Here is a 57,671-nt window from a genome sequence, read left to right as displayed (position 1 = left end):
CCAGCACCATAACTATTGCCAATAATAATCGTGAATTTCGGAACGACCGAGTTGCTCACTGCATTTACCATTTTCGCTCCGTCCTTAATAATCCCGCCGTGCTCACTTTTACTGCCCACCATAAATCCTGTAACGTCTTGTAAAAATACCAAAGGAATTTTCTTTTGGTTGCAATTCGCAATAAAACGGGTAGCTTTATCGGCTGAATCATTATAAATCACGCCACCAAATTGCATTTCGCCATTGGCTGTTTTTACTAATTTTCTTTGGTTGGCAACAATTCCGACGGCCCAACCGTCAATTCGTGCATAGGCCGTAATGATCGTTTGTCCGTAGCCTGCTTTGTATTCGTCAAATTCTGAGTCATCGACCAAGCGTTTGATGATCTCATACATATCGTATTGATCAGAGCGACTTTTTGGAATAATGCCGTAAATATCTTCAGGATTTTCCTTTGGTTTTAGTGCTTCTGCACGATTGTATCCGGCTTTGTCAAAATCGCCAATTTTATCAATAATGTTTCTAATGGTGTCCAAAGCATCTTTATCGTCTTTGGCTTTATAATCCGTTACCCCAGAAATCTCACAATGTGTTGTGGCACCACCTAAGCTTTCATTATCAATGGTTTCTCCAATGGCTGCTTTTACCAAATAACTTCCAGCCAAAAAGATGCTTCCCGTTTTATCTACAATTAAAGCTTCATCACTCATAATTGGTAAATAAGCCCCACCTGCAACACAGCTGCCCATAACGGCAGCAATCTGCGTAATGCCCATGCTGCTCATGATGGCGTTATTCCTGAAAATGCGACCAAAGTGTTCTTTATCGGGAAAAATTTCGTCTTGCATCGGCAAATACACCCCTGCAGAATCGACGAGATAAATAATCGGCAAGCGGTTTTCAATCGCAATTTCCTGTGCTCTTAAATTCTTTTTTCCAGTAATGGGAAACCAGGCACCAGCTTTCACGGTGGCATCATTAGCAACCACCATGCATTGTTTTCCTTTCACATAACCGATCTTGATAACCACGCCTCCTGAAGGGCAGCCACCATGTTCTTCATACATATCTTCGCCAGCAAAAGCAGCGATTTCAATGGATTTGGCTTTAGGATCCAACAGATAATCGATGCGCTCACGCGCTGTCATTTTACCTTTTTCGTGATGTTTATCAATACTTTCTTGGCCGCCGCCCAATTTTACTTTGGCAAAACGTTTACGTAAAGCTGAGAGTAGAAGTTTATTGTGATCTTCGTTTTTGTTGAAGTTAAGGTCCATTGCTGTTTTTTGTTTGATGTAAAAATACAAACTTTAATACTCTTACAAAAACAGCAGTTAGGATGAATTTTAAATAAAAGTTAAAATTGTTTACATGGATTATATTCCATGGACGATAGCTTTTTGAAGTAAATTTGTGGCGAATTATTTGATCAAATAATAAACACTAATCGAAATAATAAATGAAGAAAATTTTAGCTTTTGGAGGAAGTAACAGTTCAGATTCTATCAATAAAGAATTGGCAAATTATGCAGCAAGTTTGGTGGAAGATGCCCAAGTAACACTTTTAGATTTGAATGATTTTGACTTGCCCATATACAGCAAAGATTTGGAGGCTAAAAGTGGTATTCCAGAAAACGCTAAGAAGTTTCATCAGTACATTAAAGAAACGGACGGGATTGTATTGTCGTTGGCCGAAAACAACGGGGCTTATTCCTCCGCTTTCAAAAATCTGTTTGATTGGATGTCGCGGCATGAATCTAAATTATTTATGGGCAAACCCATGCTGTTGATGGCAACGTCTACCGGTAGAAGAGGCGCAGCGTCCGTTTTAGCCATGGCACACAGCAGATTCCCTTATCACGACGCTAAAATTGTAGCTGAATTTTCGTTGCCTTTGTTCCATGACAAATTTGCTGACGGAAAAATTACGGATATGCAATTTGATGACGAACTTAAAGACGCCGTAAAATTATTTCAAAACCAATTATAATATGGAGATCAAACACAAAGACAGCGGGAAAGACGGTTCATTTTATATTGAACTGGATGGCAAACAAGCGGCAGATATGACCTATAGACTTTCGGGAGACCATGAAATTACTATTGATCATACCGAAGTCAATGATTCAATGTAAGGGCAAGGCATCGGTAAAAAATTAATTGCTGCTACCGTGGATTATTTACGTCAAAATAACTTAAAAGCGGTGGCGGAATGTCCTTTTGTGAAATCGGTTTTTGAGAAAAAATCCGATGACTACCAAGATATAATAAAATAATAACTCCGATACTTCTGAGGCTTAATACAATATATGCTTGGTCATGATTTCACTTATGACTTATGGTTTCAGCTCAGGAGGTCGATCAATCCTATAATTTGAATCAGGCTGTAGGCGTATCTTTTTATAAGATGGTCAATTGATCGGAAGCGTAGGCGTATCCGGTGGCGGAGGTAGTGAAAATGACCACAACACTGCAATAAAAGCGGTCGAGCGCTCTGGATTTAAAGTAAAAAAATAAAATAAATCCATAAAATAAACCAAAAAATTTATTAATCGTATTGCTGCTTGCGGTTGCGAGTGTGAGCTTTACTTAAGAAGCTAAATATCAATTGTCCAGTCAAATTTTGAACTTGACTCAGGGAAAACCTGCTCCTGATTTTAAGATCAGTTTATCCAAACAAGATGACACGGGAAAACGGGTGACCTTAGATGAAAAATATACAGATGTCAACGGAAGGATTACGGATTTTCTAAAAGTAAATAACGGAACCAGTCAGCATGGGATTTTTAAACTGATGTATTTTGTAGAATCTTATTTTGAAAAATTAAATCAAAGCTCTTTCTATCCTTTCATTGAAGTCGTTTTTGAAATTAAGGATGATAATCATTATCACGTTCCAATAACCCTGTCTCCGTTCGGATATTCTACCTATAGAGGTAATTAAGAATATGGTAATTACACAATTGACATGGGAGTTATTTCTAAAGATATCAAGTCAAAATTTGCCAATGTTAAGGACAAAGCCTTCATCAATATTTTATATACGGCGAGTTGGATTTCGAGTTTTCAGAACGAGTTCTTTAAGCCTTTCGGGATTTCACGCCAACAGTACAATATTTTAAGAATATTAAATGGCACAAATGATGCCTTGAAAGTTCAAACGCTCAAGAAGCGCATGAATGAACGTTCGCCAAATGCCACGCGATTAATGGATAAGTTTTATGCGAAAGATTTGATAGAGCGCTTTCCATGTGAGGATGATAATGATAGGCGCGTTGTATATATAAAAATCACTGAAAAAGGACTAGAGCTTTTGGAGGCCATTTCAAAAGATTTGCATCAAGATTTGCCTAAAAACCTCACGGAAGAAGAAGCTGTCCAGCTCAGTGGTTTATTAGATAAAATAAGATAAATCCAAGCGACGGCAGACATCTCTTGAATAGCATTTAAACCATTAATCCATAAAGCAAAAGAGAGAGTACACGCCAATCACGGATGGGTGAATGCAAATCACTCCTTCAGTTTCGCTAATTATTTCGATCAAGAAAAAATCCAATTTGGCGCTTTAAGAGTTTTAAACGATGACACTAGCGCTCCAAAAATGGGATTTTGGTTTAATGATAAAAGAAAGCTCTTATGAAAAGGCTTGTTTTGCAAGTTTTCTTGTCTTGCTTTTTTTCATGATCAAGATTCCAAATGCGATTAATACGCCTGTTCCTGCCATGGCGGCACCAACCCAATCGGCTGAAGTGTATCCGTAGCCCATGGCAATAGGCAATCCGGCAAAATAAGCACCAGAAGCATTACCAATGTTGAACGCACTTTGATTTAGTGAGGAGCCTAAAGTTTCAGAACCTTTTGAGGCTTTTATAATAAGCATTTGAATCGGTGTGGAGATGGCAAAAGTTACCATTCCTATGATGAAAGTCATCACTAAAACCATCACCTTATCGGAGGCTAAAAAGGTATTGAGCGACAGACAAATCATCATTAAAAAAAGAACGATCATAACCGTATTCAACGGTGCAAATTTCTCAGTGAGTTTAGCACCGATAAAATTCCCGATGACCATTCCTAATCCTGCCAGAACCATAGCATAAGAGACTACGTTTTCAGAATGTCCAGCAACATCAGTAATTAAAGGCGATATATAGCTGTACCATGCAAAAAATCCGCCAGTACCGACTGTGGTCAATAAAATGATAAGCCAGAGTTCTGGGCGTTTAAAAATTTTAAATTCACTTGTAAATTTAGTTTCAGAAGATTTCTGAAGTAAAGGCATCCAAAATTTCACACTTAAAACGGCAAGGACACCAACAACTCCAACCATTAAGAAAGAAGCACTCCAATCAAAGTTTTTGCCTAAATAAGTTCCTAACGGAACTCCTAAAAGATTAGCGACGGTCAGTCCACTAAACATAATGGCGATGCCTTGGGCCTGTTTGCCTGGTTTGGACAACTTGCCAGCCATAACGGCTCCGATTCCAAAAAACGCACCATGAGGTAAGCCAGATAGAAAGCGCAATATCATAAATGAGTTATAGCCTGTGGCAAACGCTGATAAAGTATTAAAAACAGTAAACCATAACATGAGTACCAACAACACTTTATTGGCTGGCCATTTACTGCCGATTCCTGTAAGTATGGGAGCGCCAATAACCACACCTAAGGCATAAGCCGAGATAAAATGTCCTGCAACAGGGATACTAATGTCAAAAGCTTGGGCCACATCTGGTAAAATACCCATAATGACAAACTCGGTCAAGCCGATGCCAAATCCTCCAATGGCTAATGCTAGTAAGGCTTTGTTCATAAATAAGGTGTGTTTAATAGTTTAAAAAAAAGAAGTTGCAAATTTAAGGGTTAAGGAGCTCACGGACATCAGAATAAATGATAATAAAAAGTTAATTGATAAGACCTACAAATAGTTGCACCATTATTGCGGAATAATTAGAAATCTCTTTAGAAATATAACAAAATACCAATCTAGACTTTATGAAATCGAATCACAAAATACAGGATGGCCTAATGAATCACATTTATAAGAATCCTTTTAAAATCTGACTTTAACAGATGTTTTTATCCTAAATTATTCGATATTTGTAGTTCCCTTAAAAACTAAGATTTATGTCAATGAATAAAAACACAGTGTTGGCTTGGGCCACAACAATCATGATAATAGTTGGAATTGCCTTAATTTGCTTAGGTGCATTTAGGTACGACGATGTGGCCGGATATGGCTTTGGGGCAGTGGGCATCGGATTCTTTGCTATTGCTTGGGTATTTAATGCCTTGAAAGGTAGAGTGTAATTTTGTGTTTATAGTTCTTAATAGGCTTTATTCATCCAAGTTTGAAACCACTTAATTTTATAATAACAAATAACTTATTTTAAACGATGAGCGACGATAAAAAAGTAATCTTCTCGATGAGAGGACTTACTAAGACTTTTAAAGGTGCCGATACACCTGTATTAAAAAACATTCATTTGAGCTTTTTTTATGGAGCTAAAATCGGGATTTTAGGACTTAACGGTTCTGGTAAATCCACACTTTTAAAAATTATTGCCGGACTTGATAAAAACTATCAAGGCGATGTGACATTCCTTCAGGATTATTCTGTAGGCTATTTGGAGCAAGAACCACAATTGGACGACAACAAAACCGTGATGGAAGTGGTTCGTGAAGGTGCTGCTGAAACGGTGGCTATTCTTGATGAATATAACAAAATCAACGAGATGTTTGGCTTGGAAGAAGTGTATTCTGATGCCGATAAAATGGAGAAGTTGATGAACCGTCAAGCGGAATTACAGGATAAAATCGATGCCTCAAACGCTTGGGAATTGGATACCAAATTAGAAATCGCGATGGATGCCTTAAGAACTCCAGATGGCGATAAGAAAATTGGAGTGCTTTCTGGTGGCGAACGTCGTCGTGTAGCTTTATGCCGATTATTATTGCAAGAACCGGATGTTTTGTTACTGGATGAGCCTACCAACCACTTGGACGCGGAGTCTGTACATTGGTTGGAGAATCATTTGGCACAATACAAAGGAACCATTATTGCGGTAACGCACGATAGATATTTCTTGGATAACGTAGCGGGTTGGATTTTAGAACTCGATAGAGGTGAAGGGATTCCTTGGAAAGGAAATTACTCGTCTTGGTTGGAGCAAAAATCGACACGAATGGCTCAGGAAAGCAAAGTCGCTTCCAAACGTCAAAAAACATTGGAGCGTGAGTTGGATTGGGTGCGTCAAGGTGCCAAAGGACGTCAGACTAAGCAAAAAGCACGTTTGAACAACTATGATAAACTGTTAAGTCAAGATCAAAAACAACTTGACGAAAAACTGGAAATCTATATTCCAAACGGACCTCGTTTAGGAACTAATGTTATTGATGCCGTTGGAGTCAGCAAAGGTTTTGACGATAAACTGCTTTATGAAGACTTAAATTTCAGTTTACCGCAAGCTGGAATTGTTGGAGTTATTGGTCCGAATGGTGCCGGTAAAACAACCATTTTCAAAATGATTATGGGTGAGGAAACACCAGACAAAGGCGAGTTTATAGTTGGAGAAACTGCAAAAATCGCTTATGTTGATCAAAAGCATTCCAATATTGATCCAGAGAAATCCATTTGGCAAAACTTCAGCGATGAGCAGGAATTGATATTGATGGGCGGAAGGCAAGTGAATTCTAGAGCGTATTTAAGCCGATTTAATTTCTCGGGAAGTGAACAGAACAAAAAAGTTAAACTGCTTTCTGGAGGAGAACGTAACCGTTTGCATTTAGCAATGACGCTTAAGGAAGAAGGTAACGTATTACTTTTAGATGAGCCTACCAACGATTTGGATGTTAATACATTACGAGCACTGGAGGAAGGTCTTGAAAATTTTGCAGGATGTGCCGTTGTGATTAGTCACGACAGATGGTTTTTGGACAGAATCTGTACGCATATTCTAGCGTTCGAAGGCGATTCGCAAGTGTATTTCTTTGAAGGTAGCTTTAGTGATTACGAAGAGAATAAGAAAAAACGTCTTGGTGGTGATTTGACCCCAAAACGAATCAAGTATAAAAAATTAGTACGCTAAAAAAGAAAGCCGCTCAAATTGAGCGGCTTTCTTTTTTATTTTAATTCTTTAATGATAATAGGTTTTTTGGAATTTGGAATTTGGAATTTGATTTTGTCAAACTATTTATTATCATATAAATGACCTTCCGTAAAGTCCTTATAGCCTTCGTTAACTTCTGCTTTGAAAGCATCACTTGCGGTCAATCGTTTGTTTTCAGCTTTTAATTTATACATTTTAATCACTGCCAATGCAATAAAAAACAAGAATACACCGGCGGTTATAAGTAAAACCATAGTAAGTTGTTCTGTGCTTACCGCCGCTAGAAGGGGTGTTTTATAGGAGAATAAATGCATGTTTCAAGTATTTAGATTTGGTTGGCTAGTCAAATATACACTATTAATGTATTCGGTAAGTGTTTCATACTAAAAAAGTTATGAGGAGTTTTGTTTTTCATCGATTATTTTCATCGACAAATCATCACTTATACCAGTTTAACTGCACGACTTCAATATCAGGGTTTTCTTTATTTACAATGGATTTAAATTTTTTAACATCGCTCATTCCGTCTTGACCTTTATAATGATAAGGATATACTTTTTTAGGTTTGAATTCCAAGACAGCACTGGCAGCACTTTCTACAGTCATCGTATATGGTAAATTCATGCATACAAAAGCGATATCAATATTTTTAAGATGCCGCATCTCTGGAGTGTCTTCCGTATCCCCCGAAATATAAACACGTTCATCGCCTAAAGTTAAAACATATCCGTTGCCCAGTCCTTTGGGATGGAATTTCAGGGCTTCTGGTCTTAAATTATACATGGGGATGGCTTCTATTGTAAAAGCTGTCAGTTTTTTTATGTCGCCATTGTTCATGACCAACACTTCTTTAACGTTGAGTGCGGGTAACTTATCTTTTACGGCTTGTGGCACAATGAGAGTAGTGGATGCCGAGACCAAGCTTTCCAAAGTTTTTATGTCAAAATGATCCGCATGAATATGGGTGATTAAAATGTACTCGGGCTTTTTCTGACCTAAATAGGCTTCAGCCCCCCCCACAGGGTCTACGTAAATCACATCGCCTTCATATTCCAATATCATGGAGGCATGCTGTATGGGAATGATTGTAATCTCTTCCGGTTTTGGGCTTTCAGAGATAATATTCGAAGATTTTGAAGCCATTTTGACGGTTCCTTCTGTGTTATTTTTACAGTTAAATAAGAGCAGTGAAAAAATTGAGGCAATGAATATAGTGTATTTCATAATTGTTAGCTTTAGCTTCTTAAAGATAGTGACTTTTGAAATATATTTAGAGACTTGTAACAATTTAATAACAAAACCTACTTATAATTTTAAGAGTAATAATTTTGAAAATCATAAATTTTAACGAAATTGCTACTCAGTAATAACTTGTCGAACACAAATAAACGCTATAATATGTCTGATGATTTTGATTTATTAGAAACCAATTCCAACGAAAAAACAGGTAAAGTGGATGTCAATTGGGGAAAGGCCATTGACACTATGAAATCTAAATTGGCTCAGGAAGATGATCCGCAATCCCGTCAGAAAATTCTGAACGCCACACTTGATGATGTGGTCCACATGGCAGAAAAAGATAGGACAACCCTATTGGATGCCATTAAGGACCTTACCGATTATCAGGATGAAGTTGGTATTATGTTTGAAAAATTTTCATCTCTAAATGCCGATGAACAACGTGTTATCGACGAAGCTCAGAAAGGGCTAGAACGCGCACGCATTGAATTAGAAGACGCGCGAAATAAACCGGATACCTGGTGGAATAACCTTTGGGGACGTAAAAGCAAGATTAAACAAGAGGAGCAAGAGTTTAAAGAAGCCGAAAAAGTTAGAGCAGGTGCTGATAATCGCGCTAAAGCCATGTTCCAAGAGCGTATCGAAAGTGCTGATGTGCAAACCCTTTTAAGTGAACTATCTTATAAAAGTCAAGCCGCAGTGACTCGGTTAAAAAATAGGGAAGTTGAAATCAAAGAGGTTGAAGATAAACTTCAGGTTGCCATTGTTGAGGCCACTAAAAATCACATTCGTTCTTTAGAGAAGAAGAAAGAAGTAGAAGCAAAACTCGATGACAATTACGCCTTGTTAAGGCAAGCACGTCAAGAGTTAGAGGAGATCGTCGATAAACAGTCGTCCCAATATGCACAAGCCGTTGGAAAAGTGACCACCTTAGAACAGAAAATTGAAGAGTTGGAAGGCCTTAAAAACGCCTACACCACTTTAGCCGCGAGTAAAGATAGTTTTGTGCATAAACACAACTTGACCATTAAAGTATTGACCTCTTTACGAAGCAATTTGCAAACACACCGCGCAAAATTAAAGAGCGATACCGAAGAACGTCTTAAATATTATGACGGCTATGTAGTGGCCTTAAAAGCTCGAACAGATCAGGAATTCGCTTCCATTTTAGAGCATTTAGGAGTTAAAACCGATGAGCACATCGGCGTCACTTTGGCCTCGATGCACACCGCGAGTGCCAAAGCACGTCAGGAAATGATGGACAATATTCCAGTTCACGAAAAAGTAATGCAAGGGGTCTATAGCAGTTATGCGGAGGCTTTACAGGAAATTCGTGCCAAGGATATCGATATCCAGAAGAATTTTGCAGAGCGTTATGGCATTGACATGAAAGAAATTTTCGAAGATTATTATAAGGCTGCTGCCAATGCGTCTTCTGGAAATGATGATGCTGAACAGCCAGCAGCAGCAACAAAGGCCAAAACAAATAATGACGATTTATTGTCTTGACTAGAATGATGATTGACCTGAAAGGTTTTCAAAACCTGTCAGGTCTTTAGTTTTTTTTAGGGCGTTCCCACGCAAAAAAGCGTGGTCAGGCTTTCGGCAGTCGCTCTCTTCGAGGAGCTCCAACAATGCCTCAATCCTTAACGCGGCTTTGGCAATAATAATTTTCGTCGTTCATTCATGATTTTATCCATTATTAATTTTTAATTCCAAAAAAGTGTCCATCAATCAAATCGTCACACCATTAGATTCTGCATATCTCGATTCTAAAGAGCAATATGTCTTTTATCATAAAATGGTCGATTTTGCTCTAAAAGAATTGATAGTAAGTGCACAACGTGAACAATTGTGCACCACACAAGAAATCATTTTTTTTAAGCAATATGCTGATTTGCTCTTGTATTCCATTGAAGCCATGCGTGTCAAGTACATGTATGATGAGGAAGACAATATGAAAGTTGATCTCACGGAATCTGGCTTCCCCAACTATTTGGAATTCCGCTATTTGTTTAATGATTTGTCCTTGAGGGAAAATTATATCGACAAGCTCAAAGATGTGAGTGAATTGCAGGAAGAGTTTTTGGATACCTTGCTCCGAAAAAAAGAACCCATTAAAAAAAGCAGACTCTTTCAAGCGGCTTCTATTGTTTATTATACTTCCGTAGAACAGAAATATATTTTTAATCGTTTTGTTCAAGGAAAAATCATAAAAGCGCCAGAAGGTTCAGGTGCTGAATATATGACTAGCTGGAGCTTTTTTGATGTCGGCTGCAACCGACCATTTATCTGCTATATGTACTTCGATTTTGAAGGTTCTAATATTGAAAACAACAAAACACAAATTTACGAGGTACTAAAAAACTCAGCCGATAGAGACATGACCTTAGAGGTCATGGCGTATGGCATTGATAGAAAATTAAAGGATATCAAACCAAAACATATCAAAAGGGTTGATTTGGGACCTTTTCATAATGTTTTTGCCAAGGACGAAAATCAAATTACCCATGCCATTTTAAAAAGTATTGCCAATAAAGAGGTGCCATTGGAATCGTATGCATTGTCCTTAAGTATTGACGAAGTGACTTCTGGAAGTGAATTTTCTGAAGGCGGCTATTTCTCCAAACAGATCTTACAAAAATGGAACGGACCCATCCAAAAAAGTTATGTCTTGGCGCCACATCGCATTATTCAGTTATTGTACAGTAAAACACCTGAAATCATGAATGGGTTGGCCAAACCACCGATTCAGATTGCGGATTTGAAAATAAGTAAAGTTTGAAAAGTCGGCAGTCAGCAGTCTTCAGTCGGCAGAATTGTCGAATTGAAATAGTTGTAGTCATTAATGTAGAAACTGAGGGCTGAAAAACGAATTATAAAGAATACTGGAATTCTTTAGCTCTATTATGAAAAATTTTGGATTAAAATATTAACGGCAATCTAAAAGTAAGACTGAAGACTGCCAACTGAAGACTAAAAACATGGGTTTCAAAAAATTATTAGCATATCAGAGAGGATTTGATTTAGCCATGGATATTTTCCACGTGACAAAGGGTTTTCCGAAATCCGAACAATTTGTATTGACGTCTCAAAAGGTAAGATCAAGCCGAGCTGTTTGCTTAGCAATTGCAGAAGCTTATAGAAAACGACAATATGAAAAGCATTTCAAAAGTAAATTATCTGATGCTGATAGTGAAAATTCTGAAACTCAATTGTGGTTAGATTTTGCCTTGGATTTTGATTATGTAGCTGAACCTAAGAGAATAGAATTATAACTAAAGAGTGAAGAAATTGGAAGACTCTTAAATTATATGATCAACAATCCCGATAAATTCGGATTAAAATAATAATGGCAATTCAAAAACAAATCAGTAAAATACAGACTGCTAACTGCAGACTGCTAACTGCAGACTGGCAACTGAGGACTGAAGACTGCCAACTGAAGACTTAAAAAATATGCAACAAAACTCCACATTCCCCATAAAACAAAACGAACTCGATATGCTTCGTGATGAAGCAGCATCGTATCTCAAAAGCATCCAATGGGAGCAAGGGCAACGTGCCAAAAGCAAAGACAAAAATGCTAAGGACGATTCAATTCTGCTTTATCTTTCTAGAGCCAATAACGGCTCAAATAATCCGGAAACGACTTCGGTATCTAAAACGATTTTGGAGCTTAAAAAACGTCTGTTGCCAGATTCTATTGCCATTCCTGTGTTACTCAATCAAACCTTAAATGCCGTTCAGGAAGGTCTGACTTTGGGGATTTGGATCAAGGACAGTTATTATCATGCCTCAGGATTATCCAGTTTAAATGAGCGTAAAGCTTCATTGGACAGCTTGGGAAAAAGAGAATATGAAAGCAAAATGCACACCGCTACAGCGTTCATGTTGTTTGCCGCGGCCTATAATATTTTACATAACCTAAAACCATATGCTTCCGACGATTTGAGCGTCATGAAACAGAAATTTGCAGGAATTCCTGAGGTTTCGTTACTGTCGCCTTTAAAAGGTGTGGCCTGTACTTTATTTTATTATGATAAGTATTTGGGACATCCAGATATTATCAAAAGCGATAAGGACGTGGCTGATTTTACAGTGGTGTTTTTTGAAGCGCTGATTGACGAAATCCAAATGCGAAAATCTACTTTAGAATATCAAGAAACTATTTTGGATCGCACTTATAAACTGGAGCATTCAGATTTCGCGATTTCTGGATGGAATAACGCTTTCGCCGGTGCTGCCAAAAGTATAGAGTTCAACAAAATAAAGTTTGAGCAAATTGTCGGTAATAAAGACGCCAAACATTTTGCCCGGCGTTTAACGGAGCGAATGTTGAGTTATGATTTTACGGCAAAAAAAAATCCGTTTCAGGAATTGGGCGGATTTATGCCAGTCTTTATGGGCTACGGCATCCCTGGAACAGGAAAAAGTATGCTCATTGCCGCTATTGCGACGCGATTAAAAGAGTATTGTGACCATTTAGAAATCCCGTTTTTATTTCATCCGATGCCAGATACCTTGATCTCCACTTTTCAAGGTGGTTCGGCAGAGAAAATGGTGGAGTGGATGAAACCCATGCAAGATCCCACAAAATTGATTTTTGCGCCGATTGATGATGCCGAAAACAATTTACAGGAGCGAACCGCTCAAGGGGTTTCCGCCGGTGTTAAAGAAGTTATTGGTGTGTTTTTAAGATATACCGAAGGTGCTTATGCGGTAAATTATGGCAACAGCGCCATCGGATTATTTACCAATTTACCAGAAATGTTAGATAAAGCCGTGATTTCAAGAGTTCAGGGACGTTTCAAGATTGACGGCGCCCGAACGGAAAACGACTTTTTGGATCAGGATCATTTATGGTGGCGCAAGTTACAGGACACCATGCCAGATTTTATAAATATGAAAAATCCTGATCAATATAAATATCTTCAAGATCAAGGTTTGATAAAAAGCATGGGAGAAATCTTGAAATCTGTGGATAAGCCTTCAGAAGAACGAGTCCATGCCGTTTATGATCGTGTTGAAAAGCAGTTTCAAACGAATGAACATCAGTTTTACGCCAATTTATATAAGGAAATCCAACAGGTTTTTCCATTCTTTTCATCGCGTGATGTCAGGAATATCCAATCGGCCATTTCATTGCGTTTAACTGATTTTGATTTGGAAACGGCTTGGTTCGATAATCCGGAATTTTATTTTAAACAGACGTATGATACCAAATTCAACATGCTACAGGAATTGATGCGCGCTAATATGAAAGGTCTTAATTTTTCAGAAATAAGACGTCAGGAAGTGGTGCGTTATCTTGATAATGTGGCCACTATAGCCGACACCGATTTTAAACGTCAAGTCGATTCAAGAGTCAATCAGCTCAATATAGAATTGGAAGCACGAAAGAAGTTTGAGAAATAGAGAAAAGAGGGAAGAAAATAGAGTATAGAAAATAGACAATAGAAGTTCATCAATAAACATGAGAGACGAACTGAAATAAAGGCTAATAAATCAGTGGAAATCAGCAGAATCAGCATCATCAGTGTTCTATGAAAATTAAACGAATTATTGTCTAATATGAATGAGTTCATTAAACCGATTAACACCACACAAACAACAAAGAATGTCAGAAAACATAAAAAATATCGTCCATAAAACCCTTTCTAAAGCTTGGGCAACTTTGCTTCAGATTGATTATGATTATAAATTCAAAGACGGTACATGGAAACGCGTTTCAAGAGAAAGTTATGATCGCGGAAATGGCACAGGCGTTTTGTTATATAATATTGAAAAGAGGACTGTTATTTTGACGAAACAATTCCGGATGCCCATTTACGAAACTAATCCTGATGAAGCCATGTCACTTGAAGTCTGCGCTGGAGCCATTGATAAAAATCAATCCCCAGAATCGACCATCATTCGAGAAGTGGAAGAAGAAGTGGGGTATAAAATAAAAGAAGTTAAAAAGGTTCTGGAAGCTTATATGTCTCCTGGAGCATTAACAGAAAAAATGTATTTATTTATTGCGCCTTATACAGATGCTATGAAGATTAATGAAGGTGGCGGTGTTGCGGGAGAACATGAAGAGATTGAAGTTTTGGAAATGCCGTTTTTAAAAGCTCTCAAAATGATGGAATCAGGAGACATTCGAGATGCTAAAACAATCATGTTGTTACAGTATGCACAAATGAATGATTTAATAAAGAATAAAGAATAAAGAATAAAGAATAAAGTTTATTTTAGAAACTAGAAACCAGTTAATGGAAAAGCTAAAAGCAGCACATTTATTTAGAGATGAACTCATCCCAATTAGTGGGAAGTTTGTTGAGCGTTACAATCAGTGCCTGAAAACTTTGGGAATTGCTGAAACAAAACTCTCGGGTTTTTCTATTGACGGAATTGGTTGGAGTCCTGAAATTGCTGAAGAAAAAAAGGAAATTCATTATCTAAATAATGGAGAGGCCAATCCAAACGGTATCATCATAACGCCATTGCAAAAGGGAAAACCTGTGTATGTGCCTTTTCATACTTTTGATAGGGATATGATGCAGCACATCTTTAAAACCTATGAAGAAAAAATCAATGATATTACGAGAGACTGTGCGATTTGCATTGATTTTGACCAATATATCGATGCCTTTTATGAGCCTTTAGATATTTTAAAATACAAGGATATTTCCATAAGTTTTAAACTGATCAACAATCTTGATAAGGAGCAAAAAAAGCAGTTTCAACTGATTGATAGCTTTAAACAGGGCAATAATTTTATTGATGAACACCTGCAGCAACAGTTGTTGGACTCGGCAAAAACCTATGGCGATTTAAGACACCGAAATTTAGAGCTCAATGAGCTTTATTTCTCAACGGATTCGTTTTACACCAGCGCATTTGGAGGTGTGTATCTATTACGAGATTTCATAGCGCCAATTATGGTGTTCGAAGATGAGAAATGGCATAAGGAAGCCATAAAAGATACGTCTCATGAGGTTTTTATTTATCACATTTCGCAACCAGAATTGCTCGATAAATTACAAGACCATTTAATTATCGAATATGATTTAGAAGAAGTGGTAAAGACACCACGCTATGAACGTATCAAAAAATTCATGTTTTCTCAGATTTTAAAGGACACCCAAAACCCAATAAAAGATATTTTGGATGACAAAGTGCTGTTCAAAGGCTATTTGAACAAAATGACGATTGAAGACCGTAAGAAAGTCATGAGTGTTGAGCTTTATCTCGAAAAAATGGAAGTCAGCAACCAATATAAATTGGCAGATATTGTAGATGTCAAACTTTTTGAAGCCTTGCAACAACCGCATTCATCATTGAGTCCGAAGCATCAGGATTTGATTTGGAAATTATTGGTTAATATTTCGCCTTTGGATGTTTTATTCTTGTATTGGTATGATAAAGAGCAGTTTTATAAAAATTATAAGGATTGGGATGAATCGTTGAAAGATTGGGTGATTGAAACCATCCGTAACAATATATAGCTAAGAGCTAGAAGCATGAAGAATAGAGTTGGAAGATTGAAGCACGAAGCATGAAGTTTTATATCTTTATAATTTAGATATTAGAGAGTTGTAATTTGAAGGTTTGATTCTTTCGCAAAAACGCGAGGAATATTTTGCAACATAAAACTTTAGCAATAAAATAAGAAATGATGTACGTAATGACTCGGTTGAGTTTTTAATATTTCATCGATAAAACGTATAAGAAATGTCATTTTTTGAAGTTTTGGAATATAAACTGAAGTTAAACTAAAGTGTTTTGCTTTCAGTTTCTTGCTTCAAACCTAAATATAAGTTTATGATTCAAATAGAAATAATTTTATTAAATAGCAATAGTCAAGCTTCGTGCTCCACGCTTCCAGCTTCCAACTTTTTTTATCATGAAATTTAAATTTGAAAATTTAATAATTTGGCAGAAAGCGATGGACTTGGGAGAGGAGATGAATGCTTTAGCATATAAGTTTCCAAAAGAAGAGCTATATAATCTTTCTTCCCAAGTTAGAAGAGCGTCAGATTCTATAGCATTGAATATTTCAGAAGGTTCAATTTTGCAATCAGATGCTGAATATAGAAAATTCTTAGGTTATGCAATAAGATCAACTGCCGAAGTAGTGACGTGTTTGCATAAAGCGAAAAGAAGAAATTGTTTGAATGAAGACGATTTTCTTAAATTCTATAAAGCATGTTTTGATTTAATGAATATGACCATTGCATTTAGGAACAGAATTAAAAAAGCATGAAGCACGAATTTGGATGCGCGAAGTAATACTTTTTTTACCACAATAATTGTTAAACTTCGCGCTTCATGCTCCCAACTTCAAACATAAATATGATAACTTATGATTGCATTAGAAATAGAATTAATCATCTGCAAGTTCAAAGCTTCGGGCTTCGAGCTTCAAACTTCCAGCTTTTACACATGACACTAGAAATTATCGTTTTTATCGGCTCAATTTTATTCGGAATTCTTCTGTATTGGAGAGAGTCAAACGGCAACGGACTGTATCGTTTTTTTAATAAAATGATGTATTCCAAAAAGCTTCAGATGTCGCCTAATGATCCTACAGGTTTTCTATATCAACAAAAATTCTTGCTGCGGTTGGTATTTGTTGGAATGATATTTCTGGTTGGAATTTTGATTGCGAGATTCCTGATTCCAATTGATGTTGCTACGATTTCAGTATTTGCTTCGAGTATTGTCGGTACGCTTTTGGGAACTTATATTGGCGGATTTATTTTAAAGTCTGAAAAAATAATTGACGCGCAAAGTGATTCTATAGAGCGAAAATTGGATGGTGCCATTGATCAAGGTCGTGATTTTATTAAGGATATTTCAACACGACAACCAAAAGTTGTAGAAGAAGCAGAAAAGGAAGTTCTCAAAGATCCGAATCAAAAAAGTGCGCGAGAACGCTTGAAGGATAAAGGATTGATGTGATTTTTGAGTAGTGAATAACGATTGAAGATTAACGATTTTTGAATTTCTGATTATATCAACTTTACGACAAACAACACACAACAGAAAAGGCCATGCTAAAAAAATATTGGAATAGAGGAAGTAGACAAAAAACCATAACCATCATTGGAGTAGTGGTTTTAATAGCATTATTGTTTTTCCTTCGTGATGATTATCAACCCTTTTTATTATGGATCAGGAAATTCATTTTTGTAATTCTGGTGATAGGTTTGGTATTGTTTTTCGGGTTGCGAAGTTTTCGAAACTCGGTCGGCGTTGGACGGCGCATTGGTATTTTGGCACTTTTAGTGTTGTTTTTTGGATCGCTTTACTACATTGGTTGGCACTTTAAGATGTATGATTATATGAAAACCTACAATGTTTTCAATCATTTGAATAAAGTTCAAATCAACGAATTGCCGCTTACACAAAACGAACGCATCCAACCATTGCGCAATATTTTCTCTATGGCCAACGAATCGGTTGGAGAAACGAAGGACGTGTCGTTGCCGCATTTGGTAAGAGTCGATGGCGAGAACAGATGGACGATGGCTATCCAGCCGTCTGAAAAATATACCATGCAGCAAATCAGTGAGAATACTGAAGAGATCTTTTCAGTTTCCAGTACCTCGCCATTTCCAAGGTTTTCCAGTGAAAATCGCATTCCTGTGACCTTTTCTATTGGCGAATCTTTAAAGTTTAGTAGAAATACTTATCATGCCGTGGTACAACGTTTCAATATTTTTCAGTTGTTTACCATGGAGCCTGGAGATACGTTTTACATGAAAAACGATTCAGGAAAATGGGTAGAAGTGGTGAGTTTGATCAAATGTAAGGGCTTCTTTTTTCCATATCCAACTTTTGGAGGTGTGATGGTCATTGATAGTGGGAAACACGACTTCAATGATTATGTGGAACGTATCTTGATCGGGAAAGGCACATATATCAGTCCAGAGGAAATGAAAAATCATCCGTTTTTGACCAAGCAGAATACGCTCTCAGAAAAAGTGTCACGCTTACAAGCGGAATCTTTAAAGTTTTTAGGCGGATTTACGGATCCATTGCCATGGAAAATGCAAACGGCCGTAAAAATTCCCGATATGCCAGACGATCAAAATGAACAGCCTTTTGTAACCGATTTCAATTTTGAGGGCGTCGATGCTAAAGCTTATAATGGTTTGTACCATTGGTTCGGATTGGAGCCCATTGGCGATGAGCGCACAAGTTTGGCCTATAGCGTATTTGTGCCTGCTGATGGCACCGATAAATTATATTATTATGATCATGCGGCCAGGAAACAAGGTTACGCCGGAGTTTCCGCAATGCCTTTAAAAATCATCGAATCCCGTAAGGAGGTGGATTGGTCGGTAAATAAACCTGTTGAATTTAGACCATATATTAAAGATATCGCGGGTAGAAGACGGATGTTTTTCTTAGGCACCGTTTCAGCAGTAAAAGAATATTCAAAAAAGTTTGATGGATCGGCCACACCAGATTTAGCACTGATTGATAGTGAATATCGTGATGTCATCTGGATTGATGTCAAACATCCAAGTCAATGGGATAAAACCGTCTATGATCAATTGAACGAAGCGTGGAGAGCCAGTGAAGGCATTGGTTATTATTATGATGAAGTCAAAACGCCATCTGACTTGGATATGATGCAAAAAGAAATGGATTCAATTCAGTCCATTCCCAAAGTGAATGCGAATACAGATCAAATAAAAAAATTACAACGTCAGATTGATTCTTTAAAATCGGTTGAGAATTGAGATTGATTTATCCTTAAGGCATTCTGTTTTCGTCATTCCAACATTCTCGTTTTTGTCATTCCGGTGTTTTATTTTTGTCATTCCGACGAAGGAGGAATCCCATACTCTTTATGAGATGTCTCCCTGCGTTCGACATGACAAAAACATAGTGTTATTATCCAAATCGCTTCTGTAAATCCGCAACTACCATCTCAATCTGGTCGTTTTTGTCTTTTCGTTCCAATAGTATTGGTGGCGATTGCCGTACTTGACAATCAGCAATGGCACATCGTTCGCAGGTTACGCCAACATCCTGGGTTTTTACTTTAGGATCTTTGAGGAAAGAAACTCTACGTTGTAGTTGTTTATTAATCAAGAGTCCGATGCTAATGCTTCGGTATTGATTCTCTTTAAATGGATCTTTTGTTGCCGAGGATAAAACCAGGTATTTCATATCGTCATCAGGATAATTCGAAATTTGCAAGTCAAAAACATGATCTTCTTTGGTCTTACTGATGGTTTTTAAAACTTTTAAAGAAATCCAACGTCGGCAATAATGTTCATTGGTTTCATTACCATGTGGCGAATGCTGCTGCGATAAGTGTAATTCTTTTTTAAGATGAAAGCGTTCACTTCCTGCACGATGCGTAAACCGTAAGAAAAATAAATCCTGAATATTAAATTCTTTGGGCAGTACGTTGGTCAGGCGTTGATAAAATGATTCTGGAGAGGCGTTGAAAGCTGCGATGATTTCTAACAACAAATGCTTATCAAAAATCTCTTTTTCAAATAGCGTGGTTAATTGTTCTGAAATGGTCTTTTTTGGCAAAATGAGTGCACCGGCAAAATACGAGGCGTAAAAATTATTCAAAACCTGATCGAAATTTTCAAATTTAATCCATGAAAAGGTATAGAGGCGTTCTTTATATTCTAAATAATTATAAGCAATTTCTTTAGCATAAATAAAAGTACGCTGAGCATCGTCCATTTGGCTGGCCAGCAAAAGTGTTTTCGTTTTTGGTACAAACACGGACCGAAGCATATCCAATGTCTGATGTTTGTCCAATTCCGTTTCATTAAGTGAATAGCCATATTCCTCAATAAGGATTTCCTTCAATTCGTCAGAGCTGATCGGTTTTTCCAAATCGATTTGATAGGATTTTGCAAACTTTATCACCGCTTGTTCAATGTCTTCAAAATAATTATGATTGGCTTCTTGAAAGGATCGTAAGGAGGCCAAATAAAAGCTTTCTCTACTGAAATTATAGTTCTGTGCAATTTCGATAATGGTACTTATAAAGGCATTGACCTTTGCCGGCGCATTCGAAACGATATCAATGAGCGTGCTTTCTTGAATCCCGAAAAGTTCCAAAGGAATTTCTTTTAGAATTTTAGATTTTAAGATATCGCCGATGGGCGCGAGGTTTTTGTCCAATTTCAAGGACACCATCTGGTCGTATGGTACTTCCAGTTTTTCAGAAAGAATGGCTATTTTATCGGGTTTTGGATATTTTTTTCCCTTTTCAATTTCGTTTAAATACGACTTTGATAATCCTGATAATTTAGATAGACCAAAAAGCGAAAGACTTCTCTCTGTCCTGAGCTGCTTTAATTTAAGTCCAAAAATAAGTTTGATATATTCTTCTTCCATGCTGACAAATATAATTGTTTTTCGCGAATATCAATTTTTAGCGAATTGAATTATTTAGCGAACGTTCGCTTGTTTTTTAAAAAAGATTTTTATATCATTGTTGTATCAAAACATCAACATCATGAAAAACAACATTTTAAGCGTACCAAAAACTCAATTCTCAGGGGTTGTAGAAAACTACTATCCTGAAATATTAACCGATGAAGCCCTCGAATTTTTATCAGTTTTACACGAAAAATTTAATCAAGAGCGTCTTGAATTACTAACAGCTAGAGAAAAACAACAAAAGCTATTTGATAAAGGCGCGTTCCCGGAATTCCCTGCTGAAACTAAAAACATCAGAGAAGGGAATTGGGTGGCTGGCGCAATTCCGAAGGACTTATTAGATAGACGTGTTGAGATTACCGGGCCTGTTGACCGAAAAATGGTCATCAATGCCCTGAATTCTGGAGCTAAAACTTTTATGGCCGATTTGGAAGACAGTAATGCACCAACTTGGGCCAATGCGATTGAAGGGCAACAGAATCTTATTGATGCCAACAACAAAACCATTTCTCTCTACGATGCTCAAAGGAGGAAATCCTATAAGCTTAATGACGAAACGGCGGTCTTAATGGTGCGTCCAAGAGGTTTACATCTCAATGAGCGCCATATGCAGATCAACAAAGAAGAGATGTCTGGTAGTTTAGTGGATTTTGGATTGTATGTTTTTCATAATACCAAAACTTTGTTAGAAAACCATTCGGCACCGTATTTCTATTTACCAAAATTGGAGCACTATTTGGAAGCACGCTGGTGGAATCAAGTTTTCGATTTCGCAGAAAATTATATGGAAGTGCCAATCGGGACTTTTAAAGCCACAGTTTTGATAGAAACCATTACGGCAAGTTTTCAGTTGGACGAAATTATCTATGAGCTTAAAGATCATATTGTCGGACTAAACTGCGGTCGTTGGGATTATATTTTCTCATATATCAAAAAATTCAGAAATCATGACAATTTTGTGGTCCCAAATCGTGATCAAGTAACGATGACCACCCCATTTATGGCGGCTTATTCAAAATTGGTCATTCAGCGTTGCCATAAACGAAGGATCCATGCCATTGGTGGGATGGCGGCTCAAATTCCGATCAAGAACAATCCAGAAGCCAACAATGCGGCCTTGGAAAAGGTCCGCTTAGATAAGGAGCGCGAAGTCAAAAATGGTCACGATGGCACTTGGGTAGCACATCCTGATTTGGTAGCGGTGGCGATGAGCGAATTTGACAAACGCATGCCAACGGCCAATCAGTTTCACGTGACCAGAGATGATGTCGTGATTACAAAAGAAAATTTAGTTGAGCTGCCTTTAGGTACAGTAACCGAAGAAGGCGTGCGGAAAAACATCAACGTCGGCATTTTATATACTGAGGCCTGGTTAAGAGGTCACGGTGCCGTAGCCTTATACAATTTGATGGAAGATGCGGCGACCGCAGAAATTTCAAGAACTCAAGTTTGGCAATGGCTGAAGAATGAAGTCGTTTTGGAAGATGGACGAAAATTCACAAGAGCGCTTTACGATACTGTTTTTGATGATGAAGTTGAAAAACTGATCAAGGAATTTGGAAAAGTAGACATGAAAAATACAAAATTCAAATTAGCGATAGAGTTGTTCAACACTTTGGTAACCAACAAGGAATTCGAAGAGTTTTTGACGTTGCCAGCCTATCAATACCTATAAAAAAAATGTCTCGCAACTACGGAAATAGTGTACGAGACGTAATTACCAAAATCTAGAAAAACTTTAATAATCAAACACAAAACTATGAAAAATTTAGCACAAAGTAATTACAGTTCTGCGGTAGAGACTGTAAGAAACCTTAAAGCAAAGTATGGCAACACTTGGCATGCCATAAACCCTGAAAGCGCAGCGCGGATGGTTACTCAAAACCGTTTTAAAACAGGATTGGATATCGCTAAATATACAGCAGCCATTATGAGAAAAGATATGGCTGAATATGATGCTGATGCTTCAAGTTACACGCAGTCTTTAGGGTGCTGGCATGGTTTTGTAGCACAACAAAATATGATTGCAGTTAAAAAGCATCACAAAACAACCAATAAAAAATACTTGTATCTATCAGGATGGATGGTTGCGGCGTTACGGTCAGAATTTGGACCATTGCCAGATCAATCGATGCATGAGAAAACAGTTGTTCCTGATTTAATAAAAGAAATTTATGATTTTTTACGGCAAGCCGACGCTATTGAGCTCAATGATTTATTCAGAAGACTTGAAAATGGCGAAGACGTCCAAGATCAAATCGATAATTTTGAAACCCACATCGTTCCAATTATTGCAGATATCGACGCAGGTTTTGGGAATGAAGAAGCGACTTATTTATTGACCAAGAAAATGATTGAAGCTGGCGCTTGTGCGATTCAAATTGAAAATCAAGTTTCTGATGCGAAACAATGTGGACATCAAGATGGAAAAGTGACGGTGCCGCACGAAGATTTTATCGCCAAACTAAATGCCATCCGATATGCCTTTCTGGAATTAGGCGTTGACGACGGAATTATTGTAGCCCGCACAGATTCAGAAGGTGCCAGTCTGACTCAAAAGTTGCCAGTGAGCAATGAACCTGGAGATTTGGCTTCACAATATTTAGCTTTTGTTGAAGCTGAAGAAATTGACATTAAAGATGCCAAAGAAGACGATGTGCTCCTAAAACGAGATGGTAAATTAGTGCGTCCTGTACGTTTGCCAAATGGTTTGTATCAATTTAAAGAGAGTTCAAATATTGATCGTGTGGTTTTAGATTGTGTGACCAGTCTTCAGAATGGTGCAGATTTACTATGGATTGAAACGCCAACACCAAATGTGAAGCAAATTGCCCATATGGTTAACAGAATTAAGAAAGCGGTTCCAAATGCAAAATTGGTGTATAATAATTCGCCTTCTTTTAACTGGACCTTAAATTTCCGTAATCAAGCTTATGATGAAATGCTTTCGGAAGGTGAAAACATGACCGCTTATGATAGAAATAATTTAATGAATGCCGAATATGATGCTTCAGAATTGTGTTATCGTGCCGATCAGAAAATCAAAACCTTCCAAAGGGATAGTGCAAGAGAAGCGGGTATTTTTCATCATTTGATTACCTTACCCACCTATCATACCACAGCGCTTCATATGAATGATTTAACGGAAGGTTATTTTGGGGAGGAAGGCATGTTGGCTTATGTAAGAGGTGTTCAGCGCCAAGAAATTCGAAAAGGCGTTGCTTGCGTAAAGCATCAACGAATGGCAGGATCCAACCTTGGCGATGACCATAAAACATTTTTTGCAGGGGATAATGCCTTAAAAGCAGATGGAAATAAAAACACCTCAAATCAATTTGAAGTGGAAACTGATAGTTCGACTGCGCTCACTAACCAAGTTGAAGTTGAAGAGAAATTGAGCGTGGTAGCCTAAATGTTTAAACAAAGATGTATTCTATAAATTAAAAACTCCAGTTTAGCGACTGGAGTTTTTAATTTAATTTAATTTAAATCGATTCTGAATTCATTATTCCTAAAATGGGAGGTCTTCTTTTTCGTCAAACAAATTAATATCGTTTTGCGCTTTTTTTAATTTGAACTCTTCTATCAATTCATCTAAATTTAAATATTCTTTAGTTGGGTTTTCTTCATAATTATATTCTTCTTGATAGTAGTAATTGTCAGCGAGGTAATCATAGTCATAATCCACTCTTCTAACTGTATTTCGATAGTCAGATTCAATTAGGTTTATATTAGTAAACTCATTCCAATCTTGATGTTTTATAAAATAGTAATCAATATTAAATTTTTTAAAAATATTATTATTTATAAACTCCAGATGATTTTCAATTTCGTCAATTATTTCAAGATGAATATCTTTTTCAACATTTTCATTTTTAAGATAATTATATTTTTCTTCTAAATCTTGTTTAAATATATGATTTAAACTTTCTAACAGACTCAACGATAAGATTTCTTCTTGTCGAAAAAATATGAAAAAATCAAAACCAAAATGATTAATAATTAATTTAGAAAAATACATGAATTCTTTAAGAGAATTTTCATTTATCAAGATGTTATAGAAAAATTCAATCTTTAAATTTGAGATTGAAAAATTTAAAAAGACGTTACTCTTAGAATTATTAAGAAATTTTTTAGAGTAAAAATGCAGTTCGGTATCGTCGATTAGAAAATCCCAATTAGTAATGCTTTCGATTAGACCAATTGTTATTTTGTATTCTGATTCTTCAATAAAATGAAAGATAAAAATGGCAGCTAAAAAATAATCCCTAGACTCATTGACATTATTAAATAATTTTGAGTGTTGATTTTTAAAGAAAGTTTTAAGATCTTGAGGGATTTCGTTTTTTGGAGTAATAAATGGCGTGTAAAAATTATACCATTGTTCAATATATCTTGACGCAAGTAAAATTCTTTCTATTTCAGATTTATTATGTTGAATAAAGTTTTTTAAGAAGTCTTGTAATGAAGGGTTTATGTAACTTACATATTTTGGTTCATAATCGCTCACAACTATAAATCCATTATTCATTCTCCTTAAACTATCATTAAATGAATCGATTGGTTTGATGTAATTATTGTTTTTCACTTCAAAATCCAGTCTATTTTGATATGCCTCATTTAATTGATTTATCGATCCTTCACCCTTGAATGAGAACAAAGTATTTAAAAGAAATCTATCATAGTCAGAAATTTGATTCATGTATGCATGGTTCCAAATTGTTTTCGGATTTTCAAGATTGCTTTCAATAAAAGTTTTGTATTCGGTTTTATTTAATTTTAAAACTTCTGAACCTGTAAAGAATTCGATTATTCTTGGGGTAAAATTGTTATGTCTACAAATGTCATGGGATAAATCTGTAATTATCTCAATTTGGTCTATACTTAAACTAGATTCATGTATGTGATTATCTAACATTCTTCTTTTCGTAGAATATGAATATGTATCCAATTCAATTTTTGCTTCAGAACGTAATGGATTAAATTTTTGTAGTCTTTCAGAATCTTGAATAAATGAGGTCAGAATGAATTTTCTAGTATTTAAAATTAAATATTTATTTTCTAGATCTTCGATTCTATTTATTATTCTTATTAAAGATATTTCAGCAGATTTTGATTTGTTTATTTCAGCTTGAGTATGGCCTAAGAAATCATCGAAATAAAATATTTGTTTAGAATTATCATCTATCAGGCTAATTTCGATATCCTTAATGTCATCATATATAATATTTAACTCAAAATCATTTTTTATATAGTCATAAATGATCATTTCGGATAACGTACTTTTTCCAACTCCAGGTTCACCTGTCAGAATGATAAATTTATTTTCTTTTAAAGTATTTTGTGCTTTGATAAAATCTCCTGTAATAACAAAAACTCTAAACTTTCTTTTGAGGACATTATTACTGAATTCCTTTCTTCTTCCGTGGAATTTATAGTTTAAGATTTTATTAAAAATTATAGAGCTTGAAAACCATAATTTATAATGTTTTTCTTCTATTTTTTTATTGTTTTTAATTAGCCTATTTAAATCTTCTCTTCCAAAAATATTATTTAGAGATTTAATATAAGGTTTGAAAATTTCCTTTATTTCTTTTTTATTCTGTTGACTTAATTCTTGAGAAGTTATAATTAGATATGATTTTGGGTTAAGTTGGAAAACCTTATCCTTTTCTGTTTTTTCTAAATCATATTTTAGTTTAGAAAAAGCTGACTTATGATAATGTTTCACTTGACCTATAATTTCATAATCATTTTCCGGAGTGGATAAAAGTATATCTATCCCTTGATCTCTACCTGCTTTAAAACTTTGAAAATGCCCAAAGTTAAATTCATCTTTAAAATAATCAGTCATTAAATCACAAGCTAATTTCTCGAAATCTAATGGGCTTAAAGTGGAAAAATCGTAGTTTGACATTAAATACTTAAAAGTAGAGTTGGTGTTGAACGCTTATTGAATTTAGTGAAATATTATGATTAAAATAATAATATTTAAAACTTCAAAACCATCTTAATATTACTCCGTTTGTAAGGTGAGTTTTCCTCCATGGGAATTTCAACAAAGCCATATTTTCTATAAATATAGATGGCATTTTCCAATTTTGTATTCGAGTAGAGGAGAAGGGACTTATAATGATTCGATTTCGCAAAATCAATGCAATACTGGATCAGTTGCTGTCCTATTTTAAATCCTCTATGTTTTGGGGAAACAGCCATTTTGGAAAGTTCGTAAACATTAGAATCTGTAGTGGGCATTAAGGCTACTGTTCCAACAATTTCGCCATCGAGTTTGGCATAAAAAATATGACCGCCCTTATCAATGATATAATGTTCGGGTTTGTTCAATACTTCTTCGTCAAAAGGTTCGACATAAAAGAAAGTCTTTAACCATTCGACATTGAGTGTGTAAAAATCATTGGCGTACTTTTTCTCAAAAGGAATAATTTCAATCATTAAACTAAGGTTGTATAGCCAATTAAAACGGCTGTTAATAATCCGAAAAGCAAGCTTAAGATGGCTAAGCTTCTACTTTCTGTTTTTTTTGAAATAAATCTAAAAATGACCATCAAGGGAATAACAGCGCCCATGATAAAAATAGGAATTGTGATCCACTCCATAAGTGCTCTAAAGGAATCATTGCTCCAGTTTTTTACAAACATGAGATTCATTATTAAAACATAAAGCAACACAGTGATGCTTCCTATAAATAACCATAAATCGATTTTGTATTGTCTATTTTCCATTATCATTTGATTGATTAGCTCTCATAAAATCGGTAATCAAATAGGTAATCAGTTTTCCTACAATAGTCTCAGTTTCTGGAGTTGGAGCTGCTTCACAAATATGCAGATAGACCGCATTGCTCTGTTTTCCAAAATAACTTACAAAAGATCTGGCCTTTTTAACGCTAAAACCGCTGGGGGTCATAGCGCTGCTTGGAATTAACGTAATGGCATCACAATCTACCTCAATACCAAAAGGCTTATCTGCCACATGTTTGGCAGCGCGTTCTAATTCTGCTTTGAATTTTTTATCCTTTCTGATGATTAAGGATTCAAAAGTATTGTATTGAAGTGCTTTAAATCTGTCCAAGGTTTTAAAAATATGGTCAGACGTATAATTTTCATGCAGTCCAAAAATAAAATACTTCCTTAAAAAACCTTCAGAGTAAGCATAGCTAAAGCCATTGCCACTATGGCGACCTTCTTCACGTCTAAAATCAGAATGCGCGTCAAAATTGACCGCATTCATCGGTTTTTTAAAAGCCAAGGAAGCTCCTTTTAAATTGCCATAAGCATTGTTGTGACCGCCACCCACAACAATTGGTTTTTTCCCTGAACGAACAATTTGATAGATCAAATCCGTGACGTGCTTATCAATTTTTTCGGTCAATTTTCGAGCCTTTTCAATGTGCCTTTTGTCGGAGGCGTCATAGCCGTCAATCTTTTCCATCTCTTTGGAAAAATCAAGATGCCCTAATATGAGTACTTTGCTCGGATTTGTAAACGTATTACTTTGGATGTTTAATAACACCTTTAAAGTAGCTTTCCAAGCTCTGGCTGTTCCTCGGTTTCCATAGTTTGCAAACACACCAACATCTTCTGGAATCCCAATAATTACATAGTCAACGTCTAAATTAACAAGAGATTCGTATATATTGGTAGACTTAGAAAGTAATTGAATATGTTCTCCAAACTTGGATTCATTGGCTCTTTTTTTTAATAACGTATCTAAATCGTGTGTTTTAAATAGAACAAGTTTGTCCATTATGGGAATTTAATTTTACATTTGAAGAATTAAAAGTACATCATTATTTATTTCCTAACAATTAAATAATTTTAAACCAGCCTTAATTTAAGTATCAACAACTAAAAACAAAACTTATGGAGAGTACAAAAAGTAACAAAAATACCGGATTAAAGATTGCCTTGGGGATATTATTAGCCCTGTTCGTTGGAACGGGTTTTTACACCTCAAAATTATATAATGAGAAAAAGGCCAATGAAGCTACTTTAACCAAGGAGAAGCAGTTGGTAATGACTGATTTAAATAATATGGCAAAACAATATGATATTGCCATTGGAGAAAATAAAGTCGCAAATCAAGATTTGGTAGAGGCTAGAGGTAGAATTCAAGGTTTGATGGATTCATTGAAAATATCTCAAAACAGCATTAACAGCTTAATGAGCTACAGAAAGAAATATTTGTCTCTTCAAGAAGAAATGAAAGCACTTTTAACTGAAAATGACAAGTTGAAAATCCAAAATGCATTATTATCTACGTCATTGGACAGCACTAATGTAAGATTGGCAGAACGTACCATGTTTACCGATTCGTTGTTGGTTCAAAATACTGAATTGGCAAACGTAGTTGAAAATGCAGCAGTATTACAAGCTGTAGGATTAAAAGCATTTGGAGTTATTGAAAGAAGTTCAGGGAAATTAATTCCGACAGAACGCGCACGTCGTAGTGATAAAATCAGAATTTGCTATACCGTTGCAAAAAACACTTTAGTAGGTGCTGGGGATAAAGAATTGTATGTGCAGGTGTTAGATCCTAAGGATAATGTTTTAGGGGCTAATGAGCAGATTCAATTTGGCCAAACTGTCTTGAACTATAGCATCGTAAGTAAATTTAACTACGAAAACAGAAACCTTAATATTTGTGAATTTGTTTCTCCAAAAGGACAGTTTGACAAAGGCCGTTATGTTGTGAATATTTTCAACAAGAAGGAATTGGTTTCAACTACTGAATTCACTTTGGAATAATTAAAATAAATTAAAATTTAAAACCCGAAAGTCAGATGATTTTCGGGTTTTTTTATGCTTTATGATTTTTGGAATATGATCTTTACAGCGTCTAATTGGTTTCAAATTGAGCTAAAACTATGCACCTACTACATCTCGCTTTAGCTTCTAAAATTTTTGACACGAATTTCACGAATTTCACGAATTTTCACGGACATAATCTTTCTCTGAGAAAGCCAGCTCAAATTTTTCACCATAAATTTCACGAATACAGACTTTTAGTCTGTTTAAAAACCAGCCAAATTGCATGGTGGGCTGATATAGCTCTTTAGTCCATTGATTTAGTTAACACCACTTAATCTAATATTTTTCCACTTATGATTACGGTATCAATCAAATTATCGCCAAAGGCATAAGGCAAATTATTATAACTTTCTATTTCTTTGGTAATGATGAGATTCGCTTTTTTTCCTCTACAAATGCTTCCGTATTGATTGGAAATCCCCATGGCATAAGCGCCATTTATGGTGGCAGCGTTGATGGCTTCTTCGGGTGTCATTCGTAATTTGATGCACGCCGTACTGACTACAAAGTTCATATTACCACTTGGTGTCGTTCCTGGATTATAATCGGAGGCGATGGCCAAAGGCAACCCCGCATCAATGATTTGACGTGCTGGTGTGTACGGAATACTTATAAAATAAGAACAGGAGGGAAGCGCTACAGGCATGGTGTTACTGTCTTTTAAGGCGTCGATGTCCTCTGGTCTCATTTCTTCAAGATGATCTACAGAAAGCGCCTTATATTTTACGGCAAGGGCTACGCCTCCAAAAGCATTAAACTGATTGACGTGAATTTTGGGGATGAGTCCATAAGCTGCACCTGCCTGTAGAATACGTTCGGTATCTTCTAAATCGAAATAACCTTTCTCACAAAACACATCAATATAATCGGCGAGTTTGGCTTGACCAACTTGCGGAATCATTTCAGAAATGACGCGGTCCACAAACTTTTCCTTATGGTCTTTAAATTCTTTCGGAACGGCATGAGCAGCCAGTAAAGTTGTTTTTATAAGTGCCAAGGACTCTTTTTTTAAGCGTTTGATGACGCGGAGCATTTTTAATTCGGCGTCAACCGTTAAACCATATCCGGATTTTATCTCAATGGCGCCAGTGCCCAGTTTCATGACGCGATTTAATCGTTTTAAGGATTGTTGATACAGGTCCTCTTCAGATGTATTTTGTAGTACTTCAGCGGAGTTTAATATACCGCCGCCGCGTTGTGCAATTTCTTCATAAGATAGTCCATTGATACGATCCACAAATTCTTGCGATCGATCTCCGGCATACACAATATGAGTGTGGGAATCACACCAGGCAGGAAGCACCATTTTTCCTTTGGCATCAATCACTTCGTCGGCTTCATAATCAATATAATCTGACATAGATCCATATTCAACAATAGTGTCATGCTCGATAATGAGATAGGCATTTTTTATAGTGGGAAGAATTTTCATGTCTTCGCCCTTAACTATAGTAACGTTGTGATCTCTAACTTGAATGAGCTCTTTAATATTGATAATAAGTATGGACATCTGTGAAATTTAAGTGTTAACTAAGTTGCGAAATACGCATAAAAAAAGCAAGTTATTAAAATAAACTTGCTTTTTTATAAATTCCCGAAGGCTTTATGTTTTTTTAATCTAAGAGGATAGATTATTTAAGTTCGCCCACCATGTTTTCAGGTTTAACCCATTCATCATAATCTTCAGCGGTTACGTAGCCCAAGTTAACAGCTTCTTCTTTTAAGGTCGTTCCGTTTTTATGTGCGGTATTGGCAATTTCTGCCGCTTTATAATAGCCGATTTTTGTGTTTAGAGCAGTTACCAACATCAACGAGTTATTCAACAAATGCTTGATCACATCATGGTTAGGCTCAATGCCTTGTGCGCAATGTTCGTCAAAACTTCTACAAGCATCTCCTAATAATTGAGCAGATTGCAATAGGTTGGCCGCCATCATAGGTTTGAACACGTTCAACTCATAATGTCCTTGAGTACCGCCAACACTTACAGCCACATCATTACCCATTACTTGGGCACAAACCATGGTCAAGGCTTCACATTGTGTCGGATTCACTTTTCCTGGCATAATCGAGCTTCCTGGCTCATTTGCCGGAATGATGATTTCTCCAATACCGCTTCTTGGACCGGATGCCATCATACGGATATCATTGGCGATTTTGTTTAAGCTTACTGCCAATTGTTTTAAAGCACCGTGCGTTCCGACTAAAGCATCGTGTGCGGCGAGTGCTTCAAACTTGTTGGGGGCTGTAATAAAAGGTAAACCTGTAAATTTTGCGATATACTCTGCAACAAGTTCACTATACCCTTTAGGTGTGTTTAAACCAGTACCTACGGCAGTTCCTCCAAGTGCCAATTCGCTTAAATGTGGCAAGGTATTTTGCAATGCTTTTAGACCATGATCCAATTGTGCTACATAACCTGAAATTTCTTGACCAAGCGTAATAGGTGTCGCGTCCATTAAATGGGTACGTCCAATTTTTACGACATTTTTAAATTCCGTAGCTTTTTGATGAAGTGTATTTCGTAACTGAATGACGCCATGAATGGTGTTTTCAGCTATTTTTTTATAAATCGCAATATGCATTCCTGTTGGAAAGGTATCGTTTGAAGACTGAGATTTGTTGACATCATCATTGGCTCCAATAACAGGATCGCCTTGGCCAATCGTTTTGCCAGCCAATTGTTGTGCTCTGTTGGCAATAACTTCATTGACGTTCATATTACTTTGCGTACCAGAACCAGTTTGCCAAATTACCAATGGAAATTGGTCATCATGCTTTCCTTCCAATATCTCATCGCAAACTTGGGCAATCAAATCGCGTTTTTCAATAGGTAAAACGCCTAATTCACAATTTGTAAATGCTGCTGCTTTTTTAAGATAAGCAAAACCATAAATAATTTCTAAAGGCATTGATGCAGGTGCACCAATTTTAAAGTTATTGCGGGAACGTTCAGTTTGTGCGCCCCAAAGTTTATCGGCAGGTACTTTAACCTCGCCCATTGTGTCTTTTTCAATTCTGTATTCCATGATTTTCGATGATTAATTTACTTACAAAGTTAGGCCTTTGCACTGAATTTGTGGGTATTTTCGATATTAATTCCCAAAGGAAAACTCAATTCCATCCCAACCAGATCAGTTCATCAAAAAAGCACAACCTTATCAGATTGTGCTTTTAAATTATATAAACTTTAGTTTAGAAGTTATAAGTCAATACACCCGCAAAATTGCGCGGATCGGTCTGATTGATATAACTGGTGCGATAAGCATTATAACCAATTTCATTGAAAACGTTATTCAGTAAAAATCTGAAATTCCAATGGTTGTTAAATTTGTAAGCTACCTGAGCATTGGTTTGTGTATAAGCATCTACGTAAAATGGTTTTTGGTTTGGCACGATTCCTTCGTGGGTTACCGCTCCTGAACTCCAATCATTAATTGGCCGTTCGCCAGTATAATAAATTCCTGCGCCAACCGATAAACCTTCTAATTGCTCTTTAAAGCTATAATTTACATAAGCGTTAAAAGTGTGCTTAGGTGTATTTAAGGGCGCTGATCCATAAACATAGGACGTATGTTTTTTGTATTGTGCATCAATATAGGAATAGCCAGTAATGACTTCAAGATTATCAAGAATTCGACCACTCAATTCAACTTCAATCCCTTTCCGTTCATCATTTCCACCTTTTTGGAAATAGCCTGTAGCTACCCAATTTTCGTCATAAACAGGAAGATTGATGCCTTTATTATTGATTTTGAAGAAGGTCAAATTAAATCGTAAACGGCTGTCCAACCAATTGGTTTTAATTCCAGTTTCTAATTGATCAAAACGTTCATTACCCAGAGCATTGCCATTAACATCTAATCTGGAGGCTGTTCTTGGGTACGAACTGTTGGTATAGGAAGCAAACACATTAATGTTTTTGAAAGGAGTAAGTATGACGCCTGCCAATGGATTGAAAGCATCACTCCGCGTGGTTTCTGTTTCTGCCTCTGTTTGCGTGCTGCTATAACGAATGCCTAAAAATGTTTTTAACCAAGGGTTGAAAGTGATCACGTCTTGTGCTACAAAACCAAGCGCTCTCGATTTTGCTCCGGCCAATTTTGCGGCAGTTAATTTCAAGTTATTAGGTAATTCGTTGTTGTTTTCTGCAAACACATCAATGGTATCGACGTTTGATGCGGTTTGGGTTGACGTACTGAAATTTGAAGTTCTGTAATCGAATCCTACTTGAAAAGTATGGGAAATGCTGCCAGTTTTAATGTCATCTCCAATAAGATCAAATTGAAGCACACTGTTGGAATCTTTTCGGTCAGAAATAGAATAACCGCGGTTTCTTTGATTGTAGATGGGGTCTCCAGCAGGGTTTTTAAGGACAGTTCCAAGACTTGCACCTTTGTCATTCAAATCTAAATCTGATTTAAAAAATGCCGCTTTTAAACTTAATTTATCATTAAGCTCACGATTAAAACGCGCTGAATAGGTGGCGTTTTTGGTTAAGGATCGATCATTGGCATATCCTAAAAAGCGATTGTGAGGTAAGTCATATATGGCATTCACATCATTTTCAGCAAGATTAACCGTACCCAAATCTGGCGTTCGGCTGTCGTCAAAATAATCCATTTCTAAAGTCAGTGTTGATTTGTCATCCACTTTCCATTCAAAAGAAGGATTGAAGTAGAATCGGTCAGAGGACACGCCATCGCGGAAACTGTCAGCACGTTCCAAAGCACCATTGATTCTAAAAGCAACATTTTCAGTAGCAGTAAGCGGTCCAAAAACATCAAATGTGGTACGCGCTTGGCCATAACTTCCAGCTCTTACAGACGCATTGCCACCATAGTAATATTTAGGAGTTTTAGTCACAATATTGATCACACCACCTGGGCTTCCTAAATCGGTGGCGACACCTTGTGTAATTGCCGCAGCGCCTTTTAGAACCTGAATATTATCAACACCTTGCATATCGGTCAAAATCCCAGTGCCTCTAAAATCGGAGTGTACACGAACCCCGTTTTTTAAGATTGGAATTCCTCTAAAACCACGGGACGACATACTTTCACGCTTATTACCATAGGTAGCAAAAGCGTAAACTCCTGGAACGTTTTTAGTGGCGTCAGCTATCGTTAAATTGCCTTGTTGAGCGATTAGCTTTTCAGAAATAATGGAGATACTTTGTATTTGCTCATAAGGCGCCAAAGGTAATCTGGTAAGTGCTTCAATTTTGTCAGGATGTTTGTATCTGCTTCCAAATACCTCTACTTGATCTAATTCTGAATCACTGCTAAGATGAAATTTGAGGCTTAAAGTTTCATTAGTTCTTAATTGAACCGTTTGAAATGATGGTTTAAAACCAACATAAGAAACTTTAATAGTGTAATCTCCAGAGGCAAGATTTGTGAGTTTGAAGTAACCGTTGGCATCGGCAGAGGTTCCGAAGGTTGTACCTTCAATTAAAACATTAGCGAAAGGGATGATCTTCTTGTCTTCATCCGTGATTGTGCCTTCTATTTTTGATTGTGAATAACTTAATTGTCCTATTAAAACAAGGAACAAGAATATCTTTTTAATTGCCATTTTATTTGGATTGATTATAAATAAGGACGCAAAGATATTATGCAGATTTAATTTATCAAAGTTTATTTAGACTAATTACAAATAATAAAATCTATTGTGCTGAATTTTAGAAAGATAGTTGTCAAATTATTTTAGCTATAAATTCAGGCGCTATTAATGCGGGCAGATGAGGTTCGACGGCTTATCTGGCAATCAAAATTCAGATATTATTTGTAAAATACAACATCATTTATTGACTATGCAATACATTGAGATTTATGTTGAATAATCGTTATCATTTTAATAAAATTTAAATCGGTAATAAAACCGGCCTAAATATTAAAAAGGACAATTCTTTCTAGAAAAAGGTGAAATGTCCAATGCGTGCGTCATTTTTTGGAGTTACCGATACATCTTTATGACGTAGTCGAAAAGAAATTCTTCAAAATTAAATTTCTTGCCCTATGACAAGTGTGGTTTAGTGAATTTGTTTTAATTTTAATAACAACTTAAAATTGAAGTTATTATGAATGTAAACACACCTATCGTTTGGTTCGAAATTTATGTAGATGACATGAATAGAGCCTCAAAATTTTATGAAACTGTATTGGGGACAAAATTAGAAAGATTGATGAGTCCTACCAGCGATGAAATCGAAATGAAAAGTTTTTCAGGTGACATGAATACTTATGGTGCTAGCGGTGCTTTGGTTAAAATGGAAGGTATGAAGGCGGGAGGGAATTCTACCGTTGTTTATTTTGGAAGCAAGGACTGCAACATTGAAGAACAGCGCATCGAGAAAGCAGGTGGCAAAATATTGAATCCTAAAATGTCTATAGGCAAACATGGGTTTATTACAATGTTTATGGATACCGAAGGAAATATGATCGGTTTACACTCGATGGAATAGCAATTTATATAAAACGTGGGTCTGTTTTTCTGAAAGGCATAAAACGCAAAAGACTATGTTTTATTCAGATGACGTTTAAAGCGAAAACTGATCATGTTTTATCATAAATCATCAGTGTTACCCGCTTGAACGGACGGGCAGGTCTGCGTTCTATTATAAAAATCGAACTTAAAAAAGGAATAAAAAATCTTATCAATATCCAGACGATTATATTTCAGGATTTTCTGCTGAGATGACTTAAATATTCAACATTCCAAAGTCCTATTACTATTTTTAGTTTAAAATTATTGAGAAATCGCCGTGGCACTATTGAACTATATACAAGCACAAATCACCACGTTTATGCTATAAAAAAAATTAAATCGTAAAGGTCATGAACGCAGAAAAGATCACAGTAGAAGCAACCATCAAGGGAGATGTGCAAAAGATTTGGCGTTATTGGACACAACCCAATCATATTACAAAATGGAATTTTGCAAGCGATGAATGGTGCAGTCCAAAGGCGGAAAATGATTTAAGAGTAGGTGGGAAGTTGTCAAGCCGGATGGAAGCCAAGGATGGAAGTTTTGGATTTGATTTTGAAGGTGTTTATGACGAGGTTTTTGACCATGAAAAAATCACCTATACAATGCCAGATGGACGCATTTCAACAACAAGGTTTAAAAGTCTAGGAGAACATGTAGAAGTGACCACCATATTTGACGCCGAAGCACAAAATTCAATAGCGATGCAAAGAGAAGGTTGGCAGGCCATTCTTAATAATTTCAAAAGTTATGTTGAAGCACATTGATTGAAGTGTTCAACTATCTGAAGAAAAGAAATTTCAATGCTTGTTAGATGAAAATGCAGATTGATTTAAAAGAGCTGATGGCACATATTTGATGTGATCCTTGAAAACCTTGTTAATAAATCTTAAAATTGGTATTGTATAAACAAAAGGTTTCTCCTATATTTGCTTTAATTATTATAAAGAACTTGCAACATGTTTACATTTGAACAATATTTAGGATTTATAGCCTTTTTAACCATTTTGACCATGGGTTTTTGGTTAATGATATTTTTAATGACTTTCGTTATTCCTTACTGGGTCATTGGATCATCAATAGAACGATTTAAAGAAATTAAAGCAGAACGCAAAGCGAAAAGAGAAGCGGCTACCCTATAGAAGTAACTTCCAATTATATATTAAAAAAGCGGTTTCAAATTATGAAACCGCTTTTTTTTTTGTTCTTATATTTTTTGGTTTTTACCTTATGCTTGAAACTTAAAGCCTCAAGCATAAGGTAAGAACGGTCTATCCTTCAAAATCAAAATCTTCGCCACCATTTCCGCGATCCATAGAGCGCTGTTGTTTCTTTTGTTGGTTGAAACGGTAGGTAAATGAGAGATTGAAACTTCTTTGTCTCCACTGAAATTCAGAAGAACTGGTATATGCAGAAGTAAATGAATCCATCGATCTTTTTCTGGTATTGAACACATCACTTACGTTAAACGCAATTGAGCCCTGGTCTTTAAAAACATCTTTGCTAAAGGCCAAATCAGTAGAGAACATTCCTTTTGTTTTATTTTGGGCATCTTCACTTGGTCCCATATAGAAAATACGTGTTTGCCAGTCAATTTTACCAGGTAAGGTATATTTGTTATTGAAACGTACAAACCAGCTTAAGTTTTCTGCGCCATAATCTACTTTGTTATATACTCCTGCAGTTTTTGATTGAAACAAGTTAAAGTTACCATTCATGTTCCAATCTCTTGATGGGCGGTAAGTTAAGGTAAACTCAAAACCAAATCTGTCATTAGTTGCCAAGTTGATAGGTGTTCTTCTGATTACAGGATTCACACTTTCATATTGAGACGTAAGATTTTCAAAGTTTGGATCATTTTCATTAATGGTGAAGTTGATGTCTCTAATGTAATAATCGCCTGTAGTTTCACTAATAAAACTGAACACGTCCGTTGCTCTTTCATAATAGATGGAAGAGTTCAAGGTAAACTTATTGATTTTAGTCAAATAACCTAAATCAACTTTGTTGGAGTAGCTTGGATCGATATCAGGATTTCCTACAAATAAACTTGTTGGGCTAGTTCTTGAAGGAAATGGATTGATGAAACGGGAATATGGTCTTCTGATGCGTCGGTTGTATCCTAATTGAAAACTCTGGTTCTCATTTAATTCATAGCCTAGATTCACTGTTGGGAACAAACCAGCATAATCCTTTTTTTGTACATCATTAGTGGTTTTTTGATCAATGGTAATACGCGCAGATTCCATACGCAAGCCCATTAAATAAGAAAATTTCTTATTGATCTTACTTCCAAATTGCGTGTAAACAGCATTCACATAATCTTTGTAGAGTAAATTATTGCTGACATTTGGATCTACTTCAAAGTTGCCATTTTCAAAAAACAACAAGCTATAATCGGTATCCAATTGATTAAAATTACCACGGTATCCAAATTCAAACTGGCTATTGTCGCCAATAGGACGTACGTAATCAGATTGTAATAAGATTTTATCCTGATTTTGAAGTGTGAAAACACGCTCTACTTCAGTACCATCTTGGGTAATGAATGAGCGATTGTCTTCGTCACTGGTTTCGTATTGAAAATCGAAAGTTAATTTATGCTGACTGTTGTTATCAAATTGCTTGTTAAGGTTAACAGCATATTGGATCGTTTTAGAATTTTGATCTTCTGGATCGAAACGTGAAGAAAGTGAGGTCAAATTATTGTTGATATCGTATTCTCTACTGATGTTTGTAGAATTATTATCTCGGTCGCTGTTTCTGTACACCAATGAGGTGGTCAAAGACGTCGAATTATTGATATACCACTCCACGCCAAGGTTGGTCGTAAAGTTGTTGCTTACTCTGTTGGAATTACGTTTTTCAAATAAGAATGTATCAGGTTTATCTTCGATGATATTTCCATTCTCATCACGTCTAATGTTGAAATAATGGGTATCTGTAGAAGATTTTCCTGGCGAATCGCTATAAGAATAACTTGTGGTATTGAAAAAATTGAAATCGCCAGTTCTGTAGTTAATATTCCCAGAAAGACCTGCAGATGTTGGATGTCCAGCATTTGCCGTAATAGCGCCATTTAAACCTTGAAGTTTACTTCTCTTTAAGATGATATTTAGAATTCCACCTGTACCTTGAGCATCATAACGCGCCGATGGCGATGTGATGACTTCAACGCGCTCAATTGATTCAGCTGGTAGTTGACGCAAGGCATCTGTTGAGTTAAGACCAACTAATCCAGAAGGTTTCCCATTGATTAAAATGGTCACGTTATCGTTACCTCTTAAGGACACATTCCCTTCAACATCGACTGAAACAGAAGGTATATTATCTAGTACGTCACTTACAGTTCCACCTCTAACGGTCAAATCAGAACCAACGTTATATATTTTTTTGTCCAACTTAATTTCCACCGTTGTGCGTTCGGCAATAATTGAAACTTCGCCTAAAGCTTGAGCGTCAATCGCAATGGTCAAGACACCTAAATCAGTGTTTTTAAGTAAAGTTTTATTAGGAATTTTTATAGTGCCATATGAGATGTATTCTACAGAAATATCATAGGTACCTCTTGGGACTTTTATATCAAATTTACCTTGTGTATCAGTGATGCCACCTGTGACAATCCTGTTTTCTTTTTTACTGAAAAAAGCGATGGTTGCATATTCAAGAGGCTGATTGACATCTTTGTCCATCACTGTACCTGTAATGCTGACCTCCTCTTGAGCGGAGAGAATGTTTGAAGTAAATAGAAAAAGTAAGGTAAATAAGTAGGGAATTAGTTTCATTAGTTTAGTTGTTTTTCTTTGTTTTTTGTAATTTTTTAATTTCAGCTTTATTGTCGGTTAAATATCTTTGGATGGAATTGATGGTTTCTTCAGTGTAAAGTTCTTCAACATCCGAAAAATGAGTGGCTTTTAATTGTTCCACTAGTGGCTGTTTTTCATATTCTGAAACTTCAGTCATCATGATTTGATTTCGTTTTTTATAGAACTCATCAATTTTCTGTTTGATGATGGCTCCTTTAAAATCATCGACCTTTAATAAATTGATGTAGGTATCCATGCGATCGTAATATTCCTGATATTGTTTTTGGATGTATTTTTCACGTTCTTTTTCCCTAGCCGCATCCGTTTGGGCATATGAAGTACTAACGCTAAAAAAAAGCATCAAAAGAGACATCCTGACTAATTTTGTGACCATAACATGCTGGTTTAGTTAATAAGAATGCGAAAATAGAATTTGGTTTAATGATGTTTGGTTAAAGTTGTGTTAAAGAATCCGCTATAAAACCTCGACGATTTTCTGCGGAGGGCGGCCTATAACGGCTTTGTTACCGTTTATGACGATTGGCCGTTCGATAAGTTGTGGGTGCTTTGCCATGGCGGAAATGATATCATCATCAGAGAGTTCTAAATTCTTGAAATTCTCTTTCCAAATAGACTCATGGGTTCTTACCAATTCAATAGGTTTGATTTTTAAAAGACCAATGATTTCTTTAAGTTCTGCAACACTTAATAATTGGTCCATGTACTTAATGACTTGGAAGTTTGCTTTTTCATTTTCTAAAATTGCTAGTCCCTCTCTAGATTTGCTGCATCTGGGATTATGGTAGATCGATATCATTTTGGGTTTATTTTATAGGAATATCCAAAGTTACACCAATTGAATGCAGTTCACAATTATTTCCATTTAATGCGTAATTTCAGATTGCAATGTCGAAAGATTTTAATTCTGCTTTCAACTGGTCAGGGTTTTGAAAATGTATGGTATTGATGCCTAGTTCTTTGGCCGCGTTGATATTTCGAAGATTATCATCTATAAAAACGGAGTTTTCTGCCTCTATATTAAAGCGATTTAAAGTCAATTCATAAATATCCTTAAATGGTTTACGAGTTTTTTCTTCGCCCGAAACTAATATACCTTCAAACCAATGTAAAAAATCAAAAGTTTCCAAAGCAACAGGAAAGGTTTCATGGCTCCAGTTTGTGAGTGCAACCACTTTAAATTGCTTACTATCGATTAATTTTTTTAGAATGTCAACAGTGCCTTCAATAGCTTCTCCCAGCATTTCTTCCCAGCGTCCATAAAACATTTTAATAAGTTCTTCATGCTCAGGGAAAAGTGCAATACGCTCCTCAGTTGCTTTTGCTAACGGGTAGCCTGCATCTTGGTTTTCATTCCAGTCATGGGTACAAATAGTATCGAAAAACCATTGCATTTTTTCTCTATCGCCTTCAAAAACGTCCAGGTATACATATTCTGGGTTCCAATCGATAAGAACGCCTCCGAGGTCGAAAATTATGGTGTCTATTTTTTTCATTTTTAAATTTATTATTGATCCAGAAGTTTTTGATTCTATTAATTCAATTTGGCCAAAATTCCATTCTTTTTCTGGATTAGCCAAAATTCTTATTTGTTAATTGTAATTGAATGATCAGCCAAATCATAGTAAGTCTGTTAAAAACATAAAGTGTATTTCTCCACGTCAATCAAATGTTCTTCATTTATTACAGAAATGTCTAACTTTCTTATATTTACCCAATGTAGAAGCATGAGCATAGGCGCTAAAACTAATTATCTGAAAAACAGGTCAATCTTTTCAATGGGATTAGAATAAAATAAGAATAATGCTTGAAATATTTGAAAGTAAAATGAATGAAGTGAACTCGGACAAAATTAATATGTTTTGGCATAAAGTTCCTTTTGGGAAAAAAAACTTCGGAGATGTTTTAGGACCTTATATCGTAGAGAATCTTTCGGGTAAAAAACCCATGTACACGCCACTACTGCATACAGGCTTCAATAAACTATTCGTTTTAACCTATCTCAGGGCGATTTACAACAGAAAATTATCTGTTAAGGAAATGTATTATAATATCCAATTTCTATTAGGTAAGAAACAGAACCTTCTTTTAACTATCGGTAGTGTAATTGATTGGTATACCAATCCTAATTGTGATATATGGGGTTCAGGTATTATAAAACAAAATTGCCAAATAACCAATGCTAATTTCTACGCAGTTCGCGGAAAACACACTCAACTTCGTCTTAAACAGCTAGGTTATCAAGCTCCAGAAGCCATCGGAGATCCAGCATTATTAATGCCGCTGATATTCACACCTAAGGTAAATAAAAAATACAAATTAGGAATTATTCCACATTTTTTACACTATGAGGAAATCATTGAAAAATTAAATAGCGATGACGTTTTAATTATCAATCTTTTTGATGCTATAGAAAAGGTCATTGAAGATGTATGTTCTTGTGAAAAAATAATTTCAAGTTCCCTTCATGGTATCATCATAGGTCACGCTTACGATGTTCCTTCATTATGGTTTGGGCTTGCTAGTGGTAATATTGGCGGAGATGATATTAAGTTTGCAGATTATTTTTCCAGTGTGGAAATAAGGGAATATGAAAGGTTTAAAATAGATCATAACCGTTATGATGAAAACTATCTTACTATTATAGAATCACTATTCGATGAACATAAAGAACTCACTTTAGTTACTTCTGAAATATTAAAAAAGATACAAGGGGATTTAATTAAATCGGCTCCCTTTACCATAAGGCCTCAGTTTAGAGAAATTGGAGAGGAATAGTTTTAAAAACATAAATATCGGATAAATCAAATGGATTGATTTATCCGACATTTTATTTTTAGTGATTTTTTAAAGACAGGCAATTGACTGATCGCTTTTCCTAGATTAATAATTTAATCGCTGTTAAATCAACAGGAACTTAATTAAAGTTCATTCGGATTGTCATCCTTTTGTCCCATCATCATGAGGTATGCTTTTAAAAACTCGTCAATATGACCGTTCATCACATCGTCAACATTTCCTGTTTCATATCCGGTCCTGACGTCCTTCACTAATTTATAAGGATGCATCACGTAATTACGGATTTGGCTTCCCCATTCAATTTTCATTTTCCCTGATTCGATATCTTCCCGCTGTGCCAATTGTTTTTGCAGTTCTATTTCATACAATTGAGATCTTAACATTTGCATGGCTCTCGATCTATTATCGTGTTGTGAACGGGTTTCTGAACATGAAATTTGAATGCCAGTAGGTTTATGGACCAATTGCACTTTAGTTTCAACTTTATTGACATTCTGCCCACCTGCGCCACCAGAACGTGACGTGGTAATTTCAATGTCGGCAGGATTGATATCAATTTCGATGGTATCATCTACAAGTGGATATACATAAACAGAGGCAAAGCTGGTATGTCGTTTGGCATTACTGTCAAAAGGGGAGATGCGGACGAGTCTATGCACGCCGTTTTCACCTTTTAACCAACCAAATGCAAATGCGCCTTCAATTTCTAAAGTCACCGTTTTTATACCTGCAACATCACCTTCCTGAAAGTTGAGTTCTTTTACTTTAAATCCACTGTGTTCAGCATACATGAGGTACATGCGCATGAGCATACTCGCCCAATCGCAGGATTCGGTACCACCAGCGCCTGAAGTAATTTGAAGTACGGCACTTAAGTTATCGCCTTCTTCTGAAAGCATGTTCTTAAACTCTAGTTTTTCAATATGCGCGACCGTTTTTTCTAAATGTTCCTCTAATTCTTGGGCAGATATTTCATCCGCTTTATAGAATTCATAGAACACCTTAAGATCTTCAATTAAAGATTTAGCGGTTTCGTAATCGGCAACCCAGTGTTTTTTTTCGCGTAATGATTGCATTACAAGCTCGGCGGCTTTGCTATCATTCCAGAAATTTGGATCGAAGGTTTTTTCCTCTTCGTTACTTATCTCAATAGTTTTGGCATCTATGTCAAAGATACCTCCTCAACGCACCAAGGCGTTCTACAAGGCCTTTAACTTGATCGGATGGAGTCATTTTTAGTTGTTATTTTTGACAAATGTATCACTAAATGGAGGTAGTATTAAAAAAATATGAGAATAATTTTTTCGAATTAATTTATGTAGATTTATGATCTAATCCTTCATTATGAAAAAACAGTTACTTTATGTTATTTTATTTCTGGATACAAGTCCTTCATTTTCACAAGTATTGAAGGATAAAAAAATAGATACTTACAACGGCTTTTTTAATTTTTATTATGAATAAAAACAGGATAACATCTATGGAAGTCGATAAAATTGATCAAGTCGTAAATTGCGCAACCTAATGTAAGAATGATGTGATGAAATGCATAAAAGCTATTTGCAATGTTTAAAATATATGATTTTCCTAATCATTCACGCAGATAATCGAGTTTTGTGAAAAATAGTGAGTTTTAAGGCGTCTTTTAGTTATATTCGACATTTAAAAAGCACTTTAAATCAGAGAATTACTCTAACCACATAAAAGTAAGTATCTAAATAATCGATGAGATTAAGTATTATTATTCCAGTTTATAATGTCGAAAAATACGTTTCTCAATGTCTAGATAGCGTACTTGATCAGGATATTGACGCTAAAGATTACGAGATTATTATAGTTAATGATGGATCAACTGATGGAAGTTTGAGAATCATTCAGAATTATGCCAAAATACATGATCGTATTAAAGTCATCGATAAAAAAAATGGCGGCGTTGGTAGTGCCAGGAATTGTGGTATGGATGTCGCTCAAGGGAAGTATATTTATTTCCTAGATCCTGACGATTATCTCATATCGAATTCATTAAAAGCATTAGTGGATACTAGTGAACGTCATCATTTAGATATTTTAACTTTCCTGTCTGGTTTTTTTTCTAATTCATCTTCAAAAAATCAAACTATAGCTAATAACCTGCCTCTTGATATTTCGGTAGAGCACCCAATTAGCCCTATAACAACTGGGGAAGATTATTTAGAGAACGAATACTATAGAGTAGAAGTGTGGTATTTCTTTATAAATCGAGAATTTTTGAAAAATTCAGAAATAAGATTTATCGAAGGGCGGTGGATGGAAGATGCTATTTTTTCGTTGGAGTTATTTTTAAAGGCAAAAAGGATGACCCATTTAAAATTCGATGCGCACCGACACAGAAAAACCTCAGGTACGGCGATGACCAAGAGGGAACCGACACATTATCTTAACGTCATTAGAGATATTCAAAATGTGGCCATAATTTATGACTCCATGATAAGAATGTTGGAAAATAAAAATATTAACCCTGGTTCCTTAGCGCGAATTAAGGCTAAGCAGGAATCATTCGTGTTTTTTTCCATGATACGCATACTGCAATCAACGATGAGCTTTGAAGAAGTAAAACGACGAATGAGTGACATGAGCTTGATAAATGCTTATCCCATAAATTCATTTTTAGGGAAAGACTATAATAGAATTGATTATAAAATTCTGGTTCCGCTTTTTAATAAAAAATGGCGATTTTATTTTTTCTTCCGACTTGTTAATCCTGTGCTTAAACTCAAATATAAGTTTTAAGAAATTTCACTTCAAATTTTCGAGGAAAGTCTTTTGATAAATTATCATAACGCGTTTGTGCGTTTTAAATATCATAATAACCTCTACAAATTAAACTTAGCACTCCAATAAACGCAAGTCTGTACGGTTCCATCTTCGAGCATGAATTCATAAGAAGTCTCATAAACCTTTGAGATCGAAAAATCGATAGGATGTTTAAATAAAGGACCTTCATAGGCTAAGGTGTGGTATTCGCCCTGTTCCCCACAAACATCAATATCCTTTGGAAATGTGCTTATTAGATTATCGTCTAAGGTTTTACCAATATAGTTTTTATCTAATTTGCCTTCCTGAGTGACAATGATTTTGGTTTTAATGCCAGACTCTAAAAACTCTTTCATGATGTCGTCAGAGGATTTATCCCAAAGGGGCTCGATGACCTCAATCCCCAACGGATTCAATTTGGATTCTCTGTAGGTTTTGAGTCCAGAAGCTGTGAGGTCGCCAAAGATGAAATTGGTCACGTCCAAGGTTTTAAAATGCGTTACAGCTTCAAGCATCTTTTCGTCATAATTTTTTAAATCTTTAGAAAAGTACATGGTATAGAGTGGAATTCCGATGCTCTTAGCTTGTTTGGATAATATTTCTAAAGGAAGGGAATGCATGGAAGATTTGCGAGTTTCTTCATTAAAAGTTGTAAAAAGAGCAACAACTTCAAGGTCTTTATTTTTTAAGGTTTTGTGGAGTGCTAAGGCAGAATCTTTACCGCCACTCCAATTAAAGACTGCTTTTTTTATCTTATTCATAAGTTGATTTTAAGAACTTAATAGAGTGTTTAATAGTTGATTCTAAAAAAATGAACTGCTTTTAGAGCAGTTCAAGTCCTATCGATATAACATGATTATCTGATAATGCAGTTTATTGGATTATTTAAACATGTCCAAGCCAGGAATATTAGGCATGCCATCTTTAGCCACAGCAGCCAATTCAGTTTCGTTTACACCGGTCGCTTTCTCAATAGCCTTATTCAAGGTCATGATTAAATAATCTTCAAGCATTTCTTTGTCCTGTAGTAATTCGTCATCAATAGCAATTGATTTTATCGTTCTGTTAGCGGATAATGTGACCTTTAATTTGCCATCACTACTTTGTTCATCAACCAAAACATGGTTCAACCGTTCTTTGGTTTCTTCAACTTTTTTTTGGGTCTCTTTGAGTTTATTCATCATGCCCATCATATCTCCAAACATATTTTCAGTTTTTATATTAGGTAACAAAATTAAGGTTTAGACACGAGTTTCACTAATTTTTTGGAAATGGCTATGGGAATAATTTTCAAAGAATAGTGCTCACTTCATTTCTTTTTATTCTATTTTCTCTTCGTTCTCTGTTCTTTTAAAATAGTACTTTTGCAGTCCTTATTAAAAATATTAAAATGACACAAAATATTCAGCCGCCAAAAGCAAAAAAAGTACTTAAAACGTTAAGTGTACATGATGATGAACGTCGCGATGATTATTTTTGGTTAAATGACCGAGAAAATCAGGATGTTATTGATTACCTCAATGCTGAAAACGATTACTTTGACGCCGTCACTTCAAAATATAGAGACTTTGAAAATTCACTTTTTGAGGAAATGAAAGCTCGAATTAAGGAAGATGATGAATCAGTTCCTTATAAATATAATGGCTATTGGTACATTGTTAAATATGAAGTTGGGAAGGATTACCCGATATATTTAAGAAAAAAAGACACCTTGGATAATCCAGACGAATTGTTGTTTGACTGTAATGTGATGGCTGAAGGGCACGACTATTTTAAATTGGTTGGCTTGAGTGTGAGTCCTGATAATACGATGATTGCATTTGGTCTGGACACTGTTGGACGACGGAATTACACCTTGCAAATAAAGAGTTTAATTACCGATGAGATTTTCTTAGATGCCATTGAAAACACGACAGGTTCCGCAACTTGGGCCAATGACAACAAAACATTATTCTATACCGTAAAGGACGAAAAAACACTGCGGTCTGACAAAGTTTTTAAACACAAATTAGGAAGTTCTTCAAGCAAGGATACATTAGTTTTTCATGAAGAAGACGATACGTTTGGTGTGGCTGTTTACAAATCGAAATCAAAAAAATATTTGATTATTGCCTGTTATAGCACATTGACCAACGAATATTTTACCTTAAATGCCGATACACCTGATGGAGATTTCTCAGTGTTTCAAGAACGTGTTAGAGGATTGGAATATAGTATTTCACATTATGGTGATCAATTTTATATTGTTACCAATGCCGATGGTGCTGTCAACTTTAAGTTAATGAAAACCCCTGAGAATGACACCAAATTTAATCATTGGACAGAGGTCATTCCGCATAGAGATTTGGTTTTATTGGAAGATATTGACATTTTTAAGGACTTTTTGGTGATCAGTGAGCGCACCAATGGTCTGAACCAAATTCGGATCAAACGATGGGATAATACAGAAGATTATTATTTGCCATTTGATAACGAAACCTATACCGCTTACACTTCAACCAATGTCGATTTTGATACGGTAATCCTTCGTTATGGTTACAACTCAATGACAACACCATCTTCCAGTATCGATTTTAATATGGTCACAAAGGAGAAAACCATTCTGAAAGAGCAGGAGGTTTTAGATCCTACCTTTGATAAGGATAATTATACTTCAGAACGAGTTTGGGCCACCGCAGATGACGGTACTAAAGTGCCAATTTCAATGGTGTATAAAAAAGGGATCAAAAAAGATGGTACAAATCCCGTATTGCTTTACGCTTATGGATCTTACGGACATACGATTGATCCTTATTTTTCCAGTCTTCGTTTAAGTTTAATGAATAGAGGTTTTATTTATGCCATTGCCCATGTCAGAGGCGGTGAGTATTTAGGCCGTATGTGGTACGAAGGCGGGAAATTGCTTCAAAAGAAAAACACCTTTACTGATTTTATCGCCTGTTCCAAGTTTCTAATCGCCCAAAACTACACCTCCTCACACCATTTGTATGCTTTAGGTGGAAGTGCCGGTGGCTTATTGATTGGCGCTGTCATTAATGAAGCACCAGAACTTTATAATGGCGTAATTGCGGCAGTTCCTTTTGTAGATGTATTGACCACTATGTTGGATGATTCGATACCCTTAACCACAGGAGAATATGACGAATGGGGAAATCCAAACGATAAAACCTATTATGAATACATGAAATCCTATTCACCTTATGATAATGTGAAAAAGCAGGATTACCCACATATCTTAATTACGACAGGCCTGCATGATTCTCAAGTACAGTATTGGGAACCTGCAAAATGGGTGGCTAAGTTACGAGATTATAAAACCGATAACAATAAATTGTTGATGAAAACGAACATGAAAGCCGGCCATGGCGGGGCTTCAGGGCGTTTTGAATCCTTAAAAGAAGATGCGGAAGAATACGCTTTTTTGTTAGACTTAGAGAATATTAATGTCTAATTTAAAAAAATCCCGTACTTTTGCGGGGTTTGAGATTACATTTTCATAAATTGTAATCGTAAATAGGATTTATGAAATCGCGGTGTTCATGGTTTATAATAAGAATTATACTTGATTTTCGCTATCCATAGGTCCTATTGAAAAGAATAAGAAACACGTATGAAAAAAAATATTCAAGTATTTGATAATGTATTGCAACTCATAGGTAATACCCCTCTTATCAAATTGAACAAGATGACAGCTGACTATAATGGTGAGTTTTATGCCAAAGTAGAAGCTTTTAATCCAGGTCACTCCTCTAAAGACCGAATTGCACTGCACATTATTGAAGAAGCCGAAAGACAAGGCATATTGTCACCAGGAGATACGATTATAGAAACAACGTCTGGCAATACAGGCTTTAGCATAGCCATGGTGAGTATCATTAAAGGCTACAAATGTATTCTTGCGGTAAGTTCAAAATCATCGGGAGATAAAATAGACATGCTAAAAGCAATGGGTGCACAGGTTTATGTGTGTCCTGCTCATGTGAGTGCCGATGATCCGAGATCTTATTATGAAGTTGCAAAACGCTTGCATGAAGAAACCAAAGGATCTATCTATATTAATCAATATTTTAATCAGTTAAATATTGATGCACATTATAACAGTACAGGTCCTGAGATTTGGACACAAACTGAAGGTGTAATAACACATTTAGTAGCCTGTAGTGGTACAGGAGGAACAATTTCTGGGACTGCTAAATACTTGAAAGAACAAAATCCAAACATAAAAGTCATAGGTGTTGATGCTTATGGTTCTGTCTTGAAAAAATACCACGAAACCCGTGAGTTTGATAAAGATGAAATATATCCGTATCGCATTGAAGGTTTAGGAAAAAATTTGATTCCTACAGCTACAGATTTTGATTTGATTGATGAGTTCATTAAGGTTACTGACGAAGAAAGCGCCCATACCGCTCGTGAGATATCACGTGAAGAAGGTTTGTTTGTTGGTTATACAAGTGGTGCAGCAATGCAAGCTATAAAACAATTGAATGAAGCCGGAGAATTTAAACCAGGTGATAAGGTGGTAGTCATCTTTCCTGACCATGGATCGCGATACATGAGCAAGGTTTATAGCGACAAATGGATGGAAGAGCAAGGCTTTTTTGACAGTAAAAAGGTCTCTACTTTGGAGACTATCCAATATATTAAATAGTTGAACTACAGCTAGATAATCCTATTGCGTAATTCGGTGTTGTGGGATTTTTTGTGGATGAAAATCTTATAAACAGCGGTTTATAACTAAATTATGCAATGAGTAGATATTTAGTTAATTTTGCACAAATTAATAAAGCTAACTAAAGATGATAGCGCATGGCTCTCAAACTTACATAAAGGTTGATTGAAATGGCGGCGTATGTCCGAAAAACATTAAGATTACATGAAAGACTTATTTGATAGAATTTACAGAGACAAAGGTCCTCTTGGTAAATGGGCTTCACAAGCTGAAGGCTATTTTGTATTTCCTAAATTGGAAGGTCAAATCTCTAACCGCATGAAATTTCGCGGGCAAGATGTTATTACTTGGAGTATCAATGACTATTTAGGATTGGCAAATCATCCTGAAGTCAGAAAAACGGACGCTCAAGCTGCCGCTGATTATGGCTCGGCGTACCCAATGGGCGCGCGAATGATGTCTGGTCATACTGATCTTCACGAAGTCTTACAAAATGAGTTGGCTGAATTCGTAAACAAAGAAGCTGCTTATCTTTTGAATTTTGGTTATCAAGGTATGGTTTCGACCATTGATGCTTTGGTAGGCAAGGACGATATTATCGTTTATGATGTGGATGCGCACGCCTGTATTATTGATGGTGTACGTTTGCATATGGGTAAACGTTTTACCTATAAGCACAATGATGTTGAAAGCTTAGAGAAGAATTTGGAACGTGCTACAAAAATGGCAGAACAGACAGGCGGAGGAATTTTAGTGATTTCTGAAGGTGTGTTTGGAATGCGTGGTGAACAAGGTCGTTTAAAAGAAATCGTTGAACTTAAGAAAAAGTTTAATTTCCGATTTTTAGTAGATGATGCTCACGGTTTTGGAACGCTTGGTAAAACAGGTGCTGGAGCAGGTGAGGAGCAAGGCGTTCAAGACGGTATTGATGTGTACTTCGCAACGTTTGCAAAATCTTTAGCAAGTACAGGAGCATTTATTGCCGCAGATCAAGAAATTATTGATTACCTAAAATATAATTTGCGTTCACAAATGTTTGCGAAGTCGCTACAAATGCAATTAGTAGTTGGCGCTCGTAAACGTTTAGAAATGTTGAAAACGATGCCAGAATTGAAAGCAAAGCTATGGGAAAACACCAATGCTTTACAGTCTGGACTTAAAGAACGCGGTTTCGACATTGGTACCACGCAAAGTTGTGTCACTCCGGTATATTTAAAAGGAAGCATTCCTGAAGCCATGGCTTTAGTAAAGGATTTACGTGAAAACCACGGCATTTTCTGTTCTATTGTAGTCTATCCTGTGATTCCGAAAGGATTAATCTTGTTGAGAATGATTCCAACAGCAACACATGATATCACCGACATCAATGAAACTTTAGAAGCTTTTGAAGTTATCAGAACCCGTTTGGAAAATGGTACTTATAAAAGACTGTCAGCATCAGTTGCTGCGGCTATGGGAGAATAATATCCTCTAAATCCCCGAAAGGGATTTTGAAACATAAAAATCCAGTTCTTATTGAGAACTGGATTTTTTTATTATTTGGCACTAGGAATAAATTCCAGGGCTACCCCATTGATGCAATGACGTTTTCCTGTGGTTGCTTTTGGGCCGTCATTAAAAACGTGACCTAAGTGGCCGCCACATGTTGCACAATGTTCTTCGATGCCCATATAGGCATTGCCACCTTTTTCAAATGCGACATTGCCTTCAATAACACGGTCAAAACTTGGCCAACCGGTTCCGGAATCAAACTTGTTTTCGCTTTTATAGAGTGGCGTTTTACAGGCTGCGCAGACATAAACTCCCGGTTGGAAATTTTTATCTAACGGACTTGAGAATGCGGGTTCAGTTCCTCCTTGTCTTAGTACACGGAATTGCTCGGCGCTTAATTCAGCCTTCCATTCGGCGTCTGATTTTGTGACTTTATATTCTTTATTTTGAGCTGTTTTGCTATCTTTTTTTTGGGCTGAACTATTGCAGCTAAAAATAAGACTGAATAAAACTATAAATGGCAGTGTTTTCATAATGATGGATTTGTGATTTTAATATTAAGTCGAATGGTATTATGTTTCCTTTCTCAATAAAGTGTTAAGATAATCACTAGGATTTTAAATCGCTATTTCTTGTGACTTCGTTTACCTAATTTTAGTACTTTAGGTTTTTATTTATCATCTATTAACATAATTTAACCCTCTTAAGCCTTAAATATGCCGAAAGTAATGCCTTGTAGTCGTTTTACCGATTTTGATATCAATCTGTTTTTGGCTGGAAAGCATTTCAGGCTTTATGAAAAATTTGGATCTCATATTATGGAGCATGAGGGGGTCAGAGGTACCTATTTTGCCGTTTGGGCTCCCAGTGCCAAAAAAGTTTCTGTGGTTGGTGATTTTAATGATTGGAAGGAAAATGTACACGAACTGAATGTTAGATGGGATAAAAGCGGTGTTTGGGAAGGTTTTATTCCGAATGTTGGAAAAGGGAATATCTACAAATACAAAATCACAAGCCATCATAACAATATAAAAACAGAAAAGGCCGATCCGTATGCACGTCGTTCGGAACATCCACCTCACACCGCATCTATTGTTTGGGAAGATCACTATCAATGGAAGGATGAGAATTGGATGTCCAAACGTAAAAAAAATAATGCATTGGACGCACCACACTCTGTTTATGAAGTGCATTTAGGGTCTTGGAAACGTCATGAAACCGAAGACAGATTTATGTCTTATGTCGAGTTAGCCGATGATCTTGTGACGTATGTAAAAAAAATGAAATTTACCCATGTAGAGCTGATGCCTATTATGGAATTTCCATACGATCCCAGTTGGGGCTATCAAATTACGGGATATTTTGCGCCGACCTCACGTTTTGGTTATCCGGAGGAATTCAAGTTTTTAGTGGACACACTTCATAAAAACGACATTGGCGTCCTTTTGGATTGGGTGCCTTCTCATTTTCCGGAAGATGCCCATGGATTAGGCTATTTTGACGGCTCTTGTTTGTATGAACATCCTGATAGACGTAAAGGCTATCATCACGACTGGAAAAGCTTGATCTTTAATTACGGTCGTAATGAAGTGAAATCTTTTTTGATCAGTAATGCACTTTTTTGGTTCGATCAATACCATGCGGACGGGTTGCGAGTAGATGCCGTGGCTTCCATGTTGTTTTTGGATTATTCCAGAAAGGACGGGGAGTGGGAGCCAAACATACATGGGGGAAGAGAGAATTTGGATGCTGTTGCTTTTATTAAGGAGATGAATGAAGCGGTGTATTCCAATTATCCAGATGTCCAGAATATCGCTGAAGAATCCACCGCATTTCCGATGGTTTCGCGGCCGACATTTTCTGGCGGACTCGGTTTTGGGATGAAATGGATGATGGGGTGGATGCACGATACACTTGAATATTTCAGTAAACCACCAATTTACAGACAATACCATCAAAATGACCTGACATTTTCAATGACCTATGCGTTTTCTGAAAACTTTATGCTGCCCTTAAGCCATGACGAAGTGGTTTATGGCAAGCGTTCCATTTTAGGACGAATGCCCGGTGATGAATGGCAACGGTTTGCTAATTTAAGATTGTTGTACAGTTATATGTTTACGCATCCTGGAGGTAAGTTGCTTTTTATGGGCTGTGAATTTGGACAGAGCAATGAATGGAATTTCAGACAAAGTTTGGATTGGCATTTGTTGGATTCCCAATACCATCAAGGCATTCAGAATCTGATCATAGATTTGAATAATTTGTATCGAACGGAGCCCGCCATGTATGAGCAACAATTTTCTGGCGAAGGTTTTGAATGGATTGCCTATGATGATCATAAAAACTCAGTTTTGGTTTACATGAGAAAAGGGAAGGATCCTAAGGATGTCGTCATTGTGGCCTGTAATATGACACCTATACCAATGATAACCTATGGCATTGGTGTTCCTCACAAAGGTAAACTTGAAGAGATTTTCAACAGTGATGCCATGGCTTACAATGGAACGGGCGATTTTAAGAACAAAGTGTTTACGGCTAAAAAAGCAGTATTGCATAATCGGGGTTATTCCGCAGAAATTACTATTCCGCCATTGGGAATGGTCGCTTTTAAATATGTTGAAATGATTCAATCCTCCAAAAAACATTTAAATAAATCAGTAGAAAAAAAGGATGTGAAAGTTATTAAAAGTTCGAACAAGAAAGTCGGCAAACTTATATCCGAACCGAATAGTTCATCTAAGGAAAAGGATAAGAAAAATACTGATGAAACCAAAAATAAAATTCAAGTGGCAGATAAGTCTCCCAAAGTTATATCTTCCGAAAAACGAATAAAAAAGTGACTAATTAAAAACCAACAAAAAAAGACTACAAAATCGATTGCAACCAAGGTAATCCCTAAGAAAATTGACAAAAAACAATAACTGTCAATCCTATTTCATCAATTACACAAAACTCAAACGTTATAGTTGATAAGTACTATTAACTTAAGTTTTATATGTATAATCTTATGCGTTTTTTTGTGAGATTTAATAGCAAATTATGATTGTAAATACTGAATTAGAAAGTAAAGGGAATTTATTCCCATCGAAAATAATAGCTTATAAAAAAGATGTAGACACACTTTATTTTTCAACAGATAATGATGTGGTTCTTGAAATGACTATTTTAAGGGATAGTGTGATCCGTTTCAGATATACGACTACGGGCACCTTTGAAAAGGATTTCTCTTATGCCATTACAAAATATGCCAGTAAAGGTTTTAACCATCTTGAAATTGAAGATGAGGCCGAATCCTATAAGGTTACGACATCAAAACTCATCTGCCATATTAGAAAAGACGATTTAAAAGTTCACATTTTTGATGCCAAAGACCATAAACTCATCAATGAAGACGAATTGGGATTTCATTGGGAAGAAAGCTATGAATATGGTGGGAACATCGTGAAAATGAGCAAAATCTCTCATGATGGCGAAAGTTATTATGGGCTTGGTGATAAACCTGAGGAGCTCAATTTAAAAGGCAAACGTTTTGAAAACTGGGTTTCGGATAGTTACGCCTTCGGAAAAGGGACGGATCCTATCTATAAGGCCATTCCGTTTTACACGGGCTTGCATAATAAAAAAGCGTACGGAATTTTCTTTGACAACAGCTTCAGATCTTATTTTGATTTTTCTCAAGAAAGACGGAATGTTACCAGTTTCTGGGCGCAAGGTGGTGAAATGAATTATTATTTCATCTACGGTCCTCAAATGGAAGATGTCGTTGCCAATTATACGGATTTGACAGGGAAACCACACCAATTGCCGCCATTATGGGCTTTAGGGTTCCATCAATGTAAGTGGAGTTATTATCCGGAATCTACTGTAAAAGAAATCACCCAAAAGTTTAGAGATTTAAAGATTCCTTGTGATGCCATCTATTTGGACATTGACTATATGGATGGCTTTAGATGTTTTACTTGGGATAAAAATAAATTTCCTGATCCGAAACGCATGGTTAAGGAATTATTGGATGATGGTTTTAAAACCGTCGTCATTATTGATCCAGGAATTAAAATCGATAAAGATTATTCTGTTTTTACCGAGGCTGTAGAAAATGATTATTTCTGTAAACGCGCCGATGGTCCATTTATGAAAGGTAAAGTATGGCCTGGAGAATGTTATTTTCCAGATTTTACAAAGAAAAAAGTACGTGATTGGTGGTCGGATTTATTTAGAGAGTTGGTTGAGGATGTCGGCGTTAGAGGGGTTTGGAATGATATGAACGAGCCTGCCGTTATGGAAGTGCCTAACAAGACATTTCCCGATGATGTACGTCATGACTATGATGGGAATCACTGCAGTCATAGGAAAGCGCATAATATCTATGGAATGCAAATGGCAAGAGCTACTTACCAAGGCGTGAAGAAATTTGTGTATCCAAAACGTCCATTTGTCATCACACGTGCAGCCTATTCAGGGACGCAACGCTATTGCTCGACATGGACAGGAGATAACATTGCTTCTTGGGAGCATTTATGGATTGCCAATGTTCAGGCACAGCGTATGGCGATGTCAGGATTTTCATTTGCTGGCAGCGATATTGGAGGATTCGCCGAGCAGCCTAGTGGTGAACTATTTACACGTTGGATCCAATTAGGTGTTTTCCATCCATTTTGTAGAGTGCATTCTTCAGGAGATCATGGCAATCAGGAGCCATGGACTTTTGATGAGGACGTGACCAATATTGTTCGTAAATTCATTGAATTACGCATGCAGTTATTACCTTATTTATATACTTCCTTTTGGAAATATGTGGAAGAAGGTACGCCAATGCTAAAATCGTTAGTGTTATTTGATCAGGACGACGTGCATACACATTACAGATCTGATGAATTTATTTATGGTGAACACTTGTTGGTTTGCCCAATTTTAGAGGCAAATGCTCGCGGCAGACGTATGTTTGTGCCACGTGGCGAATGGTTTAACTATTGGACGGATCAATTGGTATCTGGTGGAAAGGAAATGTGGGTGGATGCGGATATTGAAACCATTCCAATTTTTGTAAAAGCAGGAGCGATTATTCCAAAATATCCGATCCAACAATATGTTGGCGAAATTGATATTGAGGAAGTGACCTTGGACGTTTATTTTAAAAACGGAAAGGAAGCTTCTTCCTTATATGATGATGCGCACGATGGTTATGATTATACCAAAGGTCGTTTTAGTTTACGTACGTTTAAATTGACTGGAAAATCAGACGAACTTATTATCCAACAGCATAAGGAAGGAAAATACGATGCCGGTTACCAAAAATTTAAAATTAAGTTTCACGGACTTCCGTTTACCGTGAGCAAGCTTCAGGTTGACAACGAAGAAATTCCTTTAAGTGACGTCAAAATGAATGGTGACAATACGATGATCGTCGAAAAAGGGTTTTCGGAATTGCATATTTTTGGAAAATAGGAGGTTACAATAAATTTATAAAGCTAAAACAATTTCGATTTGAATTAACTCATTAGTTATTTTTCGTGTAATTTTATCCCATAAAATATTTTAAAGAATTATAAAATGAAATATAAAAATTCAATAGTAGCGATGGGTGGTTTGGCACTTTTTTTATCTTGTGCTACAAATCCATTTACAGGAAGTAAGACGTTAGCGCTTGTGCCTAACTCTCAGCTTTTCCCAACCGCTTTTGCGCAATATGATCAATTTTTAACTGAACACAAGATCATAAAAGGCACAAAAGATGCAGAAATGGTTAAACGTGTCGGTCAGAAAATAGCCGTCGCCGCTGAGCGCTGGTTAGATGCTAACGGCTATCAAGGGTATTTAAAAGATTACAAATGGGAATACAATCTGGTAGAAGATAAAACCGTAAACGCTTGGTGTATGCCAGGTGGTAAAATTGTCGTATATACAGGTATTTTACCAATAGCAAAAGATGAAGCAGGATTAGCTGCCATTATGGGTCATGAAGTGTCACACGCCCTTGCTAACCATGGACAGCAACGTATGAGTGCGG

At 36.2% G+C, this 57,671-nt stretch carries 50 protein-coding genes and 1 pseudogene (2 of these 51 only partly in view); 31 read left to right on the top strand and 20 right to left on the bottom strand.

Annotated features, from left to right (window positions below; translation table 11 throughout):
• Positions 1-1,277 carry the 5' portion of an acyl-CoA carboxylase subunit beta gene (locus tag ACOH2D_RS01205; RefSeq protein WP_449534138.1) on the bottom strand. 352 nt of this gene lie to the left of the window's left edge, so 1,277 of the gene's 1,629 nt are visible here — the first part of the coding sequence; the start codon lies at positions 1,275-1,277; its stop codon lies beyond the left edge, outside the window.
• 182 nt (positions 1,278-1,459) lie between these two features.
• On the opposite strand from ACOH2D_RS01205, the gene ACOH2D_RS01200 reads away from it, so the two are divergent.
• The 6 genes and pseudogenes from ACOH2D_RS01200 to ACOH2D_RS01175 all read left to right on the top strand — a co-directional run.
• Positions 1,460-1,990, top strand: coding sequence for an NADPH-dependent FMN reductase (locus ACOH2D_RS01200; protein ID WP_449534137.1), 531 nt, complete (start codon positions 1,460-1,462; stop codon positions 1,988-1,990).
• 1 nt (position 1,991) lies between these two features.
• Positions 1,992-2,135: a GNAT family N-acetyltransferase gene (locus ACOH2D_RS01195; RefSeq protein ID WP_449534136.1), complete on the top strand. Its 144-nt coding sequence runs from the start codon at positions 1,992-1,994 to the stop codon at positions 2,133-2,135.
• Between the two features lie 9 nt (positions 2,136-2,144).
• Positions 2,145-2,276, top strand: coding sequence for an N-acetyltransferase (locus ACOH2D_RS01190; protein WP_348035390.1), 132 nt, complete (start codon positions 2,145-2,147; stop codon positions 2,274-2,276).
• Positions 2,277-2,608: 332 nt separating this feature from the next.
• Entirely contained in the window at positions 2,609-2,944 is a 336-nt protein-coding gene (uraH, locus tag ACOH2D_RS01185) for a hydroxyisourate hydrolase (RefSeq protein WP_348035386.1), read from the top strand.
• A 24-nt stretch (positions 2,945-2,968) separates the two neighbouring features.
• Positions 2,969-3,412 (top strand): MarR family winged helix-turn-helix transcriptional regulator, encoded by a 444-nt coding sequence (locus tag ACOH2D_RS01180; RefSeq protein WP_449534135.1) that lies wholly within the window; start codon positions 2,969-2,971, stop codon positions 3,410-3,412.
• 27 nt (positions 3,413-3,439) lie between these two features.
• Positions 3,440-3,610 (top strand): annotated as a pseudogene (locus ACOH2D_RS01175) (pirin family protein); the annotation flags it as partial.
• Between the two features lie 24 nt (positions 3,611-3,634).
• On the opposite strand, the gene ACOH2D_RS01170 reads toward ACOH2D_RS01175, so the two are convergent.
• Positions 3,635-4,813: an MFS transporter gene (locus tag ACOH2D_RS01170; RefSeq protein ID WP_449534134.1), complete on the bottom strand. Its 1,179-nt coding sequence runs from the start codon at positions 4,811-4,813 to the stop codon at positions 3,635-3,637.
• A gap of 320 nt (positions 4,814-5,133) precedes the next feature.
• Here ACOH2D_RS01170 and ACOH2D_RS01165 point away from each other — a divergent pair, with 320 nt between their 5' ends.
• Both ACOH2D_RS01165 and ettA read left to right on the top strand, forming a co-directional pair.
• On the top strand, positions 5,134-5,310 hold the full coding sequence (locus tag ACOH2D_RS01165) for a CAL67264 family membrane protein (protein ID WP_348034895.1): 177 nt from the start codon (positions 5,134-5,136) through the stop codon (positions 5,308-5,310).
• An 86-nt stretch (positions 5,311-5,396) separates the two neighbouring features.
• Positions 5,397-7,088: an energy-dependent translational throttle protein EttA gene (gene ettA / locus ACOH2D_RS01160; RefSeq protein ID WP_348034897.1), complete on the top strand. Its 1,692-nt coding sequence runs from the start codon at positions 5,397-5,399 to the stop codon at positions 7,086-7,088.
• 101 nt (positions 7,089-7,189) lie between these two features.
• On the opposite strand, the gene ACOH2D_RS01155 is transcribed toward ettA, so the two are convergent.
• Positions 7,190-7,423, bottom strand: coding sequence for a hypothetical protein (locus ACOH2D_RS01155; protein WP_449534133.1), 234 nt, complete (start codon positions 7,421-7,423; stop codon positions 7,190-7,192).
• A gap of 124 nt (positions 7,424-7,547) precedes the next feature.
• Positions 7,548-8,333 (bottom strand): MBL fold metallo-hydrolase, encoded by a 786-nt coding sequence (locus tag ACOH2D_RS01150; protein WP_449534132.1) that lies wholly within the window; start codon positions 8,331-8,333, stop codon positions 7,548-7,550.
• Between the two features lie 174 nt (positions 8,334-8,507).
• On the opposite strand from ACOH2D_RS01150, the gene ACOH2D_RS01145 reads away from it, so the two are divergent.
• From ACOH2D_RS01145 to ACOH2D_RS01105, 9 genes are all read left to right on the top strand, one after another.
• Positions 8,508-9,857: a coiled-coil domain-containing protein gene (locus tag ACOH2D_RS01145; protein ID WP_449534131.1), complete on the top strand. Its 1,350-nt coding sequence runs from the start codon at positions 8,508-8,510 to the stop codon at positions 9,855-9,857.
• A gap of 214 nt (positions 9,858-10,071) precedes the next feature.
• The gene (locus ACOH2D_RS01140) at positions 10,072-11,133 is read left to right on the top strand and encodes a hypothetical protein (RefSeq protein WP_449534130.1); all 1,062 of its coding nucleotides are present in this window, start codon (positions 10,072-10,074) and stop codon (positions 11,131-11,133) included.
• A 199-nt stretch (positions 11,134-11,332) separates the two neighbouring features.
• Positions 11,333-11,626 (top strand): four helix bundle protein, encoded by a 294-nt coding sequence (locus ACOH2D_RS01135; RefSeq protein WP_449534129.1) that lies wholly within the window; start codon positions 11,333-11,335, stop codon positions 11,624-11,626.
• 181 nt (positions 11,627-11,807) lie between these two features.
• Entirely contained in the window at positions 11,808-13,766 is a 1,959-nt protein-coding gene (locus ACOH2D_RS01130; RefSeq protein WP_449534128.1) for an AAA family ATPase, read from the top strand.
• 202 nt (positions 13,767-13,968) lie between these two features.
• On the top strand, positions 13,969-14,562 hold the full coding sequence (locus tag ACOH2D_RS01125; protein WP_348035839.1) for an NUDIX domain-containing protein: 594 nt from the start codon (positions 13,969-13,971) through the stop codon (positions 14,560-14,562).
• 43 nt (positions 14,563-14,605) lie between these two features.
• The gene (locus ACOH2D_RS01120) at positions 14,606-15,841 is read left to right on the top strand and encodes a DUF6638 family protein (protein WP_449534127.1); all 1,236 of its coding nucleotides are present in this window, start codon (positions 14,606-14,608) and stop codon (positions 15,839-15,841) included.
• Positions 15,842-16,239: 398 nt separating this feature from the next.
• Positions 16,240-16,599, top strand: coding sequence for a four helix bundle protein (locus tag ACOH2D_RS01115; protein ID WP_449534126.1), 360 nt, complete (start codon positions 16,240-16,242; stop codon positions 16,597-16,599).
• Between the two features lie 179 nt (positions 16,600-16,778).
• Positions 16,779-17,297 (top strand): hypothetical protein, encoded by a 519-nt coding sequence (locus ACOH2D_RS01110; RefSeq protein ID WP_348035842.1) that lies wholly within the window; start codon positions 16,779-16,781, stop codon positions 17,295-17,297.
• Positions 17,298-17,389: 92 nt separating this feature from the next.
• On the top strand, positions 17,390-19,087 hold the full coding sequence (locus ACOH2D_RS01105; RefSeq protein ID WP_449534125.1) for an FUSC family protein: 1,698 nt from the start codon (positions 17,390-17,392) through the stop codon (positions 19,085-19,087).
• 154 nt (positions 19,088-19,241) lie between these two features.
• On the opposite strand, the gene ACOH2D_RS01100 is transcribed toward ACOH2D_RS01105, so the two are convergent.
• Positions 19,242-20,717: a helix-turn-helix domain-containing protein gene (locus tag ACOH2D_RS01100; protein WP_449534124.1), complete on the bottom strand. Its 1,476-nt coding sequence runs from the start codon at positions 20,715-20,717 to the stop codon at positions 19,242-19,244.
• A gap of 121 nt (positions 20,718-20,838) precedes the next feature.
• Here ACOH2D_RS01100 and aceB point away from each other — a divergent pair, with 121 nt between their 5' ends.
• Both aceB and ACOH2D_RS01090 read left to right on the top strand, forming a co-directional pair.
• Positions 20,839-22,437: a malate synthase A gene (gene aceB, locus ACOH2D_RS01095; protein WP_348035845.1), complete on the top strand. Its 1,599-nt coding sequence runs from the start codon at positions 20,839-20,841 to the stop codon at positions 22,435-22,437.
• An 84-nt stretch (positions 22,438-22,521) separates the two neighbouring features.
• Positions 22,522-24,174 carry an isocitrate lyase gene (locus tag ACOH2D_RS01090; RefSeq protein WP_449534123.1) on the top strand — a complete coding sequence of 551 codons (1,653 nt, stop codon included), beginning with the start codon at positions 22,522-22,524 and terminating at the stop codon, positions 24,172-24,174.
• Positions 24,175-24,273: 99 nt separating this feature from the next.
• On the opposite strand, the gene ACOH2D_RS01085 is transcribed toward ACOH2D_RS01090, so the two are convergent.
• The 4 genes from ACOH2D_RS01085 to ACOH2D_RS01070 all read right to left on the bottom strand — a co-directional run bounded on the left by ACOH2D_RS01085 (position 24,274) and on the right by ACOH2D_RS01070 (position 28,529).
• Positions 24,274-26,679 carry an nSTAND3 domain-containing NTPase gene (locus ACOH2D_RS01085; RefSeq protein ID WP_449534122.1) on the bottom strand — a complete coding sequence of 802 codons (2,406 nt, stop codon included), beginning with the start codon at positions 26,677-26,679 and terminating at the stop codon, positions 24,274-24,276.
• A 74-nt stretch (positions 26,680-26,753) separates the two neighbouring features.
• A complete protein-coding gene (locus tag ACOH2D_RS01080) occupies positions 26,754-27,215 on the bottom strand; it encodes a GNAT family N-acetyltransferase (protein WP_449534121.1) in 462 nt (153 codons plus the stop codon).
• Positions 27,215-27,505: a hypothetical protein gene (locus ACOH2D_RS01075; protein ID WP_348035848.1), complete on the bottom strand. Its 291-nt coding sequence runs from the start codon at positions 27,503-27,505 to the stop codon at positions 27,215-27,217. The genes ACOH2D_RS01080 and ACOH2D_RS01075 overlap by 1 nt, the downstream gene beginning before the upstream one ends.
• Positions 27,495-28,529 carry a formimidoylglutamase gene (locus tag ACOH2D_RS01070; protein WP_348035849.1) on the bottom strand — a complete coding sequence of 345 codons (1,035 nt, stop codon included), beginning with the start codon at positions 28,527-28,529 and terminating at the stop codon, positions 27,495-27,497. Before ACOH2D_RS01070 ends, ACOH2D_RS01075 begins: the two co-directional genes overlap by 11 nt.
• A 116-nt stretch (positions 28,530-28,645) precedes the next feature.
• Between ACOH2D_RS01070 and ACOH2D_RS01065 the strand changes: the two genes are divergently transcribed.
• On the top strand, positions 28,646-29,530 hold the full coding sequence (locus ACOH2D_RS01065) for a DUF8428 domain-containing protein (RefSeq protein ID WP_348035850.1): 885 nt from the start codon (positions 28,646-28,648) through the stop codon (positions 29,528-29,530).
• Between the two features lie 334 nt (positions 29,531-29,864).
• Here the strand turns inward: ACOH2D_RS01065 and hutI are convergent, their stop codons facing one another.
• The 3 genes from hutI to ACOH2D_RS01050 form a co-directional block, all read right to left on the bottom strand.
• Positions 29,865-31,103, bottom strand: a complete 1,239-nt coding sequence (gene hutI, locus ACOH2D_RS01060) for an imidazolonepropionase (RefSeq protein WP_449534120.1) — start codon at positions 31,101-31,103, stop codon at positions 29,865-29,867.
• 121 nt (positions 31,104-31,224) lie between these two features.
• Positions 31,225-32,622, bottom strand: coding sequence for a class II fumarate hydratase (fumC, locus tag ACOH2D_RS01055; protein WP_348035852.1), 1,398 nt, complete (start codon positions 32,620-32,622; stop codon positions 31,225-31,227).
• A 166-nt stretch (positions 32,623-32,788) separates the two neighbouring features.
• Positions 32,789-35,170: a TonB-dependent siderophore receptor gene (locus ACOH2D_RS01050; RefSeq protein ID WP_348035853.1), complete on the bottom strand. Its 2,382-nt coding sequence runs from the start codon at positions 35,168-35,170 to the stop codon at positions 32,789-32,791.
• A 505-nt stretch (positions 35,171-35,675) separates the two neighbouring features.
• Between ACOH2D_RS01050 and ACOH2D_RS01045 the strand changes: the two genes are divergently transcribed.
• The 3 genes from ACOH2D_RS01045 (at position 35,676) to ACOH2D_RS01035 (ending at position 37,224) form a co-directional block, all read left to right on the top strand.
• Positions 35,676-36,059: a VOC family protein gene (locus ACOH2D_RS01045; RefSeq protein WP_348035854.1), complete on the top strand. Its 384-nt coding sequence runs from the start codon at positions 35,676-35,678 to the stop codon at positions 36,057-36,059.
• Positions 36,060-36,432: 373 nt separating this feature from the next.
• A complete protein-coding gene (locus ACOH2D_RS01040; RefSeq protein WP_449534119.1) occupies positions 36,433-36,849 on the top strand; it encodes an SRPBCC family protein in 417 nt (138 codons plus the stop codon).
• 192 nt (positions 36,850-37,041) lie between these two features.
• Positions 37,042-37,224, top strand: coding sequence for a hypothetical protein (locus ACOH2D_RS01035; RefSeq protein ID WP_348035856.1), 183 nt, complete (start codon positions 37,042-37,044; stop codon positions 37,222-37,224).
• Between the two features lie 129 nt (positions 37,225-37,353).
• Here ACOH2D_RS01035 and ACOH2D_RS01030 read toward each other — a convergent pair whose 3' ends face one another.
• The 4 genes from ACOH2D_RS01030 to ACOH2D_RS01015 all read right to left on the bottom strand — a co-directional run bounded on the left by ACOH2D_RS01030 (position 37,354) and on the right by ACOH2D_RS01015 (position 41,402).
• Positions 37,354-39,867, bottom strand: coding sequence for a TonB-dependent receptor (locus tag ACOH2D_RS01030; protein ID WP_348035857.1), 2,514 nt, complete (start codon positions 39,865-39,867; stop codon positions 37,354-37,356).
• Between the two features lie 4 nt (positions 39,868-39,871).
• Positions 39,872-40,282, bottom strand: coding sequence for a hypothetical protein (locus tag ACOH2D_RS01025; protein WP_348035858.1), 411 nt, complete (start codon positions 40,280-40,282; stop codon positions 39,872-39,874).
• An 81-nt stretch (positions 40,283-40,363) separates the two neighbouring features.
• The gene (gene arsC, locus ACOH2D_RS01020) at positions 40,364-40,705 is read right to left on the bottom strand and encodes an arsenate reductase (glutaredoxin) (protein WP_348035859.1); all 342 of its coding nucleotides are present in this window, start codon (positions 40,703-40,705) and stop codon (positions 40,364-40,366) included.
• 79 nt (positions 40,706-40,784) lie between these two features.
• Positions 40,785-41,402, bottom strand: coding sequence for an HAD family hydrolase (locus tag ACOH2D_RS01015; RefSeq protein WP_348035860.1), 618 nt, complete (start codon positions 41,400-41,402; stop codon positions 40,785-40,787).
• 307 nt (positions 41,403-41,709) lie between these two features.
• Here ACOH2D_RS01015 and ACOH2D_RS01010 point away from each other — a divergent pair, with 307 nt between their 5' ends.
• Positions 41,710-42,684: a polysaccharide pyruvyl transferase family protein gene (locus ACOH2D_RS01010; protein WP_449534118.1), complete on the top strand. Its 975-nt coding sequence runs from the start codon at positions 41,710-41,712 to the stop codon at positions 42,682-42,684.
• Between the two features lie 143 nt (positions 42,685-42,827).
• Here the strand turns inward: ACOH2D_RS01010 and prfB are convergent.
• A protein-coding gene (prfB, locus tag ACOH2D_RS01005) for a peptide chain release factor 2 (RefSeq protein ID WP_449534117.1) occupies positions 42,828-43,938 on the bottom strand; the annotation gives its coding sequence in 2 pieces (ribosomal slippage) (positions 42,828-43,874 and positions 43,876-43,938; 1,110 coding nt in all).
• A 492-nt stretch (positions 43,939-44,430) separates the two neighbouring features.
• On the opposite strand from prfB, the gene ACOH2D_RS01000 reads away from it, so the two are divergent.
• Positions 44,431-45,474 (top strand): glycosyltransferase family 2 protein, encoded by a 1,044-nt coding sequence (locus tag ACOH2D_RS01000; protein WP_449534116.1) that lies wholly within the window; start codon positions 44,431-44,433, stop codon positions 45,472-45,474.
• Positions 45,475-45,557: 83 nt separating this feature from the next.
• Here the strand turns inward: ACOH2D_RS01000 and ACOH2D_RS00995 are convergent, their stop codons facing one another.
• Both ACOH2D_RS00995 and ACOH2D_RS00990 read right to left on the bottom strand, forming a co-directional pair.
• Complete coding sequence (locus tag ACOH2D_RS00995; protein ID WP_449534115.1) at positions 45,558-46,259, bottom strand: Dph6-related ATP pyrophosphatase; 702 nt, start codon at positions 46,257-46,259, stop codon at positions 45,558-45,560.
• Between the two features lie 120 nt (positions 46,260-46,379).
• Positions 46,380-46,703, bottom strand: coding sequence for a YbaB/EbfC family nucleoid-associated protein (locus ACOH2D_RS00990; RefSeq protein WP_449534114.1), 324 nt, complete (start codon positions 46,701-46,703; stop codon positions 46,380-46,382).
• Between the two features lie 185 nt (positions 46,704-46,888).
• Between ACOH2D_RS00990 and ACOH2D_RS00985 the strand changes: the two genes are divergently transcribed.
• The 3 genes from ACOH2D_RS00985 to capB all read left to right on the top strand — a co-directional run bounded on the left by ACOH2D_RS00985 (position 46,889) and on the right by capB (position 51,634).
• Positions 46,889-48,949, top strand: a complete 2,061-nt coding sequence (locus tag ACOH2D_RS00985; RefSeq protein ID WP_449534113.1) for a S9 family peptidase — start codon at positions 46,889-46,891, stop codon at positions 48,947-48,949.
• A gap of 159 nt (positions 48,950-49,108) precedes the next feature.
• Complete coding sequence (gene capA / locus ACOH2D_RS00980) at positions 49,109-50,149, top strand: cysteate synthase (protein ID WP_348035867.1); 1,041 nt, start codon at positions 49,109-49,111, stop codon at positions 50,147-50,149.
• A gap of 225 nt (positions 50,150-50,374) precedes the next feature.
• Complete coding sequence (gene capB, locus ACOH2D_RS00975; protein WP_348035868.1) at positions 50,375-51,634, top strand: cysteate-C-fatty acyltransferase; 1,260 nt, start codon at positions 50,375-50,377, stop codon at positions 51,632-51,634.
• A gap of 71 nt (positions 51,635-51,705) precedes the next feature.
• On the opposite strand, the gene msrB is transcribed toward capB, so the two are convergent.
• A complete protein-coding gene (gene msrB, locus ACOH2D_RS00970) occupies positions 51,706-52,194 on the bottom strand; it encodes a peptide-methionine (R)-S-oxide reductase MsrB (RefSeq protein WP_348035869.1) in 489 nt (162 codons plus the stop codon).
• 183 nt (positions 52,195-52,377) lie between these two features.
• Between msrB and glgB the strand changes: the two genes are divergently transcribed.
• The 3 genes from glgB to ACOH2D_RS00955 all read left to right on the top strand — a co-directional run.
• Positions 52,378-54,504: a 1,4-alpha-glucan branching protein GlgB gene (gene glgB / locus ACOH2D_RS00965; RefSeq protein WP_348035870.1), complete on the top strand. Its 2,127-nt coding sequence runs from the start codon at positions 52,378-52,380 to the stop codon at positions 54,502-54,504.
• Between the two features lie 199 nt (positions 54,505-54,703).
• Positions 54,704-57,109 (top strand): glycoside hydrolase family 31 protein, encoded by a 2,406-nt coding sequence (locus ACOH2D_RS00960; RefSeq protein ID WP_449534112.1) that lies wholly within the window; start codon positions 54,704-54,706, stop codon positions 57,107-57,109.
• A 105-nt stretch (positions 57,110-57,214) separates the two neighbouring features.
• Positions 57,215-57,671 carry the 5' portion of a M48 family metallopeptidase gene (locus ACOH2D_RS00955; RefSeq protein ID WP_348035872.1) on the top strand. 362 nt of this gene lie beyond the right edge of the window, so the window shows 457 of its 819 coding nt (coding positions 1-457); it begins with the start codon at positions 57,215-57,217; its stop codon lies off the right edge, out of view.

This window comes from Gelidibacter sp. (assembly GCF_053579655.1).
Note: the sequence above shows the minus strand (reverse complement) of the source record. Positions and strands in the feature narration are given on the sequence as shown.

Coding starts and splice junctions, on each gene's coding strand:
- ACOH2D_RS01200 (WP_449534137.1), top strand. CDS start 1,460: ATGAAGAAAATTTTAGCTTTTGGAGGAAGTAACAGTTCAGATTCTATC.
- ACOH2D_RS01195 (WP_449534136.1), top strand. CDS start 1,992: ATGGAGATCAAACACAAAGACAGCGGGAAAGACGGTTCATTTTATATT.
- ACOH2D_RS01180 (WP_449534135.1), top strand. CDS start 2,969: ATGGGAGTTATTTCTAAAGATATCAAGTCAAAATTTGCCAATGTTAAG.
- ACOH2D_RS01170 (WP_449534134.1), bottom strand. CDS start 4,813: ATGAACAAAGCCTTACTAGCATTAGCCATTGGAGGATTTGGCATCGGC.
- ACOH2D_RS01165 (WP_348034895.1), top strand. CDS start 5,134: ATGAATAAAAACACAGTGTTGGCTTGGGCCACAACAATCATGATAATA.
- ettA (WP_348034897.1), top strand. CDS start 5,397: ATGAGCGACGATAAAAAAGTAATCTTCTCGATGAGAGGACTTACTAAG.
- ACOH2D_RS01155 (WP_449534133.1), bottom strand. CDS start 7,423: ATGCATTTATTCTCCTATAAAACACCCCTTCTAGCGGCGGTAAGCACA.
- ACOH2D_RS01150 (WP_449534132.1), bottom strand. CDS start 8,333: ATGAAATACACTATATTCATTGCCTCAATTTTTTCACTGCTCTTATTT.
- ACOH2D_RS01145 (WP_449534131.1), top strand. CDS start 8,508: ATGTCTGATGATTTTGATTTATTAGAAACCAATTCCAACGAAAAAACA.
- ACOH2D_RS01135 (WP_449534129.1), top strand. CDS start 11,333: ATGGGTTTCAAAAAATTATTAGCATATCAGAGAGGATTTGATTTAGCC.
- ACOH2D_RS01130 (WP_449534128.1), top strand. CDS start 11,808: ATGCAACAAAACTCCACATTCCCCATAAAACAAAACGAACTCGATATG.
- ACOH2D_RS01125 (WP_348035839.1), top strand. CDS start 13,969: ATGTCAGAAAACATAAAAAATATCGTCCATAAAACCCTTTCTAAAGCT.
- ACOH2D_RS01120 (WP_449534127.1), top strand. CDS start 14,606: ATGGAAAAGCTAAAAGCAGCACATTTATTTAGAGATGAACTCATCCCA.
- ACOH2D_RS01115 (WP_449534126.1), top strand. CDS start 16,240: ATGAAATTTAAATTTGAAAATTTAATAATTTGGCAGAAAGCGATGGAC.
- ACOH2D_RS01110 (WP_348035842.1), top strand. CDS start 16,779: ATGACACTAGAAATTATCGTTTTTATCGGCTCAATTTTATTCGGAATT.
- ACOH2D_RS01105 (WP_449534125.1), top strand. CDS start 17,390: ATGCTAAAAAAATATTGGAATAGAGGAAGTAGACAAAAAACCATAACC.
- ACOH2D_RS01100 (WP_449534124.1), bottom strand. CDS start 20,717: ATGGAAGAAGAATATATCAAACTTATTTTTGGACTTAAATTAAAGCAG.
- aceB (WP_348035845.1), top strand. CDS start 20,839: ATGAAAAACAACATTTTAAGCGTACCAAAAACTCAATTCTCAGGGGTT.
- ACOH2D_RS01090 (WP_449534123.1), top strand. CDS start 22,522: ATGAAAAATTTAGCACAAAGTAATTACAGTTCTGCGGTAGAGACTGTA.
- ACOH2D_RS01085 (WP_449534122.1), bottom strand. CDS start 26,679: ATGTCAAACTACGATTTTTCCACTTTAAGCCCATTAGATTTCGAGAAA.
- ACOH2D_RS01080 (WP_449534121.1), bottom strand. CDS start 27,215: ATGATTGAAATTATTCCTTTTGAGAAAAAGTACGCCAATGATTTTTAC.
- ACOH2D_RS01075 (WP_348035848.1), bottom strand. CDS start 27,505: ATGGAAAATAGACAATACAAAATCGATTTATGGTTATTTATAGGAAGC.
- ACOH2D_RS01070 (WP_348035849.1), bottom strand. CDS start 28,529: ATGGACAAACTTGTTCTATTTAAAACACACGATTTAGATACGTTATTA.
- ACOH2D_RS01065 (WP_348035850.1), top strand. CDS start 28,646: ATGGAGAGTACAAAAAGTAACAAAAATACCGGATTAAAGATTGCCTTG.
- hutI (WP_449534120.1), bottom strand. CDS start 31,103: ATGTCCATACTTATTATCAATATTAAAGAGCTCATTCAAGTTAGAGAT.
- fumC (WP_348035852.1), bottom strand. CDS start 32,622: ATGGAATACAGAATTGAAAAAGACACAATGGGCGAGGTTAAAGTACCT.
- ACOH2D_RS01050 (WP_348035853.1), bottom strand. CDS start 35,170: ATGGCAATTAAAAAGATATTCTTGTTCCTTGTTTTAATAGGACAATTA.
- ACOH2D_RS01045 (WP_348035854.1), top strand. CDS start 35,676: ATGAATGTAAACACACCTATCGTTTGGTTCGAAATTTATGTAGATGAC.
- ACOH2D_RS01040 (WP_449534119.1), top strand. CDS start 36,433: ATGAACGCAGAAAAGATCACAGTAGAAGCAACCATCAAGGGAGATGTG.
- ACOH2D_RS01035 (WP_348035856.1), top strand. CDS start 37,042: ATGTTTACATTTGAACAATATTTAGGATTTATAGCCTTTTTAACCATT.
- ACOH2D_RS01030 (WP_348035857.1), bottom strand. CDS start 39,867: ATGAAACTAATTCCCTACTTATTTACCTTACTTTTTCTATTTACTTCA.
- ACOH2D_RS01025 (WP_348035858.1), bottom strand. CDS start 40,282: ATGGTCACAAAATTAGTCAGGATGTCTCTTTTGATGCTTTTTTTTAGC.
- arsC (WP_348035859.1), bottom strand. CDS start 40,705: ATGATATCGATCTACCATAATCCCAGATGCAGCAAATCTAGAGAGGGA.
- ACOH2D_RS01015 (WP_348035860.1), bottom strand. CDS start 41,402: ATGAAAAAAATAGACACCATAATTTTCGACCTCGGAGGCGTTCTTATC.
- ACOH2D_RS01010 (WP_449534118.1), top strand. CDS start 41,710: ATGCTTGAAATATTTGAAAGTAAAATGAATGAAGTGAACTCGGACAAA.
- ACOH2D_RS01000 (WP_449534116.1), top strand. CDS start 44,431: ATGAGATTAAGTATTATTATTCCAGTTTATAATGTCGAAAAATACGTT.
- ACOH2D_RS00995 (WP_449534115.1), bottom strand. CDS start 46,259: ATGAATAAGATAAAAAAAGCAGTCTTTAATTGGAGTGGCGGTAAAGAT.
- ACOH2D_RS00990 (WP_449534114.1), bottom strand. CDS start 46,703: ATGTTTGGAGATATGATGGGCATGATGAATAAACTCAAAGAGACCCAA.
- ACOH2D_RS00985 (WP_449534113.1), top strand. CDS start 46,889: ATGACACAAAATATTCAGCCGCCAAAAGCAAAAAAAGTACTTAAAACG.
- capA (WP_348035867.1), top strand. CDS start 49,109: ATGAAAAAAAATATTCAAGTATTTGATAATGTATTGCAACTCATAGGT.
- capB (WP_348035868.1), top strand. CDS start 50,375: ATGAAAGACTTATTTGATAGAATTTACAGAGACAAAGGTCCTCTTGGT.
- msrB (WP_348035869.1), bottom strand. CDS start 52,194: ATGAAAACACTGCCATTTATAGTTTTATTCAGTCTTATTTTTAGCTGC.
- glgB (WP_348035870.1), top strand. CDS start 52,378: ATGCCGAAAGTAATGCCTTGTAGTCGTTTTACCGATTTTGATATCAAT.
- ACOH2D_RS00960 (WP_449534112.1), top strand. CDS start 54,704: ATGATTGTAAATACTGAATTAGAAAGTAAAGGGAATTTATTCCCATCG.